At 61.7% G+C, this 54,535-nt stretch carries 60 protein-coding genes, 1 pseudogene and 1 riboswitch (1 of these 62 cut by a window edge); of the genes and pseudogenes, 28 read left to right on the forward strand and 33 right to left on the reverse strand.

The genetic code is table 11. From position 1 onward, the window contains the following. The 4 genes from AC1D35_RS17490 to AC1D35_RS17505 form a co-directional block, all read right to left on the reverse strand. On the reverse strand, positions 1-888 hold an 888-nt coding region (locus tag AC1D35_RS17490; protein WP_477939251.1), incomplete at its 3' end, for a copper uptake system-associated protein. Positions 889-898: 10 nt separating this feature from the next. Beyond that, positions 899-2,272, reverse strand: coding sequence for a PepSY-associated TM helix domain-containing protein (locus AC1D35_RS17495; protein ID WP_113311021.1), 1,374 nt, complete (start codon positions 2,270-2,272; stop codon positions 899-901). Positions 2,273-2,360: 88 nt separating this feature from the next. After that, positions 2,361-2,768, reverse strand: a complete 408-nt coding sequence (locus AC1D35_RS17500; protein WP_113299214.1) for a hypothetical protein — start codon at positions 2,766-2,768, stop codon at positions 2,361-2,363. A gap of 240 nt (positions 2,769-3,008) precedes the next feature. Next, positions 3,009-3,890: an NmrA family NAD(P)-binding protein gene (locus AC1D35_RS17505; protein WP_477853232.1), complete on the reverse strand. Its 882-nt coding sequence runs from the start codon at positions 3,888-3,890 to the stop codon at positions 3,009-3,011. Between the two features lie 156 nt (positions 3,891-4,046). Here AC1D35_RS17505 and AC1D35_RS17510 point away from each other — a divergent pair, with 156 nt between their 5' ends. The 4 genes from AC1D35_RS17510 to AC1D35_RS17525 are packed head-to-tail and all read left to right on the forward strand — an operon-like array spanning position 4,047 to position 6,011. Next, positions 4,047-4,607, forward strand: coding sequence for a TetR/AcrR family transcriptional regulator (locus AC1D35_RS17510; protein ID WP_113311023.1), 561 nt, complete (start codon positions 4,047-4,049; stop codon positions 4,605-4,607). A gap of 54 nt (positions 4,608-4,661) precedes the next feature. Further along, positions 4,662-4,976, forward strand: a complete 315-nt coding sequence (locus AC1D35_RS17515) for a metalloregulator ArsR/SmtB family transcription factor (protein WP_113311024.1) — start codon at positions 4,662-4,664, stop codon at positions 4,974-4,976. Beyond that, positions 4,973-5,344: an SRPBCC family protein gene (locus tag AC1D35_RS17520; RefSeq protein WP_113311025.1), complete on the forward strand. Its 372-nt coding sequence runs from the start codon at positions 4,973-4,975 to the stop codon at positions 5,342-5,344. The genes AC1D35_RS17515 and AC1D35_RS17520 overlap by 4 nt, the downstream gene beginning before the upstream one ends. A 46-nt stretch (positions 5,345-5,390) precedes the next feature. Next, complete coding sequence (locus AC1D35_RS17525) at positions 5,391-6,011, forward strand: ATP-dependent Clp protease proteolytic subunit (RefSeq protein ID WP_113299219.1); 621 nt, start codon at positions 5,391-5,393, stop codon at positions 6,009-6,011. A 28-nt stretch (positions 6,012-6,039) separates the two neighbouring features. Here AC1D35_RS17525 and AC1D35_RS17530 read toward each other — a convergent pair whose 3' ends face one another. Both AC1D35_RS17530 and AC1D35_RS17535 read right to left on the reverse strand, forming a co-directional pair. Next, positions 6,040-6,513, reverse strand: coding sequence for a hypothetical protein (locus tag AC1D35_RS17530; protein ID WP_113311026.1), 474 nt, complete (start codon positions 6,511-6,513; stop codon positions 6,040-6,042). A gap of 50 nt (positions 6,514-6,563) precedes the next feature. Next, positions 6,564-6,908: a YidB family protein gene (locus AC1D35_RS17535; protein WP_113299221.1), complete on the reverse strand. Its 345-nt coding sequence runs from the start codon at positions 6,906-6,908 to the stop codon at positions 6,564-6,566. Positions 6,909-7,089: 181 nt separating this feature from the next. On the opposite strand from AC1D35_RS17535, the gene AC1D35_RS17540 reads away from it, so the two are divergent. Next, positions 7,090-8,007, forward strand: coding sequence for a LysR family transcriptional regulator (locus tag AC1D35_RS17540; protein ID WP_477939256.1), 918 nt, complete (start codon positions 7,090-7,092; stop codon positions 8,005-8,007). On the opposite strand, the gene AC1D35_RS17545 is transcribed toward AC1D35_RS17540, so the two are convergent. Continuing rightward, positions 7,995-9,053: an NAD(P)-dependent alcohol dehydrogenase gene (locus tag AC1D35_RS17545; protein ID WP_113311028.1), complete on the reverse strand. Its 1,059-nt coding sequence runs from the start codon at positions 9,051-9,053 to the stop codon at positions 7,995-7,997. The genes AC1D35_RS17540 and AC1D35_RS17545 overlap by 13 nt on opposite strands. 279 nt (positions 9,054-9,332) lie before the next feature. Between AC1D35_RS17545 and AC1D35_RS17550 the strand changes: the two genes are divergently transcribed. The 7 genes from AC1D35_RS17550 to AC1D35_RS17580 all read left to right on the forward strand — a co-directional run bounded on the left by AC1D35_RS17550 (position 9,333) and on the right by AC1D35_RS17580 (position 17,876). Further along, entirely contained in the window at positions 9,333-10,949 is a 1,617-nt protein-coding gene (locus AC1D35_RS17550) for an arylsulfatase (protein ID WP_113311029.1), read from the forward strand. Positions 10,950-11,191: 242 nt separating this feature from the next. Beyond that, positions 11,192-12,424: a metallochaperone AztD gene (locus tag AC1D35_RS17555; RefSeq protein WP_113311030.1), complete on the forward strand. Its 1,233-nt coding sequence runs from the start codon at positions 11,192-11,194 to the stop codon at positions 12,422-12,424. 55 nt (positions 12,425-12,479) lie between these two features. Then, positions 12,480-12,762: riboswitch (cobalamin riboswitch) on the forward strand. Between the two features lie 180 nt (positions 12,763-12,942). Continuing rightward, a complete protein-coding gene (locus AC1D35_RS17560) occupies positions 12,943-13,974 on the forward strand; it encodes an ABC transporter substrate-binding protein (protein ID WP_113311031.1) in 1,032 nt (343 codons plus the stop codon). Beyond that, positions 13,971-15,011, forward strand: a complete 1,041-nt coding sequence (locus AC1D35_RS17565; RefSeq protein ID WP_113311032.1) for an iron ABC transporter permease — start codon at positions 13,971-13,973, stop codon at positions 15,009-15,011. Before AC1D35_RS17560 ends, AC1D35_RS17565 begins: the two co-directional genes overlap by 4 nt. Next, on the forward strand, positions 15,008-15,772 hold the full coding sequence (locus AC1D35_RS17570; protein WP_113311033.1) for an ABC transporter ATP-binding protein: 765 nt from the start codon (positions 15,008-15,010) through the stop codon (positions 15,770-15,772). The genes AC1D35_RS17565 and AC1D35_RS17570 overlap by 4 nt, the downstream gene beginning before the upstream one ends. A 3-nt stretch (positions 15,773-15,775) precedes the next feature. Beyond that, a complete protein-coding gene (locus AC1D35_RS17575; RefSeq protein ID WP_113311034.1) occupies positions 15,776-16,549 on the forward strand; it encodes a methyltransferase domain-containing protein in 774 nt (257 codons plus the stop codon). Between the two features lie 193 nt (positions 16,550-16,742). Further along, positions 16,743-17,876: a transporter substrate-binding domain-containing protein gene (locus tag AC1D35_RS17580; protein WP_113311035.1), complete on the forward strand. Its 1,134-nt coding sequence runs from the start codon at positions 16,743-16,745 to the stop codon at positions 17,874-17,876. A 16-nt stretch (positions 17,877-17,892) separates the two neighbouring features. Here the strand turns inward: AC1D35_RS17580 and AC1D35_RS17585 are convergent, their stop codons facing one another. Together AC1D35_RS17585 and AC1D35_RS17590 are read right to left on the reverse strand one after the other, a co-directional pair. Beyond that, positions 17,893-18,108, reverse strand: a complete 216-nt coding sequence (locus AC1D35_RS17585) for a hypothetical protein (RefSeq protein WP_113299231.1) — start codon at positions 18,106-18,108, stop codon at positions 17,893-17,895. A gap of 139 nt (positions 18,109-18,247) precedes the next feature. Continuing rightward, positions 18,248-18,952: an SDR family oxidoreductase gene (locus AC1D35_RS17590; RefSeq protein WP_113311168.1), complete on the reverse strand. Its 705-nt coding sequence runs from the start codon at positions 18,950-18,952 to the stop codon at positions 18,248-18,250. Between the two features lie 117 nt (positions 18,953-19,069). On the opposite strand from AC1D35_RS17590, the gene gcvA reads away from it, so the two are divergent. Both gcvA and AC1D35_RS17600 read left to right on the forward strand, forming a co-directional pair. Continuing rightward, a complete protein-coding gene (gcvA, locus tag AC1D35_RS17595; protein ID WP_113299232.1) occupies positions 19,070-19,963 on the forward strand; it encodes a transcriptional regulator GcvA in 894 nt (297 codons plus the stop codon). A 132-nt stretch (positions 19,964-20,095) separates the two neighbouring features. Further along, positions 20,096-21,214: a metallophosphoesterase gene (locus AC1D35_RS17600; protein WP_113311036.1), complete on the forward strand. Its 1,119-nt coding sequence runs from the start codon at positions 20,096-20,098 to the stop codon at positions 21,212-21,214. An 11-nt stretch (positions 21,215-21,225) separates the two neighbouring features. Here the strand turns inward: AC1D35_RS17600 and AC1D35_RS17605 are convergent, their stop codons facing one another. Beyond that, the gene (locus tag AC1D35_RS17605; RefSeq protein ID WP_162748601.1) at positions 21,226-22,044 is read right to left on the reverse strand and encodes a helix-turn-helix transcriptional regulator; all 819 of its coding nucleotides are present in this window, start codon (positions 22,042-22,044) and stop codon (positions 21,226-21,228) included. 180 nt (positions 22,045-22,224) lie between these two features. On the opposite strand from AC1D35_RS17605, the gene AC1D35_RS17610 reads away from it, so the two are divergent. Then, a complete protein-coding gene (locus AC1D35_RS17610; RefSeq protein WP_113311038.1) occupies positions 22,225-23,124 on the forward strand; it encodes an SDR family oxidoreductase in 900 nt (299 codons plus the stop codon). A 3-nt stretch (positions 23,125-23,127) separates the two neighbouring features. Here AC1D35_RS17610 and AC1D35_RS17615 read toward each other — a convergent pair whose 3' ends face one another. Both AC1D35_RS17615 and AC1D35_RS17620 read right to left on the reverse strand, forming a co-directional pair. Continuing rightward, positions 23,128-24,096: an SDR family NAD(P)-dependent oxidoreductase gene (locus AC1D35_RS17615; RefSeq protein WP_113311039.1), complete on the reverse strand. Its 969-nt coding sequence runs from the start codon at positions 24,094-24,096 to the stop codon at positions 23,128-23,130. 50 nt (positions 24,097-24,146) lie between these two features. Beyond that, on the reverse strand, positions 24,147-24,905 hold the full coding sequence (locus AC1D35_RS17620; protein ID WP_113311040.1) for an SDR family oxidoreductase: 759 nt from the start codon (positions 24,903-24,905) through the stop codon (positions 24,147-24,149). 160 nt (positions 24,906-25,065) lie between these two features. On the opposite strand from AC1D35_RS17620, the gene AC1D35_RS17625 reads away from it, so the two are divergent. Beyond that, the gene (locus tag AC1D35_RS17625; RefSeq protein WP_113299238.1) at positions 25,066-25,656 is read left to right on the forward strand and encodes a TetR/AcrR family transcriptional regulator; all 591 of its coding nucleotides are present in this window, start codon (positions 25,066-25,068) and stop codon (positions 25,654-25,656) included. An 18-nt stretch (positions 25,657-25,674) separates the two neighbouring features. On the opposite strand, the gene AC1D35_RS17630 is transcribed toward AC1D35_RS17625, so the two are convergent. Beyond that, entirely contained in the window at positions 25,675-26,193 is a 519-nt protein-coding gene (locus AC1D35_RS17630; protein WP_113311169.1) for a winged helix-turn-helix transcriptional regulator, read from the reverse strand. A gap of 90 nt (positions 26,194-26,283) precedes the next feature. On the opposite strand from AC1D35_RS17630, the gene AC1D35_RS17635 reads away from it, so the two are divergent. Together AC1D35_RS17635 and AC1D35_RS17640 are read left to right on the forward strand one after the other, a co-directional pair. Next, positions 26,284-26,925, forward strand: coding sequence for a dihydrofolate reductase family protein (locus AC1D35_RS17635; protein WP_113311041.1), 642 nt, complete (start codon positions 26,284-26,286; stop codon positions 26,923-26,925). A 7-nt stretch (positions 26,926-26,932) separates the two neighbouring features. Further along, positions 26,933-27,589, forward strand: coding sequence for a glutathione S-transferase family protein (locus tag AC1D35_RS17640; RefSeq protein ID WP_113311042.1), 657 nt, complete (start codon positions 26,933-26,935; stop codon positions 27,587-27,589). 37 nt (positions 27,590-27,626) lie between these two features. Here the strand turns inward: AC1D35_RS17640 and AC1D35_RS17645 are convergent, their stop codons facing one another. The 4 genes from AC1D35_RS17645 to AC1D35_RS17660 all read right to left on the reverse strand — a co-directional run bounded on the left by AC1D35_RS17645 (position 27,627) and on the right by AC1D35_RS17660 (position 31,151). Beyond that, the gene (locus AC1D35_RS17645; protein ID WP_477939266.1) at positions 27,627-29,441 is read right to left on the reverse strand and encodes an acetolactate synthase 3 large subunit; all 1,815 of its coding nucleotides are present in this window, start codon (positions 29,439-29,441) and stop codon (positions 27,627-27,629) included. A 322-nt stretch (positions 29,442-29,763) separates the two neighbouring features. Beyond that, positions 29,764-30,207, reverse strand: coding sequence for a pyridoxamine 5'-phosphate oxidase family protein (locus AC1D35_RS17650; RefSeq protein WP_113311044.1), 444 nt, complete (start codon positions 30,205-30,207; stop codon positions 29,764-29,766). Between the two features lie 16 nt (positions 30,208-30,223). Then, positions 30,224-30,814, reverse strand: a complete 591-nt coding sequence (locus AC1D35_RS17655) for a DUF1003 domain-containing protein (protein ID WP_477834600.1) — start codon at positions 30,812-30,814, stop codon at positions 30,224-30,226. A 76-nt stretch (positions 30,815-30,890) separates the two neighbouring features. Beyond that, positions 30,891-31,151 carry a hypothetical protein gene (locus AC1D35_RS17660; RefSeq protein ID WP_477834598.1) on the reverse strand — a complete coding sequence of 87 codons (261 nt, stop codon included), beginning with the start codon at positions 31,149-31,151 and terminating at the stop codon, positions 30,891-30,893. Between the two features lie 664 nt (positions 31,152-31,815). On the opposite strand from AC1D35_RS17660, the pseudogene AC1D35_RS17665 reads away from it, so the two are divergent. After that, a pseudogene (locus AC1D35_RS17665) lies at positions 31,816-32,504 on the forward strand (alpha/beta fold hydrolase). 51 nt (positions 32,505-32,555) lie between these two features. On the opposite strand, the gene AC1D35_RS17670 reads toward AC1D35_RS17665, so the two are convergent. Together AC1D35_RS17670 and AC1D35_RS17675 are read right to left on the reverse strand one after the other, a co-directional pair. Further along, on the reverse strand, positions 32,556-33,101 hold the full coding sequence (locus AC1D35_RS17670) for a P-loop nucleotide/nucleoside kinase family protein (protein ID WP_477939269.1): 546 nt from the start codon (positions 33,099-33,101) through the stop codon (positions 32,556-32,558). 180 nt (positions 33,102-33,281) lie between these two features. Continuing rightward, positions 33,282-34,016: an SDR family oxidoreductase gene (locus AC1D35_RS17675; protein ID WP_113311047.1), complete on the reverse strand. Its 735-nt coding sequence runs from the start codon at positions 34,014-34,016 to the stop codon at positions 33,282-33,284. Positions 34,017-34,152: 136 nt separating this feature from the next. Here AC1D35_RS17675 and AC1D35_RS17680 point away from each other — a divergent pair, with 136 nt between their 5' ends. Next, positions 34,153-34,740 carry a TetR/AcrR family transcriptional regulator gene (locus tag AC1D35_RS17680; RefSeq protein ID WP_477939271.1) on the forward strand — a complete coding sequence of 196 codons (588 nt, stop codon included), beginning with the start codon at positions 34,153-34,155 and terminating at the stop codon, positions 34,738-34,740. A gap of 29 nt (positions 34,741-34,769) precedes the next feature. Here the strand turns inward: AC1D35_RS17680 and AC1D35_RS17685 are convergent, their stop codons facing one another. After that, positions 34,770-35,933, reverse strand: coding sequence for a mandelate racemase/muconate lactonizing enzyme family protein (locus tag AC1D35_RS17685; RefSeq protein ID WP_113311049.1), 1,164 nt, complete (start codon positions 35,931-35,933; stop codon positions 34,770-34,772). 219 nt (positions 35,934-36,152) lie between these two features. Here AC1D35_RS17685 and AC1D35_RS17690 point away from each other — a divergent pair, with 219 nt between their 5' ends. Next, complete coding sequence (locus AC1D35_RS17690) at positions 36,153-37,091, forward strand: LysR family transcriptional regulator (RefSeq protein ID WP_113311050.1); 939 nt, start codon at positions 36,153-36,155, stop codon at positions 37,089-37,091. On the opposite strand, the gene AC1D35_RS17695 is transcribed toward AC1D35_RS17690, so the two are convergent. The 3 genes from AC1D35_RS17695 to AC1D35_RS17705 all read right to left on the reverse strand — a co-directional run bounded on the left by AC1D35_RS17695 (position 37,081) and on the right by AC1D35_RS17705 (position 41,091). Beyond that, on the reverse strand, positions 37,081-38,775 hold the full coding sequence (locus AC1D35_RS17695) for an FAD-dependent oxidoreductase (protein WP_113311051.1): 1,695 nt from the start codon (positions 38,773-38,775) through the stop codon (positions 37,081-37,083). The genes AC1D35_RS17690 and AC1D35_RS17695 overlap by 11 nt on opposite strands. Before the next feature lie 8 nt (positions 38,776-38,783). Next, positions 38,784-39,086 (reverse strand): UBP-type zinc finger domain-containing protein, encoded by a 303-nt coding sequence (locus AC1D35_RS17700; protein WP_113299248.1) that lies wholly within the window; start codon positions 39,084-39,086, stop codon positions 38,784-38,786. Positions 39,087-39,273: 187 nt separating this feature from the next. After that, complete coding sequence (locus AC1D35_RS17705) at positions 39,274-41,091, reverse strand: methyl-accepting chemotaxis protein (RefSeq protein ID WP_113311170.1); 1,818 nt, start codon at positions 41,089-41,091, stop codon at positions 39,274-39,276. A 454-nt stretch (positions 41,092-41,545) separates the two neighbouring features. Here AC1D35_RS17705 and AC1D35_RS17710 point away from each other — a divergent pair, with 454 nt between their 5' ends. Then, the gene (locus AC1D35_RS17710; RefSeq protein ID WP_477939274.1) at positions 41,546-42,334 is read left to right on the forward strand and encodes a class I SAM-dependent methyltransferase; all 789 of its coding nucleotides are present in this window, start codon (positions 41,546-41,548) and stop codon (positions 42,332-42,334) included. A 209-nt stretch (positions 42,335-42,543) separates the two neighbouring features. Here the strand turns inward: AC1D35_RS17710 and AC1D35_RS17715 are convergent, their stop codons facing one another. Both AC1D35_RS17715 and AC1D35_RS17720 read right to left on the reverse strand, forming a co-directional pair. Further along, positions 42,544-42,720: a hypothetical protein gene (locus AC1D35_RS17715; protein ID WP_162747188.1), complete on the reverse strand. Its 177-nt coding sequence runs from the start codon at positions 42,718-42,720 to the stop codon at positions 42,544-42,546. Between the two features lie 79 nt (positions 42,721-42,799). Further along, positions 42,800-42,955: a hypothetical protein gene (locus AC1D35_RS17720; RefSeq protein ID WP_477834585.1), complete on the reverse strand. Its 156-nt coding sequence runs from the start codon at positions 42,953-42,955 to the stop codon at positions 42,800-42,802. A gap of 537 nt (positions 42,956-43,492) precedes the next feature. On the opposite strand from AC1D35_RS17720, the gene AC1D35_RS17725 reads away from it, so the two are divergent. Further along, positions 43,493-43,699, forward strand: coding sequence for a hypothetical protein (locus AC1D35_RS17725; RefSeq protein ID WP_113318943.1), 207 nt, complete (start codon positions 43,493-43,495; stop codon positions 43,697-43,699). Positions 43,700-43,924: 225 nt separating this feature from the next. Then, positions 43,925-44,086, forward strand: coding sequence for a RagB/SusD family nutrient uptake outer membrane protein (locus AC1D35_RS17730; protein WP_162747189.1), 162 nt, complete (start codon positions 43,925-43,927; stop codon positions 44,084-44,086). 191 nt (positions 44,087-44,277) lie between these two features. On the opposite strand, the gene AC1D35_RS17735 is transcribed toward AC1D35_RS17730, so the two are convergent. After that, positions 44,278-44,679, reverse strand: coding sequence for a GFA family protein (locus AC1D35_RS17735; RefSeq protein WP_113311053.1), 402 nt, complete (start codon positions 44,677-44,679; stop codon positions 44,278-44,280). A gap of 217 nt (positions 44,680-44,896) precedes the next feature. Between AC1D35_RS17735 and AC1D35_RS17740 the strand changes: the two genes are divergently transcribed. Next, a complete protein-coding gene (locus AC1D35_RS17740) occupies positions 44,897-45,136 on the forward strand; it encodes a hypothetical protein (RefSeq protein WP_113299376.1) in 240 nt (79 codons plus the stop codon). Then, positions 45,133-45,399 (forward strand): hypothetical protein, encoded by a 267-nt coding sequence (locus tag AC1D35_RS17745; protein WP_113311054.1) that lies wholly within the window; start codon positions 45,133-45,135, stop codon positions 45,397-45,399. Before AC1D35_RS17740 ends, AC1D35_RS17745 begins: the two co-directional genes overlap by 4 nt. Before the next feature lie 14 nt (positions 45,400-45,413). On the opposite strand, the gene AC1D35_RS17750 is transcribed toward AC1D35_RS17745, so the two are convergent. The 5 genes from AC1D35_RS17750 to AC1D35_RS17770 all read right to left on the reverse strand — a co-directional run bounded on the left by AC1D35_RS17750 (position 45,414) and on the right by AC1D35_RS17770 (position 50,817). Further along, positions 45,414-46,661 carry a glycosyltransferase gene (locus AC1D35_RS17750; RefSeq protein WP_477939278.1) on the reverse strand — a complete coding sequence of 416 codons (1,248 nt, stop codon included), beginning with the start codon at positions 46,659-46,661 and terminating at the stop codon, positions 45,414-45,416. A gap of 170 nt (positions 46,662-46,831) precedes the next feature. Next, positions 46,832-47,596: a sugar phosphate isomerase/epimerase family protein gene (locus AC1D35_RS17755; protein WP_113311056.1), complete on the reverse strand. Its 765-nt coding sequence runs from the start codon at positions 47,594-47,596 to the stop codon at positions 46,832-46,834. Positions 47,597-47,716: 120 nt separating this feature from the next. After that, on the reverse strand, positions 47,717-48,649 hold the full coding sequence (locus AC1D35_RS17760) for a glucosamine inositolphosphorylceramide transferase family protein (protein ID WP_113311057.1): 933 nt from the start codon (positions 48,647-48,649) through the stop codon (positions 47,717-47,719). Further along, the gene (locus tag AC1D35_RS17765; protein WP_477939281.1) at positions 48,627-49,748 is read right to left on the reverse strand and encodes a glycosyltransferase; all 1,122 of its coding nucleotides are present in this window, start codon (positions 49,746-49,748) and stop codon (positions 48,627-48,629) included. Before AC1D35_RS17765 ends, AC1D35_RS17760 begins: the two co-directional genes overlap by 23 nt. A gap of 334 nt (positions 49,749-50,082) precedes the next feature. Then, complete coding sequence (locus AC1D35_RS17770) at positions 50,083-50,817, reverse strand: glycosyltransferase family 25 protein (protein WP_113299378.1); 735 nt, start codon at positions 50,815-50,817, stop codon at positions 50,083-50,085. A 278-nt stretch (positions 50,818-51,095) separates the two neighbouring features. On the opposite strand from AC1D35_RS17770, the gene AC1D35_RS17775 reads away from it, so the two are divergent. Further along, complete coding sequence (locus AC1D35_RS17775) at positions 51,096-52,439, forward strand: NAD(P)/FAD-dependent oxidoreductase (RefSeq protein ID WP_477939283.1); 1,344 nt, start codon at positions 51,096-51,098, stop codon at positions 52,437-52,439. A gap of 192 nt (positions 52,440-52,631) precedes the next feature. Continuing rightward, positions 52,632-53,396 carry a hypothetical protein gene (locus AC1D35_RS17780; protein ID WP_113311059.1) on the forward strand — a complete coding sequence of 255 codons (765 nt, stop codon included), beginning with the start codon at positions 52,632-52,634 and terminating at the stop codon, positions 53,394-53,396. 51 nt (positions 53,397-53,447) lie between these two features. Here AC1D35_RS17780 and AC1D35_RS17785 read toward each other — a convergent pair whose 3' ends face one another. Further along, positions 53,448-54,254, reverse strand: a complete 807-nt coding sequence (locus AC1D35_RS17785) for a class I SAM-dependent methyltransferase (RefSeq protein ID WP_113311060.1) — start codon at positions 54,252-54,254, stop codon at positions 53,448-53,450. 57 nt (positions 54,255-54,311) lie between these two features. Continuing rightward, on the reverse strand, positions 54,312-54,535 hold the 3' portion of the coding sequence (locus tag AC1D35_RS17790; protein WP_113311061.1) for a carbonic anhydrase. The gene runs 505 nt beyond the window's last position; only the last 224 of its 729 coding nucleotides appear in the window; the start codon falls outside the window, past its right edge; the stop codon is at positions 54,312-54,314.

Raw genomic sequence — 54,535 nt, forward strand, 5'->3', positions numbered from 1 at the left:
CATGACGGTACCCTCGAAGCTCGCAAACAGCGCGAGAACCTTCGGATCAAGCTTGCTCTCGGCCTCGGCCAGATCGGCCGCAAGCGCCTTGGCATCATCAACGGAAAGCCCGGCCTTCTCCAGCGCCGCAGCCTCCTTTATGCCGTCGCCGCTGCAGAGAAAAATACTCCAGCCGTGATGGCCCTTTTTCAGCAGTGCACGGCCGCCCCGCCCGTCCTGCTGCCAGCCGGCAATCGCCCAGTCGTTCTCCGCGACCACGGGCAGGATTGTCAGCGGCTTGTCCGGCCGCTCGAACATGGTCTTCAGCGTCGCGGGGATGGCCTCTTCCGGCGGCGGGCCGGACATATCCATCTCCATGTCCATGCCTTCCATGCCGGGCATGCTCATCGCCCCATGGTCCACGCCGCCATGATCCATAGTCTTGGCCGCACCACCGACATCATCGAGCGGCCCGGCGATCTTGCCGACGGCAAAATCGACCGTGATCGTGCCCGCCTTCTCGAAACTCAGCAACGCCCTGATCGTCTCGCCCTGTTTGAAGGGCTTTGCGACGTCCTGAAACATCAGATGGTAACTGGGCGCAAGCGTCACCGTCTGCCCGGCGGGAATGGCAAGCCCGCCCTTCAGCTCGCGCATGGTCATGATACCGTTCGCCATCGTCATCTGGTGCAGTTGCACGGTTCTGGCGCGATCGGAGCTCGCGGCAACAAGCTTGTCCGGCTCGCTGCCGCTATTGGTGATGACAAGGTAACCATCGCCCACCTTGGCGCCCGGCACCATCGAATGCGAGGCCGCATGGTCGATCCGGATAGTACCGGCCGCCGGTTCCTGTGCAACCGCAGCTGTCGCGATCAGCAGGCTCATCAGGAAAGAAATAATCGTCTTCATCATCCCCTCCTCAGGCAAAGGCGCGCTTTAGCGGCGGCACGAAACGGATCACCATCTGGTCGAAGGCGATCATCAACAGGATCAGCAATCCACTCATCGGAAACGCGACGGCGAAGACCAGCACGATGGTCCAGAGCCCGAGATAGACGGAGCGCTGCGGCGGCATGGGCGGCACGCCGACCCGCCCGGCCGGTCGCCGCTTCCACCACATGACGGCGCCGGTGACGCAGGAGAGGATGATGACAAGGCAGGTCGCCAGCATCAGCAGCTGATTGAAGAGCCCGAACTCCTGCCCCTGATGCACATTGATGCCCCATTCGATTGCTTGGCCGAGGAAAGGATACTGGCCGAAGGAGAGATCGATGAGCGGCTTGCCGGAATACTGGTCGATATGGAGTGTGCGCTCGTTGGTGAGGTCGTCGGGATAGACGGCCGCCGTATAGACGCCGGTCTCGCTGCCGGGAATGGCGAGATCGAAGCCCGGCGCCATGCCGAGCCCGCGTGCGATTTCCACCGCCTTGTCGAGGCCAACAGGCTTCTTCGATTGCGCCGCCGCGATGTCCGACAACGGCACCGGCGCCCTCTCGACGATCCAGCCCGCCTTCGGCAGGATATCCTCCGTCACCTTCTGCGACTTCGGCACCGCATCCCAGAGCTGCACGGGATAGCCGAGATCATGGCTCGTGAGCCACGCATTCACGTTGGCGCCCCAATAGCCGGACCAGGGCATGCCGGTCATCGCCATGAAGAAGATCAGGATGCCGGCGAATGCGCCGGTCACCGCATGCAGATCCCGCCAGAAGACCCGTCGCGCAGGCGTGCCGCGCACGGTCACGACCCCACCCGTCTGCCGCCGCGGCCACCAGAGATAGATGCCGGTCACGACGAGCACCATGGCAAAACCGCCGGTGATCTCGATCAGCTTGTTGGGCAGGCCGCCGAACAGCGCAAGGCTGTGGATGCGTTTGACGACATAGTTGAACTCCTCGGTCGTCCCGACCGTGTCCAGCACCTTGCCGTCATAGGGATTGACGAAGACCAGCGTCTGGCCGGCATCTGACGACACCGTGACGATCGCCGAACGATCGGCCCCGGCCGGGTCCTTGTAGGAGCTCGCAACCGAGCCGGGCACCGCGGCTGCCGCGATATCGGCAATCTTCTGCGGCAACAGCGCCTCGCCGGCGGGCTGAACTGTATAGCGATAGGCAAAGACCGTATCGTTGATCTCGTCCTTGAAGAGATAGAGCGAGCCGGTAATGGCAAGGTTCAACAGGAAGGGAATGGTGAGCAGGCCGGCGAAGAAATGCCAGCGCCAGATGGCGCGATAGAGCGAAACGCCCGATGTGGCGTTCTCTGCCGACTCAGTGGCAGTGATTGTAGACATGGAAGTAGATCCGAATCCTCGGCCGGCGGCGTCAGAGCGGCCCGACCATGATTGCAAGACGCATCACGGCCAGAGCCACGACGCGGGTTCAGGCAAGGATCGGATTGGCAGGCGGGGCGCGCGGCCCGGTATTGGGCGGGAAAAGCTGGCGATGGAAAGCTTCGACGCGGCGCGGCAGCTCCACCTTGAACGTAAAGCCGATGCGCGCACCGGTGATATCCGCCGGCTGCGGCAGCACGACGGAAGCGCTGATGCGGCAAGCTTCGCACGGGTTGAGATGCGCAATCTTGCCATGCTCCTTGCCGTGATCATCGACAACGGTAACGCAGAGCGTCGGCAGCGTGCCGTCAGGCAGCACATACTGGGCAAGTGCCGCAGGGCTCAGGGCATCTTCGGCGACGGCCGGAACCTGATGCGCAAGACCGACGAAGACGAGCGCGATGGTGCACAGAATGCGCACCAGCCATTGCTCGATCCTGTCCAGACGATATTGCATCGTTCCCCTGCGCCTCGAGGCCCCTACCTCAGCATCGAATCCGTGATAGCGGCATCTGCGGCAAAGCTCAATGCGACATTCATGACCGGACGACGGATCGTAGCGGCTCAAGGCAGTCGGATTGAATGGTGACGGATGGGACAGAAGCAAACCCGCCCATCCGTCGAAATCCGCCTCACGCATCCACGTCGGCCGAATGCGCCAGTTCCGACTGGGCCTTGAAGCCGCCGGTCACCCGACTCAAGCGCGATCGAAGGCGGCGCGGTTTTGCTCGACAAAAGCCTCCACCGTCATCGGCGGCGTTCCCGTGAACTGCTCGATAACGTCGTTGGTGCCCGCAAAGACGCCGTTGCGGCAGTCCTCGGCGATGCACTGGAAGTGCTGGATGATGAAATCGTCAAGGCCGAAACTCTTGAGGCGCGCCGTATAGGCTTCGACAGTCGCCGGCCGGTAGCCGATCTTGCGGCCGAGCACCTCGCTCATCCTTGCGGCGATCTCCGCCTCGCTGAGTTCCACCGGGCCGAACAGCGGATAGATCTTGCCGGCGTGCTCGGCCGGGTTTTCCAGCATGGCCGCAATCAGCCGCGCCTGGTCTTCGCCGGTAACAGGCGCATGCCTCCCCTCGCCATAGGGCAGCTCGATCACGCCCTCACTGGCGATGACATTGCTCACCCAGGGGAATGTCAGCCATTCGGAGAAGAAGGTCGGGCGGATATGGGCGGTCGGCACACCCGACCAGTCCAGCACGCGCTCGGCGACCCAGTGGTTGCGGGCAGCATGGCTTTTCGCCACCTCGCGCGCCGAAATCTGCGACATGTTGACGATAAGCTCGAGCTTTGCCCGCCGTGCGGCATCGGCAAAATAGGCCGTCACATCGATGAGATCCGGCCGGATCGGATAGCAGAGATAGGCGGCATTCACGCCCGCGACCGCGCTGATGACGGCATCGTGGTCGGTGAGGTCCCCGACCACCACCTCCGCCCCCGCCTCGGCGAGTGCTTGAGAACGCGCATCTTCCCGGTGCACGAGCGCTCGCACCTTGTGGCCCTTTTCCAGGAGGATGCGGGTCGTATGCTTGCCGGTTTTGCCGGTGGCTCCGGTCACCAGATAGGTCTTGGACATGGTCTTCTCCAGTTGTGAAAAGGGCGCAGGAATCCGCCGGAGCGAACCACGAGGCTCGTCCGTTACAAATCGCCCGCCCTCGAAATTTAGATTACGAGTGACATCTAATTAGATGTTGGGTACAATCTAAATTGTCAAGGCGCACGGAGACCGGAAATGCGAAAATCAAACGAGGAAGCGGCAAGGACGCGCCAGACCATCGTCGCCACCGCAGCCGACGAGATCAGGCGTTCGGGCATTGCTGAAGCAAGCGTCGCCGATATCATGGCCGCTGCCGGCCTGACGCCGGGCGGCTTCTACCGTCACTTCGAAAGCAAGGATCATCTGGTCGCCGAAGCGCTGGAAAAGGCTGGAGACCAGCTCGCCGGAAGCATGCGCAAAGTGCGCGACGAGGCCAGCTTCGACGATGTCGTCAACGCCTATATCGAAGCCACCCGGGCCGGCGGCAGAGCCGTGCCCTCCTGCCCCATCTCCTCCCTCGGCAGCGAGCTCGCCCGCTCTGGCCCAGAGGCGCGAGAAGCGGCCACCAAAGTGATCGAGGACATGTTCTCCGTCTTCGGCTCCGGCCCCGCCGGTACCAAGGCCAGCCGCCGCAAGGGAATGGCCGCCTTCGCCATGCTGGTCGGCGCGCTGACTTTGGCGCGTATTGTGACCGATGAAGAGATGGCGGATGAGATTCTGGATGTTGCACGGCAGAAAGTGCATCGGGCCGAGTGACCCTGCCCATTCGACACTCTTGCGAATCTCATAAGTCTGTGCTTATGTGTTGTCATGATGGAACACGACATTTTTCGAGCCCTGTCCGACCCGACGCGCCGCACGATCTTCGAGAAGCTTGCGGCAGGCAGCCTGAATGCCAGCGCGCTTCGCCAGGGCATGGAGATCAGCCAGCCGGCCATGTCCCAGCATCTCGCCGTGCTGCGGTCGGCAAGGTTGGTGCGCGAACAGAGGGAGGGCCGTTTCGTGAATTACGAGGTCGATCCGGATGGGCTGGCCCTAATCGCAGAATGGCTGGCGAAATATCGCGCCTACTGGCCGGCTCGCATCGATGCTCTCAAGCTCTTGCTGAAGGATATGGACCAATGAACGAGGTGAAGGCCCAAGTGCAGGCCGAGGCTCCGGAAACCGGCTTCGAACAGAGATACGAGCTGGATGCGCCGCCGGAAAAGGTCTGGCGGGCGATCAGCATTGCCGAATTTCGCGAGAGATGGCTGCCGAAGGAAGCGCTTGCCGATCCGCAATCGCTCTCCGAGACGCCGGGTAAGGAGGTTCGCTACAGATTGCGCGACGACAGCCCGCCCTTCCTGGAAAGCATCGTCACCTTCGCGATCACGCCCAATGCATCGGGCGGCACCAGCCTGCGGATCATCCACGAGCTGACCGGCGCGACATCAGTGCGTCTCACGAGATCGGTCGCCAACAGCAACGGCCCGACCCTCATGCTCGCCGCCTGACGCGGCAAGCATTCCCGTCATAGTCCCAAACGATTGGAGTTCGCCGATGCGCGAAGCGATGCAACTCGTCCCTATGGTCGTCGAACAATCCTCGAGAGGGGAACGATCCTTCGACATCTATTCCCGCCTCCTGCGCGAACGGATCATCTTTCTGAACGGCGAAATCAACGATACCGTTTCCGCCCTCGTCTGCGCCCAGCTTCTGTTCCTCGAAGCCGAAAATCCCAAGAAGCCGATCAATCTCTACATCAACTCGCCGGGTGGCGTCGTCACCAGCGGCTTTGCCATGTACGACACGATGCGCTTCATCCGCGCGCCGGTTCACACGCTCTGCATGGGAACGGCCCGCTCGATGGGCTCCTTCCTGCTGATGGCCGGCCAACCGGGAGAGCGGTATGCCCTGCCGAATGCCAGCATCCTCATCCACCAGCCCCTCGGCGGCTTCCAGGGGCAGGCTTCCGATATGCTGATCCATGCCGAGGAAATCAGGAAGACGAAGCTGCTCATGACGCAGCTCTACGCCGAACATTGCGGCCGATCCTATGATGAGTTCGAGCAGGCGATGGATCGCGACCGCTTCATGAGGGCTGAAGAGGCCCTGGAATGGGGGCTGATCGACCGTATCCTGACGGATCGAGAGGATGTGGCAGAGGTAGGAGCGCAATAGCCGTGCGCCCCGCCCGCCAGCCTAAACCTCAGCTACCGGCCTTCAATGCCGTATTGCAAAGGCTCCAGTAACCGCCGCCCTTCTGGATCCACTTCAGATTGTTCAGCGTGCCGGCATCCTTGTTGGCATGGTAGCTGTCGACGCAGGTATGCAGCCGACCCTTACCCGGCGTTTCGCTGGCATATTTCTTGTCGATCGCCTTCGGCATGGTCACGCCCTTGGGTGCCTTGACCGTCGGCTTTTCGGGTTCCTTGTCCGTCGTGGCGGCCACTGCCTTGTCATCGGCGGCATCTTCGGCGGCCGCATCCGCACCGCAGAACTTCGCCCGGAAGTCGTTCCACTTCATGTCCTTGGCCGAACCGTCGGCCTTGGCCGTCTGATATTTGGCGCTGCATTCCTTCATGGTCAGCGCCGAGGCCGGAGAAACGGAGAAGGGTGAAACCAAGAAGGCGGCGGCAATCAACGCTCCGGCGGAGGCGGGCACAAGCAATCTCGCAATCATCAGACATCCTCGTGTTTGGGGGCAGTTCACGGCATGCACGGCTTTGAAAGCTATGAGACGGTCCCGTTGGGCGTTGCCGCATCCACCGCCTGCGGCAGATGCTCGGCGAGCAGCTTGGACACCTCGCTGGTATCGACGCCGAACTTGGCGGCGAGATCGCGCAGCTGATCGGAGGACAGGGCCGCCTGGATCTGCTCTGCCGAAACGGGAAGATTGTGGCCGGTGCCAATCCACGATGAGACCTGCTCACCAAGACCTGCCGTATTGAGCTGCGAGACAATGCCCTGCAGCCCTCCGGCATTGTCGAATATCCGGGTTGCAACCGCGACGTAATCGACTTGCCTGCCGGCAAAAACGTCGGAGAGAACACCGCCTAAACCATCGAAAATACTCATGGTCACTCCTCCACCATCAGTGGATTCTATTTTAGCATGACGTGATATTTATGTCATTGCCGATTTACGGATGCGCGAGCGTCGGGTCCTTGACATCAGGCATCTTGCCGGGCTGTTCCTATCGGCCCAGATATATGAGCAGCATCCCGCAATCCCGCCCACTCCTGAAGACAGATCAGAAATGAAACGCCACGATTTCGATGATCTCGCCGCCTTTGTCATCGTCGCCGAAGAGCGCAGCTTTACGCGCGCCGCCACTCGCCTTGGCATTTCCTCCTCGGGCTTGAGCCACATGATGCGCCAGCTGGAGGAGAGGCTCGGCATGCGGCTTCTCGCCCGCACTACCCGCAGCGTCGCCACCACGGAGGCCGGCGAGCGCCTGCTGATCACGCTCCAGCCCGCCTTTGCCGAGATCAGCCGCGGCCTGCAGGAACTTGGCAATCTCAGGGAAAAACCCTCCGGCACCGTGCGCATCACTGCCGGCAAACATGCCGCAACCTCGCTCGTCATGCCGATCCTGCCGGAGTTTCATCGCACCTATCCGGATATTCGCGTGGAGCTGATCGTCGGCGACCGGTTCGAGGATATCGTCGCTTCGCGCTTCGATGCCGGCATCCGCTTCGGCKAGCGCATCGACAAGGATATGATCGGTTTGCGCATCGGCCCGGACATACGCGCCGCCGTCGTCGGCTCGCCCGATTATTTCGCCCGCTTTGCGCAGCCGAAAACACCGCACGATCTCGCCGATCATGATTGCGTGACCTATTACATGGCCTCGTTGGCCGGCCCCTATGCCTGGGAATTCGAGGAAAATGGCCGCGACATCGAGGTGAAGGTGTCTGGCAGCTTTATGGTCAACGATTCCGAGATGATGATCGAGGCCGCCCTTTCAGGTTCCGGCCTCGTCTATGTCTTCGAGGATTTCACCGCCGAGCATGTCAGGAGCGGCCGGCTGATCCGCGTGCTGGAGGATTACTGCAAGCCCTTCACCGGCTATTCCCTCTATTACCCGAGCCGGCGACAGATGCCGCCGGCCCTTTCGGTCTTCGTCGAGGCGCTGCGCGCCATCCCCAAACGGTCAGCCGGTCAAGCCGCCTGAGCCGCCGGCATCGTCACCATGTCGATGACGAAGCGGTAGCGCACATCGCCGCGCTCCAGCCGCTCGAAGGCTCCAGCGATATCGGCCATGGCGATCATCTCGCATTCCGGCAGGATGTTCTTGCGGCCGCAGAAATCCAGCATCTCCTGCGTCTGCCTGATGCCACCGCTCGGCGTGCCGGCAATGCGCCGGCGTGCGCCGAGGATCAAGAGGTTATTGAACTTCGGCGTATCGACCAGCGACCCGGCAATCACAAGCGTGCCATCGGCATCGAGCAGGTTGAGGTAGGGGCTGAGATCGTGCTCGTAGGGCACAGTGTCGATGATGACATCGAAGGCAAAGGCCGAAGCCTCCATCGCCTGGGTATCGGTCGACAGCAGCACCTTGTCGGCGCCGAGTGCGCGCGCCGTCTCGATCTTGCCTTCCGAGCGCGTCATGACCGTCACATGCGCGCCGAGCGCGGAGGCAAACTTCACGGCCAGATGGCCGAGTCCGCCAAGTCCGATCACGCCCACCCGGCTGCCGGGGCCGACATTCCAGGTGCGCAGCGGTGAATAGGTGGTGATCCCGGCGCAAAGCAGTGGACCGACGCGCGCCAGATCCAGCCCGTCCGGCACCCGCAGCACGAATTCCTCGCGCACGACGACATGGTCGGAATAGCCGCCATAGGTGGTCTCGCCCGTCACCCGGTCCTTGCCGTTATAGGTGACGGTGACGCCCTTGTAGCACATCTGCTCTTCATTGCGCCGGCACTGGGCGCATTCCATGCAGCTGTCGATGATCGTGCCGACGGCGACATTGTCGCCCACCCTGAAGCGCGAAACGTTGCTGCCGATGGCCGATACCCGCCCGACGATCTCGTGCCCCGGCACGACGGGATAGGCCGAAAATCCCCAGTCGTTGCGGGCCATATGCAGATCGGTGTGGCAGACCCCGCAGTAGAGAATATCGATCGCCACGTCCTCGGGGCGCAATTCCCGGCGATCGAAGGAGAAAGGTTGCAACGGCGTGTTCGCATCGGTTGCGGCAAATCCTGATGTTCTCAATGGCTTATCCCTCGCGCTGTTGGAAACTTGACGCGGAAAGCCGCGCCGATGGGGATATAGCGCCGGCAGATTAGCCGGATTAGCGGCAGAATGCGGGATAGGCTTGTGAACGTGGCTCAGCAATTAGATGCGGCAGTCTTATTAAGTGCCCGCTACTGCCTCTCCTGCACGTTACGGTAAACCCCGCCGGCATTTACCGTAAAGTACTTCCGCGCCCTGAAACTCGTCTCTAGCGTGCAGGCCGACGGTCCAAACCGTCGTCCAACGGAGGATACCTGCATGGCAGAGGAGACGAAGAACCCATCCGTGACCGTGACCCGGCAAGGGCTCAGCCGCCGCGATCTGCTGGTCGCGAGCACGGCGCTGGCTGCGGCMGGCGTATCGCTATCTGCACCGGCTCCCGCACAGGCGCAACAGGCAACGACCTCAGGAACTGCCGGACGCAAACCGAACATCCTGATGATCATGGGTGACGATATCGGCTGGTTCAACCCGAGCATCTACCACCGCGGCATGATGGGATATCGCACCCCGAACATCGACCGCATCGGCAATGAGGGCGCCATGTTCACCGACTGGTACGGCGAGCAGAGCTGCACGGCCGGCCGCGCCGCCTTCATCACCGGCCAGTCGCCAATCAGGACGGGTCTCACCAAAGTCGGCCTGCCCGGCGCCGATCTCGGCATCCAGCCGGAAGACCCGACCGTTGCCGAATTCCTGAAATCACTCGGTTACGCCACCGGCCAGTTCGGCAAGAACCATCTCGGCGACAAGGATGAATTCCTGCCGACCAACCACGGCTTCGACGAATTCTTCGGCAATCTCTATCACCTCAATGCCGAGGAAGAGCCTGAGAACCCTGATTATCCCAAGGACCCGGAATTCCGCAAACGCTTCGGTCCGCGCGGCGTCATCAAGGCCTCGGCCGACGGCAGGATCGAGGATACCGGACCGCTGACGGTCAAGCGCATGGAGACCGTGGATCAGGAATTCCTGGCCGCCGCTCTCGACTTCATGGATCGCAAGCAGAATGCCGGCACACCCTGGTTCTGCTATTTCAACTCCACCCGCATGCACGTCAACACGCATCTGAAGGCCGATTCCGTCGGCAAGACCGGCCTTGGCGTCTATCCTGACGGCATGCTCGAACATGACGCCATGATCGGCGAACTCCTGAAGAAGCTGGACGATCTCGGCGTCGCCGACAATACGATCGTCGTCTATACCAGCGACAACGGCGCCGAGGTGATGACCTGGCCGGATGGCGGCACCACGCCTTTCCGGGGAGAAAAGGCAACCAACTGGGAAGGCGGCTATCGCGTGCCCACATGCATTCGCTGGCCTGGTGTCATCAAGCCCGGAACGATCCACAACGAGGCCTTCTCGCATTACGACCTGATCCCGACATTCTGCGCGGCGGCAGGCGAACCGGATATCGTGGCGAAATGCCTGACCGGCTATACCGCCGGCACCAAGACGTTCAAGGTGCATCTCGACGGCTACAATCTCATGCCCTTCCTGTCTGGAAGCGTAAACGAGACGCCGCGCCGCGATTTCCTCTACTGGAACGACGATGGCGAATTGGTCGCCGTCCGCGTGCTGAACTGGAAGGTCGTCTTCAAGTCGCAGGATCACACGGGCATCGGCGTCTGGCGCCAGCCATTCACCGAACTCAGGGCCCCGCTCCTCTTCAATCTCCGGGCCGACCCGTTCGAACGCGGCGACGAATCCATCGAATACGAAAAATGGTTCTTCGACCGCGCCTTCGTCATCGTTCCCTCGCAGGCGATCGTCGGGAAATGGCTGCAAAGCTTCGCGGAATTCCCCGTCCGTCAGAAGCCCGCGAGCTTCAATCTCGACGAGGTCATGCAGAAACTGTCGGCGCCGAAGAACTGATTGCAAAACATCACCGCAGCGAGGCGGCCGTCGCGCCGCCTGCTGCAGCCGACGTTCCCCTCCACCGGCAACAGTTCTCACTGCCCGTGCTTGACGTTGCGATCCGGTCACGATGAAAGCCGGCCAAACATCAAACGAGGCCAGCGCCCTAATTTCCCAAAAATCCGACAGCCAGGACTGGACAAGGCAAATGTAACTTTATAACAACGAAGATGTAATGTTATTACATTAAAGGAGATTTCATGTCCCGGCGCCTTTTCGCTGTCTTCGCAGTCGCCACCGCGCTCACCTCCGCCGCCCTGCCATCGGCTTCCCGCGCAGAGGAGGAACAGCAGGAAAGCTGGCGGCTTTTCGTGGCTGATCACAGCCTGCCGGTCGTCCGCGCCATCGATCTTGCGAGCGGCAGACAGATCGGTCGCTTCGATCTCAAGGGCTATGCCGCCCTGTCGCTGAGCGACACCGGGCGCACGGTCTTTGCGGTCCAGGGCGATGAGAATATCGTTCATGTCATCGATACCGGCATTGTCCTTTCCGATCATGGGGAGCATCGCGATCTCGAAGTGACGCCGCCGAAGCTGATCGGCGCGACGATAAAGGGCGAGAAGCCCGGCCATGTCGTGACGCATGGCGATGACGTGGCGATCTTCTACGACCGCACCGACCGCTTCGATCTCCTGAGGGAAAGTAGTCTGCTGCAGGCAAAGCCGGAGCCGAAGGCTTTCAACACCATCGCCGCCCATCACGGCGTCGCGGTGCCGATGGGCAATCACCTGCTGGTTTCAGTGCCGAACATGCAGGCGCCGGTCAAGGAAGGCGAGTTGCCGCCGCGCCTTGGCCTGCGCGTGCTCGACCGTGACGGACAACAGGTGGGCGATGTCGCGCCCTGCACCGGCCTGCATGGCGAGGCGACCTCCGCCCGCCTCGTCGCCTTCGGTTGCGAGGAAGGCGTGCTCGTCGCCCGCCCCGGCGGCACGAAAGGCCCCAAACTGGAGATGCTCGGCTATGGCGCGTCGCTGCCGCAAGGCAAGGTCTCGACCCTGCTCGGCGGGCGCTCCATGCAGTTCTTCCTCGGCAATTACGGGGAGGACAAGGTGGTGCTGATCGATCCCGACAGCACCGAAACACCCTACCGCGTCATAGACCTTCCGACCCGCCGCGTCGATTTCGTGCTCGATCCGGCACGGTTCCAGAATGCCTATATCCTCACCGAGGACGGCAAGCTGCACCTGCTCGATACGGTGAAGGGCGAGATCGTCAGATCGGAAACCGTCACGGAGCCCTACAGCAAGGATGGGCATTGGCGCGATCCGCGGCCGCGGCTGGCCGTGGCCGGCGATAATATCGCCATCACCGATCCTCGCCACAGCCTGATCCGCCTCGTCAGTAGCGAAACGCTGAAGGAAACGCGCACGATCCCCGTCGACGGCCAACCCTTCGCGCTCGTCGCCGCCGGCGGCTCGGGCGCCAGCCACTGAGCGGCTCCGGACCCGGGACACTTTGCATCCGGTGCTTGACGTCGCCCACGGCGGCGTCATAGATCAGGACGACGGTTCCCCGAGGAGAGCTTCGAGGGGATTAATAGGGAACACGGTGCGGACGACCCAAAAGGGACCAAGACCGTGGCTGCCCCCGCAACTGTAAGCGGATTGCTGGTTATATCCCGGAATGTATGGTGCGCCATTCATATCAGGACATGACAAGCGAGCCGGTCACTCCAAGGCCTCAGGGCCATGCCACTGTGCGAAAGCGCGGGAAGGCAGATGACCGACTGACATCCGTGAGCCAGGAGACCTGCCGTCAATCACGATCCAATCAGCCGGGCGGGGATGCCCGGACAAGGAGCAGACATGATTGACCTTAATCCCTGCCGCTTGCCGCATGCGATCCGTCCCGATTGGACCACCCGCCGCTAGCCCTCTCCCTCCACGCTTGGCTCACGCATCTGCGCGCGCCGGCGTCCGCTAGCCCTTTTCCTTCCGATCGAGAGTTTCCAATGCGCCAGTTACTTCCAGGCTTTTCCCTTGCGCTCGGGCTCGCCGGCTTTTGCCTGGCCGGCCTCGCAGCCCCCGCCTTCGCCGCCACCCGATACCCCCTCACCCTTACCAATTGCGGCCAGCCGGTCACGTTCGACAAGGCACCGGCCAAGATCGTTTCGATCGGCCAAGGCATGACCGAAGTGCTCTTCTCGCTCGGCCTTGCCGACAAGATCGCCGGCACGGCCGTCTGGGTCGGCCCGGTCCTGCCGCAATATGCCGACGCCAACAGCAGGATCAAACGACTGGCTGACAATGACCCGAGCTTCGAATCCGTCGTCGGTGTCGAGCCCGATCTGGTGGCTGCCGAATTCGAATGGCATGTCGGTACGCAGGGGTCCGTCGGCAAGCGCGAGCAGTTCAAAGATCTCGGCATCAACACCTATGTCGCGCCTGCCGATTGCGTCGCCAAGATCAACGCCGATGGCGGTGATGGCGTGCGCAAGGAGTTGTTCACGATGGACCTGATCTATCAGGAAATCACCGAACTCTCTGAAATCTTCGACATCAAGGACCGCGGCGACAGGCTGATCGCCGACCTGAAAAAGCGCGAGGCCGATGCCGCCGCATCCGTTGCCGGCGCTGCCGCAAAGAACCTGCCCGTCGTCTTCTGGTTCTCCAGTAAGGAGGTCAAGGGTGATGCCTTCATCGCCGGCAAGAACAGCGCACCGGCCTATATCCTGAAGACGCTCGGCGCGAAAAACGTCGTCAGCACGGAAGAGGAATGGCCCCTCGTCGGTTGGGAAACCATTGCGCAGGCCAATCCCGCTGTCATCGTCATAGCCACCATGGACCGCCGTCGCTATGCCGCCGACGATCCCAAGGTGAAGGTGGATTTCCTGGAGAATGATCCGGTCACCAGTGAACTCGATGCGGTGAAAAACAAGCGCTTCATCATGATGGACGCGCAGTCGATGAACCCGACGATCCGCACGATCGACGGTATCGAAACGCTCGCAAAGGGCATCAAGTCCTTCGGTCTGACGCAGTGAGCCAGGCTGCCTTGCGACAGAGGAAATGGTGGGCGCTCGCCGCGCTCACCATCGCCGCCTTCGTCCTGCTCGGGCTGGTGGTGAGCCTTGCCGTGTCTATAGGCGAGATCGCCATTCCTCTCGCCACCACGGCAAAGGCGGTGTCCAACCGCCTGTTCGGCACGGCATTCGAACTCAGCCGCATTCATCAGGGCATCGTCTGGGATTACCGCCTCAGCCGCGCGCTGGTGGCGGCCAGTGCCGGTGCGTCGCTGGCGCTCTGCGGCACGGTGTTGCAGGCGCTGCTGCGCAATCCGCTCGCCGAACCCTATGTGCTCGGCATTTCGGCCGGCGCCTCTACCGGGGCCGTCTGCGTCATGATATCAGGCTTCGGCTATGGCGTGCTCAGCCTCTCCGCCGGCGCCTTCATCGGCGCCGTCATTGCCTTCCTGCTGGTCGGCATTCTGGCAGCCGGTGTGGGCGGCACCAGCGAGCGCATCATTCTCTGCGGCGTGGCGGGCTCGCAGCTCTTCAATGCGCTGACCTCCTATATCGTCACCACGTCGGCCAATGCAGAACAGGCCCGCGGCGTGCTCTTCTGGCTGTTGGGGTCGCTGAGCGGCGTGCGCTGGCCGGATGTCTATCTCTCCCTGCCGGTCGCACTGACAGGCTTCGTCATCTGCCTTGCCCATGTGCGTGCGCTGGATGCCTTCGCCTTCGGCACGGATGCCGCAGCTTCCCTCGGCATCGCCGTGCGCCGGGTGCAGTTCACCCTGCTCGCCGTCACGGCTACGATGACCGCAAGCGTCGTCAGCATGGTCGGCTCCATCGGCTTCGTCGGCCTCGTCATTCCCCATGCCGCCCGCTTCCTGGTCGGCCCAGCCCATGGCCGCCTGCTGCCGGCGACAGCGCTTGGCGGGGCGATCTTCATGGTCGGCGCCGACATCGTCTCGCGCATCATCATTCCGCAGCAGATCCTGCCGATCGGCGTCGTCACCGCGCTCTTCGGCGCCCCGGCCTTCGCCATCATCCTTTATCGCGTGCGGAGAAGCGCATGAGCATATCAGTCGACAAGGTCACCTATGCCGCCGGCAATACCGTCATCGTCAATGGCGTCAGCATATCGGTCAAAAAGGGCAAGGTGCTCGGCCTGCTCGGGCCGAACGGCTCCGGAAAATCGAGTCTGCTCCGCCTGATCTGCCGGCTGCGGCAGGTCAGATCCGGCATCATCCGCCTCGGCGACGATGATGTCTCCGGCCTCTCGCGCGCCGCCCTTGCCCGCCGCATCGCTTTCGTCGAGCAGCAGACGACGACGGATACGCAGCTCACCGTGCGCGATATCGTCCGCCTCGGCCGCACGCCGCATCGCGGCCTCCTCTCGTCCTGGGCACCCGATGACGATGCCGCGGTCGAAGAAGCACTCGCCCGCGTCGACATGGGCGAACGCGCCGGCCAGCTCTGGCAGACACTGTCTGGCGGCGAGCGGCAACGGGTGCATATCGCCAGGGCGCTGGCCCAGACCCCAAGCGAACTGCTGCTCGACGAGCCGACCAACCATCTCGATATCCAGCACCAGCTCGATATCCTGGCCCTGGTCGCCAAACTCGGCCTCACCTCCATCATCGCGCTGCACGATCTCAATCTGGCAGCGATGTTCTGCGACCACTTGGCCGTGCTGCAGAAGGGCGAGGTCGTGGCCGCAGGCACGCCCGAGGAGGTGCTGACCGAAGCGCTGATCGCCCGCGTCTTCGGCGTGCGCGCCCATATCGAAAAATCACCCGTGCATGGCCGCGCACATATCCAGTATCGGATGGGGTAAGACATGGATGGAGTGAATTTCGATCTCAAGGAAGAGATCCGCGACTACTGGTCGAAGCGCTCGGAAACCTTTGACCTCGCCTTCGGCCACAGGATCGCCCCCGGCCCGGAGGCAGACGCCTGGCAGAAGCCGATCCGCAAAGCCATCGGCCCCGAGCCGAAACGCGTGCTGGAACTTGCCTGCGGCACCGGCGAAGTGACGCGCCTGATCCACGATCTCGGCTATGACGTCACCGCACTCGATTTCTCCGAGGCTATGCTGAAGGTTGCCCGCGCCAAACACGCCGGCAAGGAGCGCCTGCGCTTCATCCTGGCAGACGCCGAAAACACCCTGGAGCCGGACGCGAGCTATGATGCCATCATCTGCCGCCACCTCGTCTGGACGCTGACCCGCCCTGAGGAAACCTTTCGCGAATGGTTCCGCATCCTCAAGCCCGGCGGCCTGTTGCTCTTCTTCGATGGCGACTGGGCAGGCCCGAAACCGACCGGCCGCATCGCCAGCCTGCTGATCTCCTGGATCGACCGCCTCGTCGGTGCCGACAAGAACTATGACGGCGCGCTCAGCACCCGCCACGCCCGCATCATGTCAGCCCTGCCCTTCGGCCAGGGTCTCCGCCCCAACATGCTCCTGCCGCTCTTGAGATCGGCAGGCTTTACGGACATCGCGCTTCACTCCCACGCCCCGATCGCGAGGGCGCAGCGCAAGAATGCCAATCTCCGAAACAGGCTCCGAACCCTCGTCTACCAGCGCTTCATCCTCGCCTGCCGGCGGCCCTGATGCCTGCATTTGCCGCGCGCCCATTTCTGGATGCGTGGCGATTTGCCGAGATCTGAAACCAGCCTGTGCCAAATGCCCGTCACCGTAAATGATCGTTGCATTTACCGTTGCGTACTTGCCGGACGCCGTCAGCCGTTCAGGATGATCCACGAACGAAGCCGCAGTTCGCCTGATGCAGGAAGGGAAAGGTGTTATGGCAAAGACCACCGCGCCCTCATCCGGCAAAAGCAGGCGCCGGACTCTGCCGTTCGTCATTCTGGCGTTTTTCCTTTGTCTGGCCGTATCCTTCCCACGGCACGCGTTTGCCGCCCCGCCTGAATTTCCCAACCGCGAACTGGTGGTCGGCACCAAGGAAGCCCCGCCTTTTGCCATGAAGGAGCCCGACGGCACCTGGACCGGCCTTTCGATTGATCTCTGGCAGCAGATCGCCGACAGGCTCGGCGTCAAATACCGGCTGGTCGAGGAACCCTCGGTCCAGAGTCTGCTCGATGCCACGAAGCGCGGCGACTACGACCTCTCGGTCGCGGCCATCACCATCACCGCCGACAGGGAACGCAATGTCGATTTCTCCCAGCCGTTTTATAATACCGGCCTCGGCATCGCCGTCTCCGTCCAGAGCGTCTCCGTCTGGTACGAGATCACGCAGACGATGACCTCTCTCGGTTTTCTTCAGGCGGTCGGCGCGCTTATCGGTATTTCGCTGGCGGTGGGCGCCCTGATCTGGCTCTTCGAGCACCGCCACAACGAGGATTTCGGCGGCGGCGCGGCCAGAGGGCTCGGCGCCAGCATCTGGTGGTCGGCCGAAGCGATGACGCAGGCAAGCACCGGCCATCGCGGCCCTAAAACGCTCGGCGGTCGAACCCTGGCGATCCTCTGGATGGTCATGTCGATCATTACCATCGCGGTCTTCACCGCAAGCGTCACCTCCGCGCTGACCACACGCCAGATCAGGGGCCTGGTGAATGGCGCCGAAGACCTGCCGAGGGTGCGCGTCGGCGCGGTCACCGGCTCCGCCACGACAGGTTTTCTCGATGGCGAGCGCATCCGGCACCGCGATTTCGACAAGGTGCAGGACGGTTTCCGGGCGTTGACATCAGGCACTATCGACGCCTTCGTCTACGACAAGCCGCTGCTCTCCTGGACCGCCGAACAGCAGTTCCCCGGCAGCGTGCAGGTGCTGGATACGGTCTTCGAGCCGCAGAACTACGGCATGGCGATGCCGGCCGGCAGCCGTTACCGGAAGGCGATCGATGTCGCCATTCTCGAAGCAATCCACGACGACGCCTGGAAAGACACCCTGTTTCGGTATCTGGGCGAGAAGAAGTGAGATACTGCCCGGCGGCTCACCAATTCCCCGGATCCGCAGTATGATCGACAGCGGCGAATTCGTCCGCCTTTGCCCGATCCAGCGTCACGGTCCTTGTCCTCTTGGTCTCGTCCGCGACCAGATAGCGAAGCGGCGCCGCGTCCCGGGCAAGCTCCTGATACAGGAGAAGCGCTGCTTCCTCGGCAGTATCGGCCTCGATCTCGCGCGTGATGGTTACGGTGAACTTCTGCATGGATTCGGGCCTTCTCGATCGTCGCGGGCATGGGCGCAATGTCCACCGCCTGACAATAAGCGCAGAGCCGAATAGTTCAAGTTGCCCCTGGCTTCGACGATCAACCGTCCACCGCCATCGAGCACCCGATATGCACCCCTCAAACCGAGCGCATCAACCCGCCATCCACCTTCAGGCTCTGGCCGGTAATATACCCCGCCCCGTCGGACACAAGAAACGCGATGGTCGCGGCCACTTCCTCACTCGTGCCATAGCGCTGCATCGGCACGCTCTCGCGCCGCGCCTCGGTTGCCGGCAGGCTGTCGATCCAGCCGGGCAGCACGTTGTTCATGCGGATATTTTCGGCCGCATAGGTATCGGCAAAGAGCTTGGTATAGGCGGCAAGACCGGCGCGGAAGACCGCCGAGGTCGGAAACATCGTCGACGGCTCGAAGACCCAGGCCGTCGAGATATTGACGATCGCGCCCTTCTTCTGCGCCTGCATGATCGGCGTCACCAGCCGCACCGGGCGGATGACGTTCATCAGATAGACGTCCATGCCCGTATGCCACTGCTCGTCGGTGATCTCATTCAGCGCGGCACGCGGCCCATGCCCGGCGCTGTTGACGAGAACGTCGATCCGCCCCCAGGCCGCCATCGCCGCATCGATAAGCCGCTTCAGATCGTCATTCGACTGGTTGGAACCGGTCACGCCGACGCCGCCGAGCTCCCTGGCGAGCGCCTCGCCCTTGCCGGAGGAAGACAGGATCGCGACCTTGTAGCCATCGGCCGCGAGCCGCCTCGCGCTCTCGGCCCCCATACCGCTGCCGCCTGCGGTGATAACAGCCACTTTTTCTACTGACATGCCGATGCCCTCCTGAAATGATATGGTCAATTGCTCGATGTGTGCGCGCACGATACCATGTCCACCACGCGAGCGCGAAACAGTTCTCCTCTTCTGTGACAGTAGAAAAACTACTCGATGAGCGATATCCCGGGAAAGCTTCCCTCTCTCAATGGCCTGAGAGCCTTCGAGGTCGCGGCGCGCCACCTGAACTTCAGGCTCGCCGCCGAAGAGCTTGGCGTTACGCAGGGCGCCGTCGCCCAGCAGGTGCGCGGGCTCGAAGCGCAGCTCGGCATGACCCTTTTCGAACGGCTTCCGCGCACGCTGGCGCTGACGGCCGAGGGCAGACGCTACATCGCCGACATCAGGCGCGCCTTCGAGATCATAGCGCGGGCAACGGACGAGCTGAAGCCGCAGGCGATCAAGCTCACCATCAGCACCACGCCGACATTTGCATCGAAGTGGCTGATCCCTCGCCTGCCTGATTTCACCGCTCTGCATCCCGATCTCGATCTGCATATTCTGGCGACCGAGCGCATCTCGAATTTCGCCGTCGATGGCGTCGATCTCGCCGTCCGCTATGGCCGCCCGCCCTTTGGGCCGGGCCTGAATGCCGAGCTGCTGTTCGAACAGGAGGTCATCGCCGTCTGCAGCCCGCTGCTGCTTGCCGGCCGGAATGCACCGCGCACGGCCGAGGAGCTCTCCGCCTATCCGCTGCTGCACGATGCCCATAATCTCTGGCCGGAATTCGTCGAGCGCCATCTCGCCAGCAGCCGCAGCCCCTCCTTCAAGGGCATCAGCTTTTCGCAGACTTCTCACGCCATCGAGGCAGCGATTGCCGGACAGGGCATCGTTCTCGCCAATGGCGGCTTCGTCACCGAGGATCTGGCCCGGGGGCGGCTGGTGCGTGTCTTCGAAGGCAGGTTGCGCGGCCCGTCGGACATCTACCTCGTCTGGCCCCGCTACCGGAAATCCCAGGCGCTGGAAACCGTGATCGGCTGGTTGTTCACTGAGGCGCAGAAGGCTGGCTGAGCACTCGCGCATGGGACCGGCGTCAGCCTGACGGACCCAAAGAACAATGAGCCTCTTGCGCAGGACGCCGGAGACACCAGATTCAATCTCTTCATTCCCTCCGATAAGCATTGATAATCACAGGCCTATTTGATGTTCCATTTCATTCTCGGCATTCCCTGGCTGGTCGTCCTCCTCCGCTTCATCCTGCCCCTGCCGTGGATCTGGCCTGCCAAGGCCCTGCTTGCCGGCGTGCTCCTGGTCGCCTCCCAGCAGGTACTGCTGAACCGCATCTCTTCAGGGTCCGTCTTCGCGCCCGAATATCCGCGCCCGCTGATTATCGTGCTGAATTTCCTCTTCGGCGCGACGCTCCTGCTGGCGGTCTTCCAGATCGCGCTCGATGCCGTCTCGCTTGCCCTTGCTCTCGTCGAGGGAGAGTTTCCGGCCGTGCCCCCGGAGATGCGCTACATCATCGGGCTCGCAGCCTTCGGCCTGGCCGCTTTTGGCGTTGCCGGAGCCGTGCGCATTCCACCCGTGAAGAACGTCGAGATATCAATCCGGGATCTTCCCGAATCCTTCGACGGCTATCGGCTGCTGCAGCTGACCGACCTCCATCTCAGCCGCCTCTTCCCGGCGTCCTGGGCCGAAACCCTTGTGCAGAAGGCCAATGGCCTCGGGACCGATGCGATCGTCGTCACCGGCGATTTCATCGACGGCCGCCTCGAGAAGCGCCGGGCCGATGTCGCACCGCTTGCGAAGCTTGCGGCGCGCGACGGCGTCTTCGCCATTCCCGGCAATCACGAATATTATTTCGGCTACGACGATTGGATTGCGCACGACGCCAGTCTTGGCATCCGCATGCTGATGAATGAGCACGCCGTCATCGAGCGCGGCGCCGGCCGCATCGTCATTGCCGGCGTGACCGATCTGGCGGCTTTCGGCAGAGCGATGCCCGATCCCGATCTTGCCGCGGCCTTGAAAGACGCTCCGGCCGATGCCCCGATCATTCTTCTCGACCATCAGCCGAGAATGGCCGCCGAGACGGCCAAGGCGGGGATCGCGCTGCAGCTGTCAGGGCACACCCATGGCGGCATGGTGCTCGGCCTCGATCGTCTGGTCGCCCGCGCAAACGGCGGTTTCGTCTCCGGCCACTACCACGTCGGCCGCATGCAGCTCTATGTCAACAACGGAACAGCGCTCTGGCCGGGCTTTGCGCTGAGGCTGGGCAGGCCCTCGGAACTGACGGTGTTCACGCTGCGGCGAAGGTCTTGATCGCGCTCGTCTCAGCTGTCCCTGACCATCAGGCGAATGCGCTCTGCGACGTCAGGATCGACGGGATTATAGACGACCATGTTGAGATCCGGCCTGCCGTCGATCGCAAAGCCGGAATATTCCAGTGCGATATCGCCGAGAACAGGATGTCTCAACCGCTTGGTTCCCTCGCCATGGGCGATCACCTCATTCTCCTCCCAGATCCCTTTGAATTCCGGGCTTGTACGGCAGAGCTCCTCCACCAGATCTGATATCTCCGAGGTAGCACCCGCTCGCGCCGCATCCGCCCGGAAGGCGCCGACGACGAAACGTGCCATGGCTTCCCAATCGTGCTGAACGTTCCGGACACCAGGGTTGGAAAACAACAGCCGCAGCACGTTCCGATCCTCCGGCGCAAGCTTGCCGTAATCGGTCATGACGACGGTGGCCGCGCGGTTCCAGGCAACGATGTCCCAGGCCGCGGTGCGCACCAGCGCGGGGCTCACCTCGAGCGTGTCGATGAGACGCTGCAGGCGCGGACTAATGCCCTCGATGGCGCGGTAGCGCACTTCCGGCGGCCGGCCGAGACCGAGAATGAACAAATGCTCGCGCTCGGGCTCGGTCAGCATCAGCCCGCCTGCGATCCGGTTCAGCACATCGGCTGATGGTGCGCCGCCGCGCCCCTGTTCCAGCCATGTGTACCAGGTCGGGCTGATATTGGCGCGCTGCGCCACCTCTTCGCGCCTGAGCCCCGGCGTGCGCCGGCGCCCGGAAAAACCGAACACCGCCGGATCGAGGCGCGAGCGGCGGTCGCGAAGGAAGATGCCAAGCGCGTTGCTGTCGGTGCTCATGCTGTTCCTGTTAGCCATTATAATAGGATAAGATCACTACTTTAACAGCATAAACTATAGCGCAATAGTGGGGTCTGTAAAGCATGTCGCGCAAAAGTGTGAAGCGGTTTGCGATAACGACATGCGAAAAAACAATGACTTAAAGCGTGCAACGGCACGCTTTGAAACAAGGAGATATCCATGCGCATTTTCCTCACCGGCGCCACCGGCTTCATCGGCTCGGCCATCCTGCCCGAACTCCTGAAGGCCGGCCATCATGTCATCGGCATGACCCGCTCGGATGCCGGCGCCAAAGCGCTGGATGCGGCGGGCGCCGAAGTCCACCGGGGAGTGCTGGAAGAGCCTGAAAGCGTCCGGAGCGGCGTCGAGAAGGCAGACGCCGTCATCCATACCGCTTTCGACCATGACTTTTCCCGGTTCGTCGCGAATTGTGAGAAGGACAGCCGCATCATCCACGCGATGGGCGAGGCACTCAAGGGCTCCAACCGCCCCCTCCTCATCACGTCAGGCACCGGCATCGGCAACGCCCATCTCGGCGAGCCCGCGAGCGAGGATGTCTTCAACATCGAGCATCCCAACCCGCGCATCGCCTCCGAGCTTGCCGGCAACGCCCTGCTCGACCAGGGCGTCAACGTCTCGGTCATGCGCCTTCCCCAGGTCCACGACACATTCAAGCAGGGCCTGATCTCGCCGCTCATCGAGATCGCCCGCGAAAAGGGCGTCTCCGCCTATGTCGGCGAAGGCCGCAACCGCTTCCCCGCCGGCCACCTGCTCGATGTCGCCCTGCTCTACCGGCTCGCGATCGAAAAAGCTGAGCCTGGCGCCCGCTACAACGCCGTTGCCGAGGAAGGCATCACGACCCGCGAGATTGCCGAAGCCCTCGGCCGCGGCCTGAAGCTGCCGGTCGTCTCGGTCGCGCCGGAAAAGGCGGCCGAGCATTTCGGCTGGATGGCGATGTTCGCCGGCCTGGACTTCCCGGCCTCCAGCGAAAAGACCCGCCGGGTCCTTGGATGGAATCCGACAGGTCCCGGCCTGATCGCCGATCTCGACGCGATGGATTACGGCAGCGTGGCGGCCTGATCCTTAAGAGGCAGCGCCTATCAACTCCTCGCTTCTCGTCCAGAGTTGTTTGGCCTTGCCGGCATCGAGCGCATACGACCTGACCCCGTCGGCAAAAGGACTGGGCGTATCGTTGATCGGCGCGACCGCACAATCCTCGAGATAACGGCCGCCGATCGCATCCTTGTCGGCAACGACCGCGGCCCAGACCGAGGTTGCCGCCGCCTGCGGGATCTCCTTCAGTTCCGCAGGCGCAAGACCCGCTTCGGCGCGCGCCTTGCCGACGGTTTCCAAAAGACCCTGCAACTCCTCCGGCGAAAAATGCCGGGGAAGATCGGTGATGCTGTTGCCGGGCATTACCGAAGCAGCCCGGATGCCGCGATCACGATGCCGCCGGTCGAATTCCACTGCGAAGAGCGCGTTCGCCGTCTTCGACCGGCCATAGGCGACAAACGGCTGATACTCCTGATGCTCGAAATTCGGATCGTCGAGATCGACATCGGCGACGCGATGCGCCTGCGAAGACAGCACCACCAACCGCCCATTGTCGGCAATGAGCGGCGCGATCCGGTCAATCAAAGCGAAATGCCCGAGATGGTTGGTCCCGAACTGGATTTCGAAGCCGTCGACCGTCCGCCCGAACGGCGTTGCCATCACCCCGGCATTGGCGATGACGGCATCGAACCGCCTGATGTCAGCCAGCAGCCTGTCCGCGCCGGCCCGAACGCTCTGCAGCGATGCCAGATCGAGCGCGATCAATTCCAGACTGCCGCCGCCTTGCGAAGCGGCGTCACGAACCGGCGCAGTGGCCGGCTCGCCCTTGGCGAGATCCCTGACCGTTCCGACGACGCTGGCACCGTGAGAGACGAGTGAGCTGGCTGTTTCGAGCCCGATACCCGACGATACACCCGTGACGAGAAATCGCTTTCCCTTGAGATCGACACCGGAAAGCACTTCGTCGGCGGTCGATTTTGCACCAAAGCTCTTGGTCATCTTCTTTTCCTTCAATTGCGTGAGTGAGAATTCCGTCCTGATCCCGGCAGTCAGATCGCGAGACCACCGGCCACGTCGATCACGCTGCCCGTCATGTAGCCTCCGTGAGGTCCGGCCAGATGGCAGATGAGCGCCGAGACTTCCTCAAGCGTCGCGATGCGGCGAATGGTGTGCAGGTTCATGAGGGCGTCGGGCACGCCATCACCCAGCACTTCGGCAGACATGTCGGTCGGCATCACACCGGGCTGGATGACGTTGACGGTGATGTTGCGTCCGCCGAGATCGCGGGCGACGCCCTTCGCATAGCCGACGACGGCCGCCTTCGTTCCCGCGTAGTCGGCAGCACCGCCGAACGGCACATGGGTGCCAAGGAGGGAGCCGATGAAGATGATCCGGCCGCCATCCGACAGCACGGGTGCAGCCGCGCGCGTGGTCGCCACTGCGCCCATCACATTGATCTGCCATTGGCGATCGAGATTGACCGTGTCCAGATCGGGATCGTCGACCGTCTTGCCCTGCACCGCGATCGCCGCATTGTTGACGAGAATGTCGAGCTTGCCGAAATAGGCGATCGCCTTATCGACCAGCGGCTTGGCCGCCGCCATATCGGCCTGGTCGCTCTTGATCGCCAGAGCCCGCACACCCTTCGCCCGCAGCTTCTCGACCACAGCCTCCGCCTTTTCTGCGGAAGCGACATAGCTGATCGCAACGTCTGCGCCTTGATCGGCAAGCGCCTCCGCCGCGGCAGCACCAAGCCCGCGCGAGCCGCCGGTCACGAGCGCAACCTTGCCCTTCAGAATATTCGACATGGGAATCCTTTCTACACACCATCAGGGCACTGCCTGCCCTCAGCGAGCGGCAGCGCCACTTTTTCGTAACGACCGTTACCATAATGATTGGTATGAAATGTGGACAAAGCCTGTCAAGTGGTTTAATAACGACCATTATGAAATTGGCTGAGCTGATCTGATGGGACGCCATCGCGAATTTGATGTCGAAAAGGTGCTCGATGCGGCGCTATGCGTTTTCTGGCGCAAGGGCTACGAGGGCGCGTCCTATGCTGACCTGACGGAAGCTGCCGGCATCGAGAGGCCGGCGCTCTATTCCGCCTTCGGCAACAAGGAAGCGCTCTTCCGGAAAGCACTGGATCGCTATTCCGAGCGATATCTGGATTATATCCCGGAAGCGCTCAAACTCCCCACATCGCGCCAGGTGGCCGCGCATATCCTCTATAATGCGGTCGACCTCAATACGCGTTTTCCCAACCATACGGGCTGTCTCGGCATCAATGGCGCCGTGGCGGGATCGGATGAGGCCGAGCCTGTGCGACAGGCGCTGATCGACTTCCGCGCTGCCGGCCAGGCAGAGCTTCAGGAGCGCTTCGAGCGGGCAAAGGCGGAAGGCGACCTGCCGGAGACGGCCAATACGCAAGCCCTGGCGGCATTCGTCATGGCCATGACCCACGGCATGGCGGTACAGGCCAAGGCCGGTTTCAGCCGCGACATGCTGAACGCCGTTGCCGATCAGGCGCTGTCCACCTGGCCTGCAAAAACATCCTGAACTTCAGCGGCCGGCAAGCTACCCCGCCGCATCCATCTTCGCCCGCACTTCCAGAAACGCCGCCGTCAGCCGCGCCAGAACCGGCGATTTGACTGATCCATTCGCCCCGCCGATCGGGTCCTCGACGTGGATCTTTCTCAGATCCTCCATGAACTCGTCCCAGAGCGGCTGCCTGCCCCCTTCCAAGAGCTCGGCGCGGATGCTGAGATCCTCGCTGACGGGCAGATGCCTGCGCCCCCAGGCGCCGATCATCGCAAACATCGGCACCAGCTGGATCGAGGCTTCCGTCAGACTGTAGATCGACTTCTGGCTATGGGAGGGGTCATCGAGCTTGGTGATCAGCCCATAAGACATAAGCCGCTTCAGCCGAGCCGCCAGGATGTTTGACGCGATCCCCTCATCCGATTGCGTCAGCAGCTCGCGAAAATGACGGCGATTGCCGAACATGATATCCCTGATGATAACAAGGCTCCACCGATCGCCCAGCACTTCCATCGTCAGGTTGATCGGGCAGCCCGACCGTATCTCGATATCCATATCCGACTCCATGAGAAAAACCAGTTGCATTATAGGATCGGTTATGTAAGAACTCAACTAGTTTCAAAATGCAATCAGATGGAGGCTGACATGGCGCGTGTACGCGTAGCTGCATTTTCCCTTTCGGTCGATGGTTTCGGCGCAGGTCCTGACCAAAGCATCAACGATCCCATGGGCAAGAACGGAATGGGCGTACACCGGTGGTTCCTCGGCACCCGCACCTTCCGCACGATGATCGGCAAGGACGATGGCTCGACCGGCGTCGATGAGAAATACGGCGCCTTGGGCATGGCCGGCTTCGGCGCCTTCATCCTCGGCCGCAATATGTTCGGCCCTGTCAGAGGCGAATGGCCGGACGAGGAGTGGAAGGGCTGGTGGGGTCCGAACCCACCCTATCACGCGCCGACTTTCATCCTCACCCACCATGCCCGCGAGCCGATCGTCATGGAAGGCGGCACGACCTTCCATTTCATCACCGGGGGCATCGAGGAAGCGCTGGAAAAGGCCAAGGCCGCAGCCGGCGACAAGGACGTCAAGATCGGCGGCGGCGTCAGCACGGTGCGCCAGTATCTGCAGGCCGGCCTGATCGACGACATACATTTCGCCATCTCCCCGGTCGTTCTCGGTAAGGGTGAAGCCATGTTCGAAGGCATCGACCTGCCGGCGCTGGGCTTTTCCGTCAAATCCCACGAGATGACGGAACTGGCCGCCCATATCGTCCTTTCGAAGTGAGGCCGTAATGCCTTTCGTGATCTACCTTCATCCGCTCTCCTCCTATTCCCAGAAGGCCAAGACCGCCTTCTACGAGAAGAACCTGGACTTCGAGACCAGGCTTCTCGATGGAAGCGAGCCTGTTACATCGGAATTTTTCGAAAAATGGCCGATCAAGCGCTTCCCCATCCTTGAGCAAGGCGGCGACTTCATCTTCGAAGCGACAAGCATCATCGAATATATCGACCTGCTGCACCCGACCGACCACCCCTTGCTGCCCGCAGACGCCATGGCGGCAAACAGGGTACGCATGTGGGACCGCTTCTTCGACAATTACATGCAGTATCCGCAGCAGCGCATGGTCAACGCCTCGCTCGGGCGCGAGATGGAGCCCGACGACGGCTTTGTCCGCTGGAGGCAGGCGCTCGAAACCGCCTATGGGATTCTCGACGTACATATGAAAGGCCGCCGATGGGTGGCGAGCGAAGACTTCAGCCTTGCAGACTGCTCCGCCGCCCCCGCCATGCTCTATGCCGATTGGGCGCACCCGATCCCGAACCATTTCGAAAATGTCCGCGACTATCGCGCCCGCCTTCTCCAGCGCCCGAGCTATGCCCGCGCCCTCGATGAGGCCCGCCCCTACCGCCATCTCTATCCGTTGGGAGCACCGGTCGGGCGGGATTGATCGGCCGGCACCTGATGGCACCGGCCGCTCCCGATGATCAGACAAGCCCCTGGCTGAAGCCGAAGCTCGCGTCGGCCTCATCCTCGTGCACATCCTCGGCAAACAGCATGTCATTATGCGGCCGGCCGCTGCGCACCATCGGATAGACGTTCTCAAGTGCGGCGACCCGGCAGTCGAAGAGAACAGGCCTGTTAACGGCGATCATCTCCCTGATCCTGTCATCCAGTTCATCCGGTCTTTCGCACCTGAGACCAACCGCACCATAGGCTTCCGCCAGCTTGACGAAATCCGGCAGCGAGGCGGAGTAGGATCGGTCCCGGCGGTTGCCGTGCAGGATCTGCTGCCATTGCCGGATCATGCCGAGCTGCGCATTGTTGAGGATGAAGATCTTCACCGGTGCCTGATGCTGCATCGCCGCCGAAAGCTCCTTCAGCGTCATCTGCACCGAGCCATCGCCGACAATGCCGAGAACCAGCCGGCCGGGATGGGCGATCTGCGCCCCGATCGCTGCCGGCAATCCGTATCCCATCGTGCCAAGCCCGCCCGAAGTGAGCCAGCGGTTCGGCCCCTCGACGCCGAAAAGCTGTGCCGCCCACATCTGATGCTGGCCGACATCGGTCGTGACGATGGGATCGAGGCCCGAGGTCAGCGCATGCAGCCTCTCCAGCGCATATTGCGGCATGATCTCGTCATGGCGCATCTCATAGGCAAAGGAGCTTTTCGCCCGCCAGCCCGCGATCTCGCCCCACCAGGCATCGAGCCGCCTCCGCTCGGGTGCAACGGGAAGCGCCCGCCACGCTTCGATCATCCCGGCAAGCACCGCGGCAGCATCGCCTGATATGCCGATATCGACCGGGACATTCTTGTTGATCGAGGAGGGATCGATATCGATATGGATCTTCCGCGAGCCCGGCGAGAACTTGTCGGTGCGCGAGGTGACGCGGTCGTCGAAACGGGCGCCGACAGCAATCATCAGGTCACAATCATGCATCGCCATATTCGCCTCATAGGAGCCGTGCATGCCCGGCATCTTCAGCCAGTTCGGCCCTGAGGCGGGATAGGCGCCGAGCCCCATCAGGGTCGAGGTGACGGGAAAGCCCGTCAGCTCCACCAGCTCGCGCAGCAGCCGCGAAGCCTCCGGCCCGGAATTGATGACGCCGCCACCCGTATAGAGAACCGGCCGCTGCGCTTGCGCCATCAGTGCGACCGCAGCCGCAATCGCCTCCCGATTGCCATCCACCTGCGGCCGGTAGCGCGCTGGCACGGCAATCTCCTCCGGCCCGGCATAAAGCCCGCTTGCGAAGAGCACATCCTTGGGCATATCGACCAGAACCGGCCCCGGCCTGCCTGACGTGGCGATCCTGAAGGCGAGATGGATAGTCTTCGCCAGATCGTCGATATGGCTGACGAGGAAATTATGCTTGGTGCAGGGCCGCGTGATACCAACAGTATCGCATTCCTGAAAGGCATCCGTGCCGATCAGGTTGGTCGGCACCTGCCCCGTCAGGCAGACGATCGGAATGGAATCCATCAGCGCATCCTGCAGCGCCGTCACCGCATTGGTGACACCCGGTCCCGATGTGACCAGCATGACGCCGACCTTGCCGGTCGAGCGCGCATAGCCTTCGGYGGCATGACCCGCCCCCTGCTCATGGCGCACGAGCAGATGCCTGATCTTGTCCTGCTGAAAGATCTCGTCATAGATCGGCAGCACGGCAGCGCCCGGATAGCCGAAGATGTGCTCGACACCATTGTCGCGCAGCGCCTGCAGAACGATTTCGCCGCCGTTCATGAGACGGCCAGAAGAAGTGTTGGAAGAATTTTGGGTAAAGCTAGCCTTATCGCCGGTCATAGCAATTTTCCGTCGTTGATGAGGTGATTAGGGTGCGACGGGGCATAAAAAAAGGCCCCGTCAGGGACCTTGTGTTCGGCGCATGGGTGGCTAATGCCGGACGGTTACACCGTCCTGCCCATGCGCGATATCACCACGACGAGAACCATTGCGATTTTCATGGGCGGTAGAGCTAACCGCAATTTTGCGGCCCGTCAATCGCATCTGTGCGTTCGCCCCCACCCGCTGTTCGTCCTATCAGATGTTGATGGCTGATGAGTTATCGATCCGGCTTGGCTGCCGGGGCGTCCCGGCCCGCAGGCGAAACATGCCCACAGGACCGTCAGATCGTCTCCCGTCCCGAAAGCACCTCGATCGAAAGGCTGAAGAAGATCGGCGCGTCCAGCGGCTCATCCTTATCGGCGCCGAAATTGAAAGATCCGGGCTCCCACCAGAAGGCATGCTTTTCCAGAAGCGACCATGCATGGATGCGTTCATCTCGGCGCGCGGGCGTATCCGTCAGCTCCTCGAAACGACCGTGAACGAGGACGCTTTTCCACTTTCTGTCCTGGCCGAGCTCTTCGGCGTGGAAACTGGCCAGGGGGTTTGCCCTGAGACGGTCGATCTTCAGGCCGGGCATGGAAAACATGAACAGCTGGCGTCCTTCATAGGCGTAGTGAATGGGAACGATATAGGGATATTGCTCACCGCTGCACCCGAGATGGCCAAACATGTGGCTCGCCAGAAACTCGATGCAGGCATTATCGGTCATTTCTCGCAGCTGCATGCTAGCCTCCGGTACTTTAAAGGTCTTGCCGTTGCTGACCCGGCGGGCCGAGCATCAATTTCGCCAGAAGCGCGATCTGCTCCTGCTGCTGGGCGACGAGCGATTTCAAATCGGTATTTCTAAGCTCGTCGAGCTTGTCATGCAGCGCCATGATTTCGATCTCAGCCTTCAAATTGACCTCGTAGTCGTGCGCGGCATCGACCCGGTCTTTGGCGGCATGCCTATTCTGGCTCATCATGATGACCGGCGCCTGCACGGCTGCCAGCATGGAAAGGATGAGATTGAGGAATATGAAGGGATAGGGATCGAAAGAGCGCGTTGCGGCCAGCAGGTTACCGGCGACCCATACTGCAAGGGCGATCCCGAAGAGGATGATGAAGGTCCACGAACCGCCGAATTCCGCCACCTTGTCGGCCAGCCGCTGCGACGGTGTCAGCTTTGCATCGAAGGACTGATTGGAATCATGGGCAATCGCGTGCCGGGAGATCAGTCGCCGGAAGACTGCCCGTTCGCGCTCGGTTAAGAGCTCGAAAGGCTTCCCGAGGTACCTGTTCGCGCCGGAACCGATTGCCTCGTCGGAGATTTCAGCAACAGTGCCGGCCGACATGATATTCTCCCGTCAAATGCACCGGCCGGCACCGGACCACGACATATGGCCGTCAGCCGCCGGCATTGATCCCAGATTACGGTGTCACTTCGGATTGCGATGTCACATCGAGGAAATCTTCGATACGCTTCAAGTGGTAGATAACGCGTCTCTTGCGATCGTAGAGCCTGCCCAACAGCGCATTTTCGACATCCAGCGGCCTCCCCGTCAGCCGCAGCCTTTTAACGACGATTTCCTGGCCGGTGATGCGCTGCTCCGCCTTCACGGCGTGGAGCCTTGCGAACCTCAGATCCTTTTTTCCATATCCTGCCGATTGCATATCTATCTCGCCAATCATTTTCGTTATCCGCGCCTGGCCGAGACGCTGTTCTTTGCGGCCATTGCCCCCTGGGAGCTCGACGGCACGAACGTTATGATCCGCGCTTATGCAGCAGGTTTCCCGCCTGTTCGATGGGTGCCGGCCGAAAGTCAAATTCATACATAGAAAAAACAAATCATATCACGTTTTTCGATTATTCTCACAAAATAAATATTATATATCGAAATTAGAGACTTTTCTAAAATCAGAAAATAAAATAGCGAAGAAAATCGCGTCACATTATACGAACAATCTTCCTTTTGTCTCTGCACGCTCCGGAGACCGCGCAACAATTCTACGTTACAGCGCCTGTTATCTTCGACGAAAAACACAATGAAGCCCGCCACCTGGAATTGGGTTGACGTGTGTTGGACTTTCATGGCCGCTAGAGCTATCGCAGACAGGCAGGCCGCCAATCGCGTCTCTGCATCCCTATTGCTTATGGCATCGGCTGAGCAATATCCGTTGCTGTCGCTACCGGCACGCCGTGCAAACGTTGGCGACAAGATCATCCGCTGCCTGCATTCGTCTCATGCATATCGCACGGCGCGTCTATCCATTCCCCAGACTGAACCAGAAAACTGAACCGGAACATTGCCCCCAGAAACTCACAGGCCAGAAAATCACAGGAAGGAAGAATGTCATGACCATAAAGACAGTCGTTCTCGTGCATGGTGCTTTCGCCGACGGCTCTTGCTGGGTGAAGGTCATCCCTTTGCTTGCAGCGCGCGGGCTGAAGGCAATCGCAGTTCAAAATCCGCTCAGCTCGCTTGCGGATGACGTGAAGGCAGCCCATCGCGTAATTGAAATGCAGGAGGGTCCCGTTCTGCTCGTCGGCCACTCCTGGGGCGGCGCCGTCATTACCGAGGCGGGCAATCATCAGCAGGTCAAGGGTCTCGTCTATATCGCAGCCGGCGCACCCGATACCGGTCAGTCCTTCAATGACTGGTGGAAGGACTATGAACCCGCACCCGGCGCCGCCGAGATCAAACCTTATGGCGAAGGCTATGTGGCGCTGACGCATGATGGCGTGCGCAAGCACTTCGTTCAGGACCTGCCGGTAACCGAAGCCGATATCGTTTATGCCACCCCGAGCCCGCTCGCCGTCGCCTGCTTTGGCGCCAAGATCAGCCGGGCCGCATGGCTTCCAAGCCCTCCTGGTACCTCGTTGCGGCCAAAGACGAAACCATCCCGCCGGCCGTAGAACGCGTTTCCGCCGCGCACATGAAGGGCGAGACGCTTGTCCTGCAAAGCGGCCACGTCCCCATGCTGTCGCAGCCCGAAGCGGTCGCAGACTTTATCGCCAGTGCCGCGGCCGCGATCGACGCCTGACATTTCCCTGCGAGGGCGCGACTTTGGTCGCGCCCTCGCAGGGAAACTTTCTCAATCGAATGTCGCCTGCACGATCCATGCCTCTTCTTCGCTCGGAATATCGAAGCCTTGAACATATTTCGCGAGCAGGTCGTCCGTTATCGGAAACGCGGCATTTGCATMACGTCGTGCTGAGCGTTCTCTCAAACGGCCGCGCAAAATCGCTTCCTCCACCAGAAGATAAATGATGCAGCACCGGTGATCACGGGCTTCGACAAGCCCACGGTAGCGGGTGCGAGCCGCCGCATTCCAGAAGGCAAAATCGATCACTGCCTTCGTGCCGCGCATGAGCTGGTCTTCAAGTCGGAGCTTCAGCCGCGTCTCCGCGGCGGCCTGCAGATCGGCATAGGCGGCCTCCGGATAATCGACGCCAAAACGCCCGTCATGCCGCCAGACCTCTTCGTCGATCGAGAAACGCTCACATCCGAGCGCCTCCAGCCTCTGTGCAAAGGTCGTCTTGCCGGAACCTGCCAACCCGCACATCATGAACACGATCCGCGGCTCGGTTCGTACCAGATCTTCGGCGGCAGCCACTGCCTGCCGATAAGACATCACCATCCGAAACTCGCCTCCTGCGATCCTGATCGGCGACGGAACCTCCGCGTTTGATCTTGTGCCTCACGCCTCGACTGACGAGAGCCGGCCATCGCCTATGTACGCATTTCTATCCCTCTGAACTTGCTCACACAATGCGTCAGTGGCGGACACGTTTTCCGTCAATTGCCAATGAGAAGGCCATCACCAGGGGATAGCGCCCTGCTCGCTCTGGCAAATGCCTTTGAGGTCGTGCCCTTGAAGCAACGCCATTCGCACCGGAAAAGCCGCAGCCTCCGATGGCGTGCGATCGCCGCGATGGCCGCTGAGGTCAGTAGCCACGAGGCCGGGGCAAGCCGATACGGCGGTGATCCCGGTATCGCTGAGCTCGGCATTGAGCTGGACCGTCAGCATGTTCAGCGCCGCCTTCGAGGCATTGTAGCCGATAAGGCGAACGCCATAGAACGGCCAGCTTGGATCGCCGTTCAGCGTCAGGGAGCCGAGGCTGCTGGTCATGTTGACGATGCGCCCTGCCCCGGCCCTGCGCAAGAGCGGCAGCATCGCCTGCGTCACCGCGAGCGCGCCGATGAAATTGGTCTCCAGCTCGCGGCGCACAGCCTCCAGCGAAGCCTTGCCGGGAGCGCCGTCGGTGTAGTCGGCAATGCCGGCATTGTTGACGAGAATATCGAGGCGGCCATGCCCGGCATCGATCTCGGCAGCGGCGGCAGCGATGCTCCCGGTGTCGCAGACATCGATCCGGATGAACGACACATTAAGTCCCTGCGAAGCCAGTTCGTCTGCCGCCGATCGCCCACGCTCCGCGTCACGCGCGCCGAGCAGAACAGTCACGCCGGCCTGGGCGAGCTGTCTGGCGATTTCATATCCGATACCCTTGTTCGCGCCGGTCACGAGCGCGATGCGGCTGGAGCTGTCTGTCATCTAAAGATCCTTGAAAATCCCGTTCGTTGCGAGCAGATTGAAAATAAGAAGGATTCTTCAGGTTTTGAATTCGCATATGGTTTCCGCCCAGACATCAGCTGCAAATGCCCGCAAATCACCGCGTCAGGCGCGGTCGGTGAACACCGTCGAGGCAATTTTCGAAGCGACGATTCAGGTTTTGATGTCGGACGGGCCGGGTGAGCTGACGACGACCCGTGTCGCGGAAAGAGCCGGTGTCTCCGTCGGCTCCCTCTACCAGTATTTTCCGAACAAGCAGGCTCTCTTCCACGCCGTCAACGAGCGCTATCTGACGATGCTGGCCGACCGCGTGGAAGCGGCCTGCCAGGCCCATCGCGGCGCGCTCTATGCGCAGATGGCCGATGCGCTCGTCAGCACCTATATCGAGGTGAAGATCGAGCGCCGCGACGTCACGATCGCCCTTTATCGCGCCGCCGCCGAGGTGGATGTCGCCGAAATTGTCGAAGCAATGTCGCAACGCATCGAAAGATCAAGCGAAGCCATGTTCGCCACCGCCTCGGACGCGAAGTTCGCCAATCTCTCCACCGTCAACGTGATGATGCTGAACGTGCTCTGCGGCACCGTCCGCAACGTCTTCGAGCGGGACATGTCGGAACTGCTGATCGACGGCGGATTGCGGACGCAACTGACGCTGATGTTCTGCACCTATCTGGATGCCGCGAAGATTCCGCCGTCGGAAGCTTAGCCTCGTCAGGCAATCACCCGCCTGCCCTTTTACTCCGCCAGTTCCCGCATGACCTTTATAAGATCCGACTTGCCCTCGAAGCCGATGCCGGGCAGTTCCGGCATGGTGATGTGGCCGTCGACAACCCTTACCCCATCAGGGAATCCGCCATAGGGCTGGAAGAGATCCGGATAGCTCTCATTGCCGCCAAGGCCGAGGCCGGCCGCGATGTTGAGCGACATCTGGTGGCCGCCATGCGGAATACAGCGCGATGGCGACCAGCCGAACTGGCGCAGCACCTCGAGCGTGCGAAGATATTCGACAAGACCGTAGGACAGTGCGCAGTCGAATTGCAGGTAATCGCGGTCGGCGCGCATGCCGCCATAACGCAGCAGGTTGCGGGCATCCTGATGCGAGAAGAGGTTCTCGCCTGTCGCCATCGGCGCATCGTAGAATTCGGAGATCGCCGCCTGCAGCGCATAATCCAAGGGATCGCCGATTTCCTCGTACCAGAAGAGTGGATAGTCGCGCAGCATCTTGGCATAGGCGATACCGGTCTCCAGATCGAAGCGGCCGTTCGCATCGACGGCAAGCCGTGCCTGCGAGCCGATCTCCTCCAGCACGGATTCGATGCGGCCGCGATCTTCATCGATCGAAGCACCGCCGATCTTCATCTTGACCACGGTGTAGCCGCGATCGAGATAGCCGCGCATCTCCCTGCGCAAGGCGCTGTTGTCCTTGCCGGGATAGTAATAGCCGCCGGCGGCATAGACGAAGACTCTCGGATCGGCCTCCCTGCCCTTCATGTCTGCCAGCAGCCGGAACAGCGGCTTGCCTTCGATCTTGGCCACGGCATCCCAGACCGCCATGTCGATCGTGCCGACGGCGACCGAGCGCTCGCCATGACCGCCGGGCTTCTCGTTCTTCATCATCGCCGCCCAGATCCGGTGTGGGTCGAGATTGGTGCCGGCATCGTTCACGAGGCTATCAGGCGCGGCCTCGAGAATACGATCCTTGAAGCGCTCGCGGATGAGACCGCCCTGCCCGTATCGGCCATTGGAATTGAAACCGTAGCCGACCACGCGGCGACCATCCCTGACAACATCGGTAACGACGGCCACCAGGCTCGCCGTCATCTTGCTGAAGTCGATATAGGCGTTGCGGATCGGCGAAGCGATCGGCTTCGTCACTTCGCAGACATCGATGATACGCATTGCAATCTCCATTCCGGATCGAAGGGTTATTGCCCTCACATGTTCATGTCGTATGAAGAATCCGCCCTCCGCGTCCAGTGCCGATCCGGGCTCTTTCAATGCCGGATCGGCACCGTAAATTTTCCGTTCTGCGCAAATAACTATGAATTGACTTGAAATCCCCGCAGCTATCTCGTTCTGTCAATGCTCCGCAAGCATCGCAGAAACGGATGAAGCATCGTGGAAACTGCCTGGCTCGCCGACCTCCGGGCTCTCGCCGAAACGCTGAACTTTTCGAGAGCGGCAGAAAAGCGCCACATCACGCAGCCGGCTTTCGGGCGCCGCATCAAATCCCTCGAGGACTGGTGTGGCTCCGAACTTGTCGATCGCTCGACGCACAGGTTGAAGCTGACCCCTGCCGGCGAGGCTGTGCTCGAGGCGGCAAACGACATCGTGGCGCGGCTGGAGCGCGTCAGCCGTGATCTCGAGCAGATGCGTGCGGCGACATCGACGGTGACCTTCGCCGCGACCCATGCCCTGTCCTTCATCTTCTTCCCCGGCTGGATTCAAGGATTGGGCCACGAAGCATCGACGATGCCCATCCGCCTGCTCTCGGACAATATGAACGAGTGCGAGCGGATCATGACGGAAGGCCGCGCGCAGTTCCTGCTCTGCCACGACCACCAGAACAGCAGGATCCGTCTCGACAGGAACGCCTACAGGCATGTGGAGCTTGCAACGGATCGCCTGATCCCCGTCAGCGGCCGGGACAGGCATGGTCACGCGCTCCACGCCATTTCGCAGCCAACGGATCGCCCGCTCCCGCATCTCGCCTTCGAAGAGACATCAGGCATGGGCCGGATCCTGTCATCGGCCCTCTCGGCCGGCACAGGTCAGCCGCATCTCTCGACAGTCTTCACCTCACATCTCGCAATGGCGCTGAAAGCGCTTGCCGTCGAGGGAAAGGGCGTCGCCTGGATACCGGAGAGCCTGGCGGCGGACGAGATGGGGCCGGCCGGAAGGCTCATATCAGCCGGATCGTCCGATTGGGCCGTCGACGTCAAGATCGTCCTGATAAGACCGCGAGCGCGCATGACCGAGATTGCCGAGAGCTTCTGGAGCCTCGTCCAAAGCGCCGCGGCTGCAATGCCGACTGCGAAGGGCGGCGTTATTTCATGAGCGAAGCCTGCCTCAGCGCGGCGTGAATGTCGCTGACGACAGCGGCTCCTTCGCCGACCGCCGCGGCAACGCGCTTCGTCGAACCGGCCCGGACATCGCCGATCGCAAAGACGTTCGGCAGGCTGGTTTCCAGTTGCAGGGATCGCCTTCCCAGCTCCTCTTCGACATCGGGACCGAATGCCGTGCCGGTCCGGATGAAGCCCTTGTCATCGGTCTTGATGCGGCACTTGATCCAGTCGGTATTCGGATCGGCGCCGATGAACATGAAGACGCGGCGAAGATCGTAGTTCTTGCGGGACTGTTTTTCGAAATTCGTAAGCGTCGCCGCCAGACGGCCATGCGGATCTTCGGCCAGCGACGTCAACTCGCATCCCACATGCATCTCCACGTTCGACAGCGCGGCTATGCGGTCTATGAGGTATGCGGACATCGTCTCCCGCAGGCTTCGGCGTATCACCAGATGCAGACGCCGCACCCGCGGCGCCAGGAAGGCGACCGCCTGGCCAGCCGAGTTGCCGCCGCCCACCAGGGCGATATCGTCGTTTTCGCAGAGCTTCGCTTCGATCGCCGATGCCCAATAGGAGATGCCGGCACCCTCGAAGCGTGAGATGTCGGGAATGTCGGGCCTGCGGTATCGCGCGCCTGAGGCGATGACGACGGTTCGCGCCTTGACCTGCCTGTCTCCCCCGACCCGCAACACCATCGGGTCGGTTCCGCGTTTGCCTGCGGGGGCCGGCACCAGTTCATTGACATCAAGCGGCAGGGCGATCTCCGCGCCGAACTTGAGCGCCTGATTGAAGGCGCGGCCCGCAAGCGCCTGACCAGAAATTCCGGTCGGGAAGCCGAGATAGTTTTCGATGCGGGAAGAACTCCCGGCCTGCCCGCCGATCTCCCGCGCATCGATCACGATGACGCTGAGCCCTTCGGAAGCGGCATAGACGGCTGCAGCCAACCCTGAAGGCCCCGCTCCGACGATCGCCACGTCATAGAGGGTGGCCGGATCGAGTTCCGGCATGATGCCAAGGCAGCAGGCGGCCTCGGCATCCGTCGGATGTTTGAGCACCGTGCCATTGGGGCAGACCATGAGCGGCAGATCGTCAGGCAGAATTCCGAGCCTCTCCACCAGGGCCTGGCCTTCGTGATCCGACGCCGCGTCGAGAACGATATGCGGATAGCCGCTGCGGGACAGAAAGCCCTGAAGGCGAACGAGATCGCGCGCTCCTGGATGACCGATCAGGATAGAGCCGGAGCCCCCGAAGCTGATGAGTTCCACGCGCCGCAGGATGTAGGCGCGCATGATGATCTCACCGATATCGGCCGAGCCGATGATCAGAGCCTTCAGATGCGCCGCGTCGAATGCCAGTGCCACACATCCTTCCGGACCCGCACGCGCACCTGCAAGTGCCGGCCTTCCGGAGAGCTGACTGACCTCTCCCGAAAACTGTCCTTTGCCGTGACCGGTGATCAAGGCTTCCGGCATCGACAGCCCGTCATGCCTGAAGACATCCAGACGACCGGAAAGGATCAGCCGTGCGGGCGAATTCCGGTCACCGATCTCAGACACGACCTCGCCGGGGGCAAAGGTATGTGGGCCACTGCTGGCAAAGCGCGTCGCCAGGCGGATCTGCTCGGCGCTCAGCACCGGAAACATCTGGTATCGGCGGGATTCGAGGTTGTCGGTCATGTCGACGCTCAATAAAAGCGCGGGATCGGGCCGCGCTGCGGTGTCTGATCGGGCAGTTCCACCATCGTCTCGTCGAGATAGCACCAGCCCCAGCCTTCCGGCGGATCGTACCCTTCGATAATGGGATGTCCCGTGGCGTGGAAATGCGCAGTCGCATGCTTTCCGATGGATTGATCGCAGCATCCGACATGGCCGCATTCGCGGCAAAGTCGAAGATGGACCCACTCCTGTCCGTCCTCCAGGCATTCCTCGCAACCAAGCGTCCTCGGCTCGACGGATCGAACGGCCGCAACATGCTTACATTCTGACATCTGAACCTCCGGTGGCAATTGAAGTCTATGTCCCTGGCGGGAAACATAGATCACGAAACGGTTCTCTGTATCCTATACGCAAGGATAAAATCGTCTCCTCGCCGACCGGCTCATTCTGGAGAAAATTCCAAGTGGCAGGTCGGCGGTGGTCGCCAAGGATGGCTTGGTCCGGAAATCCTTGCGCGGCTCAGGCGGCGCGGGATGCCGTTACATCAGGCCGCGCAGCGGCGATCCGGAAGCGCGAAACAATCTCTTCGAGCGCCAGGACCTGCTCGTTCAGTCCCTTGCAGGCCAAGTTGGTTTCCGCCGCCATGGCGGAATTGCGCTGGGTCACCTCGTCCATCGCATGGACCGAGCTGTTGATCTCGCCGATCGCCGAGGACTGCTCGTTCAGGGAAGTGACCACGGCCTGGATCAACTGGCCGACATGCTGCACCCTGGTTTCGATATGGGAGAGCGCTTCGCCAGTGCGGTTGACCAGCGCCACCCCCGAGCCGACCTGGTCCGAAGATGTCGAGACCAGAACCTTGATCTCCTTGGCGGCATTGGCCGAGCGGGAAGCAAGTTCGCGCACTTCCTGTGCCACGACGGCAAACCCCTTGCCGGCTTCGCCCGCGCGGGCTGCTTCGACACCGGCATTGAGCGCCAAAAGGTTGGTCTGGAAGGCGATGTCGTCGATGACGTTGATGATCGAGCCGATCTGGTCCGACGAACCCTCGATCCGCTGCATTGCCGCGATTGCCTCGCGCATCAGGTCGGTGCATTGCAGCGCAGCCTTGCTGGTCTCGCTCGTCATCCGGCTTGCCTCGCCCGATTGCGACGAGGAATTGCCGACGGCGGCGGTGATCTCGGTGAGTGCGGCCGATGTCTCTTCGATGGTTGCTGCCTGCTGCTCGGTGCGCTTCGACAGCGCCTCCATGGCGCCGGCGATATCATGTGAAGAATGGCGCAATGTGCTTGTCGCGCCGGAGACGGCGTCGATCGAACTGGACAGCGTGTCGACACTGGAATTGAAGGCGGCGCGGAGCTGTTCGTAGGCGGATGAGAACCTGGTATCGATGTGGAAGCCGAGATTGCCGCGCGACAGTTCATCGAGCCCGCGGGTGAGTGAATGGATCACCTCGTCACGCGCGGCTTCCTCGGCAACGCGCTCGGAGGCCAACTGGCGTTCGCGGGTGACTTCGGCTTCCTTGGCCCCCGCCTCGCGCAGGTGCGCTTCGCGGCGCTCAAGGGAATTGGTGCGGAAGACGACAACGGCTTGCGCCATCTGGCCGATCTCATCGCTGCGCTCTGCATAGGGCACGTCTTCGGAGAAGTCGCCATTGGCAAGGCCGCTCATATAACGCCTCATGCCATCGATCGGCAGGACGGCGCGGCGGCGGAAGAAATAGAGCCCGGCGAGCAGCAGCAGGAAGGACGCAAGTGAAGCCACTGCAGCCGCCGAGGTCCATGTCATGATCTCATCGGCAGCATTCTTCTCCTGCCCCTTGAGATAGGTATCGGAATTGACCACGAGCTTTTCGACCGCATCCTGATGTTCGTGGAAGGCGGTCCTGAGCTTGACCATCGGCTCGGCTGCGGCGCCGGCCTGCCTGGTCTTGAGTGCCGGGATGACGTCCTCTTCCATCACCTTCCAGAAGAGGTCGCCCTTGGCCAGCACTTCCTTGTTGAGCTCGTCCTTGAGCGGCTGCGGCAGGCGCGTTGTCTGCCAATAGCCGCGGCGATCCTCATAGGCTGCCTTCAAAGTAGCGATCTTGGCGAGATTGGCATCGATCAGATCGGGAAAGTCGTTGGCCTCATGCGACAGCATGTAGGATTCGACGACGAAGAGCGGCGGCGGGAGGATGTCGGCAATCAGGTCTTTGCCATAGACGATCTGCTCGTAGATCGGTCCGTTGACCTTGAGCCGTTCGAGTGCGGTCTGTTGCAGCGCGAAGGAAGCGAACATGCCGACGGAGACGGCGATGCCCACAGCGGCGAGATTTCTTGCAATGGTGAGCTTCATCATCGATCCCTGGAAAAGCGGCACGCCCGCGTTTAGACACTCGGCCTGCCTTCTGACCGAGCACATTCCATGAACTCTAATATTTTATGGTAAAGAAATAGTATCAAAAGAGCCGTTATCTTTGACGCCGACAACGCTACAACTATTCTTCCCTATGGCGGGCACGGATATCGTCGGAGAATTGGCTCTCTTTCTTCAAAGAAGGTCAATCATACTCGATATCCCCCGAAGAGTGGGCCATCCCATAATAAAGCCGCTCGGCAGGCCCCGACGTCTTAAGAAGAACCCCGCCTGGCCGAGGGCCGCTTTCCGCATTCGCGCGCAACCCTGCCGACAGGCTGGGATCGTCTCCCTTGCCTCGGCCCCGCCGGAATGTTCGACCGGCCGTCATTGCCAGGACGGCAAACCATCCTATCCTCCCGCAGCACGAATCGAACAGACAACGGGAGGCACGATGACCGACGACGTGTTACAGAGCGTGGCCGCGCGATGGAATGGCAATGCCGATCAATGGACGCATGACGTACGCAACGGCTACGACGCCTACCGCGAGCTCTTCACCTTCCCCGCCTTCATCGATTTCCTGCCGCCGCTTGCCGGCCTCGATGTGATCGATTTCGGCTGTGGCGAAGGAACGAACACCCGCCGCTTCGCCGAAATGGGCGCACGCATGACCGGCATCGATCTCTCCGAGCGGATGATCGGTCATGCGCGGAACGCCGAAGAGAAGCATCCCCTCGGCATCACCTACAAGGTCTCCTCCTACAGCACCGATACCGGCTTCCCCGACGGCTCTTTCGACGCCGTCATCTCCACCATGGCGCTAATGGATGGCCCGGATTTCGATGCCGCCATGCGGGAGGCCTATCGCCTCGTCCGCCCCGGCGGCTTCCTCGCCTTCAGCGTGCTGCATCCCTGCTTCATCACGCCGGGCCTCGCCTGGCAAAAGAACGAGGCCGGCATTGCGACAGCGCTCTGCGTCTCGCGCTATTTCGACCGCAGCACTTTCACCGAAGAATGGCGGTTCRGCAGCCGCCCGGCGGACGAGATCGTTCAGCCCTTCGCCGTCCCCCGCTTCCCGCGCATAATGAGCGAATATCTGAATGGCATTGTCGCGGCCGGATTCCGCATCGGCAGGATCGGTGAGCCACAACCGAGCGCGCAAGCTTGCGAAGACAAGCGTTTTGCCCGCTGGCGCGACCTCGCCGCATTCCTCCTGCTCGTCATGGCAGAGCGCCCCTAGGGGGGATGCCCTGTCATCTGGTGGCGGACCAGCATCCCTCAGCTTCCGCGAGAATAAATTGTCGCATTGTGACCGCGGTCACTATCGGAAACATCCACCGCTTGTATTTTGCCCTCGCTGGATGCTGCACCTACCAGCAGGAGAAGGGTCGCCAGGCCCCACTTGGTGGCCCTTCTTATATCTCCCGCTGATGATGGCGGGTTACGCAATCACCGAAACGTCTCGCTCTGGCTGCCGATCCTGCCGCCCTTTCGCACGCCGGTCGCTGCATTCGTTCTTGGGTCGGACTGCGCATCACTGAACCACGACACGATGAGCAGAAGAGCCGCGGCTGCAAACAGCGGCGGGCCAAGATAGACGATCAGGAGGGAATGCAGCGATTTCACGGTGGTGGTGTTTTCGGGTTTCTACGTTGGGGGGCGATCCAGGTCGCCGCACCTGGGATGGGGTTATCGTGATCGTGCGTTAGTTCGGGTCGCCGCGACCCTCATGTGAAACGAAGGAAATATCAAGCGACTGGGAAGCATTCAGGCTCTGATAGATTTCCCGAACACTATAGTAGGCGCCACCCCACATCAGCACACTGAGTTGAAAAGCGATGAAATAGAAGTAAATCCTCATGACTTCCCTTCGGGACTAGCGTTTAACGGCGCCAAAGATCCAAAACTAATCTTTATGCACACCCAGAACTTAATCTCGGGATCTTAGCTTTATCGCAAAATTAACCGTGTTATTACTGAAGCTATCACAACATAAAAAGTGACATAATAACCCGAATGGGTGAAATCATGAGGTATAAAAAGAATTATACTTCTGCCTACCTCTGGCGACGTCACCTTCCCGTCAGAACCAGCGATCGCGCATGCACCGGCACTTGGAAGAAGGATCGTCATCGTATCCAGCCCGTCGAAATGGCGGGTCGAAAACCGGATCCGGCGGCGCCTGCCGCAAATCGGCCGCCCTGTGCCGGCGCCCATCTTTTCTGTCATGTCCGGCCGACAGGCTTTGGCTGGCCGCGGCGGCTTCTCCTATCGGATGAGGGAGAAATAGCCGTAAAGATCTGATCGTTAACCACTCCGGACTAAAGCCCTGGCGTCATATCTCTTTTAGTATGCATATTAGAATGCTCTAAGGTGGTCGCGGCTCGGGAGGGGTATGATGACACGTTGGGATGAAGATGAAGTCTTTTCCAGATTCGTGGAGGAGCGCCGCGAGCTCGGCTTTCGGGGCGACCGGCCGCCGCAGCGACGGCGGTCGATAAACTGGCAGTTTCTTGCGGTTGTCGCGGTTGTTTTGGGCGCCGGGCTCATAACGGTTACATCAACCAGGATCGACACCGAGGTCACCGTCGTTCTTCCTCAGTAATGGTGCCAGGGACTGTCAAGAATGCAGGCGGACGTGTATCCGCCGCCGACCGAACCTGTCGGCCGGCAGCGGCCGTTTGCCCATCGGATGATGATAGGGTCATCGGGTTACAACTATTGAATGAATTGCCATCGCCGGTTCACGAGGTAGCATTCCGGTGACCTTGTGGCGCGGGCTTGCACATCACGCAACGCTTCGGCTCGCCACATCGGTCGGGAGGGTTTGATGGCACATGTAGAAGACGACGATGTCTTTTCCAGATTCGTGGAAGATCGTCGCGAGTTTGGCTTTCAGGGCAAGCGGCCGCAGCAACGGCGGCCGATGGGTTGGCCCTGGGTTGCGCTGATCACGGTTGTCCTGGGTGCCGGGCTCATCACGCTGACATAAGCGACGAACGACAACGAGATCACCCCGCCCTTCCTGAGATGGGGAAAACGGCTGCGGCGCTCAAGCATGTCGCTCAACTGTGCGGCAGATCTGCGATCAATCTGAAAGATTGCGACAGGCTTTCGTAAGTGCGACTGGTTGTGACCTTCGTCATGGTAAGTCGTGGCTTCCCGCATTTGCGGACTATCCCGTCAGAACCAGAGGTCGCGCACGCACCGCCCCTTGGAAGGAAGGTCCTCGAACGTCTCCAGCCCGTCGAAATGATCGATCGGCAGGTCGGAAACGCGGTCCGGCGGCGCGAGCCGCAAGTTGACCGCCATGCGCCGGCGCCCATCCTTGTTGAGCCTCAGGCCACGCCAGCTCAAAACACAGGCGCAGGTCGGGCAGAACAATATTTCCAGCGACGACGTCTCCGGGCCGGTCCGCGTATAGGAGCCGGTCTCGCCCTTCATGGAGATACGCCCGCCCTCGTAATCATAGGCCCAGAGCGCCCCATAACGCCGGCAGAGCGTGCAGTTGCATGCGGTGATCGAGCCCGGATCGCCTTCCAGCGTCCAGCCCGCCTTGCCGCAATGACATGAGCCGATCAGCATCAGCGCACCGTTCCATCCTGCTTGTTCAGATAGCGTATCCTGCCCCAATCCCGTGATATCCGCAAACGGCGCCCGAGCCGATGCTCCTCCCCGCGCTCAGGGCTCGATCGCCGCCCTTGACTCCCACCGAAATGAGAACATAATAAGAACATCCTTGGCGTCTCGGCCGCCATCCCGACAATATGAAACTGAAATGCTCTGCAAGGAGAATGAGAAGATGCGTCCGCAATTGGCTCCCAAAACTGATAGTGATGTGACTGAAAACGAAGACCTGAGCTGGGAGGTCGAGGCCGTTCTCTCCTGGCACGACGAGGATGCCAAGGCGGCCATCGCCACGCTTCTGCAGGACTGCCGCCACCTGCGCAGCCAGCTTGCTCTGGCCGAGGGCGCGATAAGCAGGGGCATGGTGCGCGGCTGGCGGCCATCTTTCGACCGCCCTCTTTTTGAACGCAGATGAAACACCGCCGCAGCGTCGATCTCGTCGCCGGCCACGAGGTGGTCGAGATCGACAGGGAGACGCTCTCCACCCTGCCGCAATGGTATGTCATCCACGCGCGATGCCCGGCCTGCCAGCACGAAACGATGATCGACCGGCGCGAGCTCGCCTACCGTTCCGGCAAGGATATAACCCTTGCCAGGATCGGTCCTCGCCTGAAATGCAACGGCTGCGGCAATCGCTCGGGAAACCAGCTGCTGCTCGGCAGGCTGCCGCGCGATTGACTGCGATCCCCGCTCTACGTGCCGGCCTCCGCAAGCAACAGCCGCGCCGCCACCATTGCCCCGTCGGTGCGAATCTCAGGGGCAAGGGCCGAGGCGCGCTGGCGCATTTCCGGCTGCAGCGCTGCTGAAAGTGCACTGGAAAAACTCTGAAGCGTCGGCGTTGCCCCCTCATGCGCCACGCCGATGCCGAGCGCTGCAACGCGGGATGCCCAGTAGGGCTGATCGGCTATCTGCGCCACGACGACCTGCGGCACGCCGGCTCGGGCCGCCGCTGCCGTCGTGCCTGCCCCGCCATGATGGACGATGGCCGCAACCCGCGGAAAGAGCGCCTGATGATTGGCCTCGTCGACGACGAAACAATCGCTTCCGCCATCATCGGACACCAGGCCGGCCCAGCCTTGCGACAGCACCGCCCGCCGCCCCTGCTGACGGATAGCAGCAACGATCAGGCTGGCGGCATCCCTTAACGCATGCATCGGCATGCTGCCGAAACCGACATAGACGGGTGGCTCGCCGGCATCGAGAAAGGCTTCCAGTGCCGATGGCAGCGGCCGGTCGTCATCAAGCATCCACGCGCCCGTCTGCACCGCATCGACCAGATCCGTCTTGAGCAAAGGCCCGAGCACCGGGTCGGCGGCAAGCAAGGGCCGTCTGCTCAGGACGGGATCGCGGACATTCTTAACCGGATAAAGGCCCATCGAGGCGCGCAGACGATTGAAGGCCCCACCGAACATCACATTCTTGGTTTCGATATCGTAATCCCAGAGCGCCCTGACATCCGTCACCCCAGGCGGATGCGGCCGGCCCGGAAAAGCATGCGGCTTATGATGCTCCGATGGCAGGAAAATCGGGCAGAAGGCGGCGCCGAAATAGCGGATGCCAGCCCGGTCAGCCACCAGCCGCGCCGCCGCCATCGAAGGAAACAGGCCTGCAGCGACAATCAGATCGCAGCCTTCCGCCGCCGCCGAGAGGGCTTCGACCTGTGCTGCCATGATCGCGGCCGCCCGTTCGGAAATGCCTTCGGCGGAACGCTCCCGCGTGTTGCCCGCCGCGCTCCTCTTCATCACCTCGCTGACCCACTGTCGCACCGGCGCATTGGCCGGCGCCAGCGGCACGCCGAAGCGCTCCAGCAAGGCTGCAAATTCCGCATCCGGCGGCGCACACACGATCGCGTCTGCGCCTGTTGTCCTCAAAGCCACTGCCAGCGCCGCCAGCGGCTGCACATCGCCCCGCGACCCGTATGTGGAAAGCAATACACGCATGCTCTTCTCCCGATGCTGTTGATCAGGATACGCGTTCTACGCCTCGACCTGGGTCTTGCCGCAAGTCCCCCCTGCGCCATATCTAAAGGCATAGCAGGGAGTGTGATCGCACCCTGCCGGCTTCTTCCCCCTCATTTCGCGCGATAAACGGCAAAGGCAGCCCTGCGATCCTACGTCAGGAACCGGCTGAGATAGGCATAGCTGCGCGCCGCAAATTCGAAGGGCAGTCGCGGATTGTCGTGCTCGACGACGAAAAGCCGGGCGCCGCTCGCCATCGCCGCCCGCCAGAGAGATGGCCAGAGCAGCACGCCGGAGCCGACATTTGCCCAGCCGTCCTCGTCCGGATCCATGTCATCGGGCGCCTGATCCTTCACATGCACCGAGACCAGCACGCCGGCATAACGCCTGATCCATTCGATGGCATTGGGCTGGGCGCGCGCGAGCCACGCAATATCCGCCTGCCAGGTAAGCGGGCTACCTCTGGCTGCCTCAAACATCAGCTCGAAGCCGTAGCGCCCGCCGATGGTGCGCTCGAAGCCCGCCGTCTTGTTGTGATAGCCGAGCGCGATGCCATCGGCCTTCATCTGTTCCGAGAGCGCGCCGAGCTCATGGCCGATCCGCTGCCATGCGGCTTTCGTTTCCTTCGCCACCAATGGCGCCGGATGCGGCACGAAGAGCTGCCCGATGCCGCACTGCTGGCAGGCCTCGACAAACCGCCGCCGCTCGCTGCGCAGCGCCTCCAGCCCGACATGGGCCGATGGTGCCACCAGCCCGTTCCTGACAAGCCCGGCCTGCAGGCTATCGACATCGCGCAGATGCCCCTCGAGCGGCTCGACCGCGCCATAACCGGCAGAAGCCGCCTTTTCGAGCTGCGTGCCGAGATCTCCAAGGCCGCGCATCGAAAAGAGCTGCAGCGAAAGCATCGGTTTCGTCATCGCCGCTCTCCAGACCATTGTCGCCCTCGCCGGCAAGGCATCCCGACCGTTCCTCCGTATCGAATCCGAGGACAGTTTCGCCTGTGTCGGCGCAGATTGCGAGGGCAAAAGCGGCCGATATCACCCCACTGCGGACAAGGCTGGCTTCGGCAGCAGCTTGCGTTTGAGATTGACGATATGGCGGCCGACGGATCTGTCGATACGCTTCACATCGATCAGCGTCAGGTCTCCGCAGGCGGAAAATGTGTGGAGGCCATCGGGGTAATCGGCAGTGGCGAGATCGCCCGTCAACTGCGCCGGCAGGTGCGTGCAGGTCACATGCGTTTCGCTGAGCAGGCTGAAGCGCAGGAAGCGCAGGCCGCCGCCATAGCTGACACTGCAATCCTGAACCGGCAGGATGATCTGGCCGTCAGCACCGATAAAGGGCGTGCCGCCCGGCCGGGCGCCGGAGCGATCCACCAGAACCGGATTTTGCGGATGGGTTTTCCACGGGCCGGTCAGCCGATCGGCAAAAGCGATATGCAGCTCGCGCTGGTCTCGCGCGCCGGCCCCGACAAGCGTGTAGAACATCCACCACTTGCCCTGATGCTCGATGAGACAGGCCTCGGCAGCCGGCACACCGGCCAGCAGCACCGTTTCCCGCACCCAGCCATCGGGAAACGAGCGGGCACGGTACAGTGCGACCTCCCCCGCCTTATGGCTTTCCGGCATCATCAGCACCTCGCCATCCTGCTCGATCAGGAAGGGATAGGAGAGATGAAAAGGCCTGGTGAGCGCCACCGCCTTGCCGCGCCATTGCAGGTTCGGCCCCACCAGTTCATGGCGCTCGATGAAGCCATGCTTGGTGTGGTAGTCATAGGCCTCCACGAAGACGTGCAGGCTGTCGCCGCGCTTCACGGCAAAAGGGTCTGCGAGATATCGCCAGGGGCCGGGATCGGGCAGCCATGTGATACGATCAGAACAATCCGCCAAAGTCTCGGCATCGAGCAGCGCCTCGGCAGGTGCCGGGACGATGCCGACCTGCCAGAAATCACTCTTGGGCTTCAGACGCATAGATCAACCGCGGCTGATCGATGTCGGGTGCAGTCTGGACTGCCGCTCCGCGGGCAACCCGGGAATAGAAATCGAGAACATTGGCGATACCTGCCGAACGAGAGAAGGGAGCCAAGTCGTAGCCTACGCGCGACAGGCGGACAACGGATTCTTCCCGCATCACATCGCCGAGCGCCTCGGAAAGCTGCTCGATCGAGCCGGGTGCGACCAGCGTCACCGGATGCTCGCGCAGATATTCCGACGGCCCTTCGGCGGCTGTCGCGATGATCGGCAACCCCTCATGCATGGCTTCGAGAATGGCAAGCCCCGCCGATTCTTCGCGGGACGGCGAGACGAAGAGATCGAGATTGCGCAGGAACCCCGGAACATTGTTGCAATGGCCGAGCAGATGGATACGGCTGTCGCCCTTGGCAAGCTTTTCCAGTGCGGCGCGATGCGGCCCCTCGCCGACGATGACAAGAGCGGCATTGGCGGGTGCCGCCTTCCGGAAGGCCGACACCAGCACGTCATATCCCTTGCTGAGATGCAGGCGTCCGACGCTGCCGACAAGCCGTGTTTCGCGCGGCAAATTCAACTGCGCACGCAGGTCGATGCTCTCGGCGGACTTGACGTCGGGCAGCCAGTTGGAAATCAGCGCCGACTGGCCGTCATATTTGCCAAGCCGCGTCGACTGGGCGGCATTGACGCAGATCACCCCGTCGAGACGGGCATGCTGTTTGGCTTTGTAGCCGACATGCAGGGTCGCGATCCGGGCGACGCTGTCGGGCGCTGCGGCAAGCGCCTTGCAGCCATGGCTGAGATGCCCATGGGCGATCTCGATCCCTGTTCGCCCAGCCAGCCACCTGATCCTGAGACCGCGCAGGAACGGCATCGAAAATCCGTGGAAAATAACCTTCTCGGAAAGCAACCCCGCCATCGGCGAGCCGTATCGCCCGGCAACGTGCACCTCGTGCCCAAGAGCAGCCTGCCCATTGGCGAGGTCAACGCAGTATCGTTCCGATCCCGCAACTCTGGAGGAGAACAAGACATGCAGAATTTTCAACTTGGGAGATGCTACCGGATCGGCAGCCGTATAGGTACGCGGGTGCAACTCACCCACGAAATCATTTCGAGCGCTCAAGATACACCTCAGACCGATGGCCGATCGAGTTGAGATGTTTGCCGAACACTGCTCGATAGCTTCTGGCGATGATCTACATTGCGGAAGCATTACCGACAAGACTGGCTAAGCATACAGAATCGTAAGCTTTTACGCCACAGAACAACCATTTTTGGGGTAACTTGCTGAAGTAGCTCTGAAAAAATTGCGGCAGTATTATGCATGACTGAAACAGCGATGAAACAGCCTGCTAAAGTGCCAAAAAAAGTCTTGAGACAAACTGTGCGGACAATACCAAAGCCGCCGCCTCACACCCGACCTTCGGTCCGGCACTTTATTTTTTCAATGCGTAGTTGATTCTGCGGACCGTCTCGGCGATGCGGATCGCATAGGTCGGCAACCGCCTCCACCAGGGAAATTTGGTTTCCCTGTAGACGGATCGTGTGCCGATATTCGAGCCGCCCTCTTTCACATCGGCCACATTCCGACGGGTCGTATAGATCCGCGCTCGGGATGCCCAGCCCCGCTCCAATTCGATATCCCAGGGAAACCGCATGACGGCGATCTGCTTGAGGAGCTTCAGGGCGCCCATCCGCGTCACCGCATAGCAGGCGGCCGACCCTTGAGGACCATGCGTCGCCCGGCCGATCTCATCGCCCGCCGCCGAGGTGGCGACAGGCCTGAAGCCGACGGTGCGGTGATTCAAGAGCTTAATCACATCGGCGCCGGGAATCGCCGCGAGCGCGGCCTCGGCGCGCGCAACGAGATCGGCAGACAAAATGACATCGTCCTCGACGATGATGCAGGCGGCTTCACCCGTTTCCAGAAAGGCCGAGAGCACCTTCAGGTGGCTTCGGTAGCAGCCATATTCGCCCGGCAGCATGGTCCGGCCATTGTTGCGCTGGAAGGCGCGCTCATCACAGGCCACGCGCTGATCCGCGGCAACCTCTCGCCCATCGACGCCGGCAATGCGAACAAGGTCGAACTGCAAGGATCTGGCCTGATCGGAGAGAGCATTCCACCGATCCGTGGACCGGTCCAGATTGATCACATAAATATTGATGCTCATCGTCCAACCAAGGTTCTGCTGCTCGAGGCCGCCACGGGGCGTCCTGCATCGGGATTACGCTTTCCATCAAAAATGCTCGCCTAGCACTTCCCCCGCCAGTTGTGCAACCTGCCGTTCCGGCATTGCGGCAACGTCAGCGACGAATTTCGCTTATTCGGCCAGGAGGCAACCCGCATCATGGGGTCAGCAAAGCGCGCACGTCGATGACATCGGCTTGAATTGCCGGCCGAGAGTCYCTAGCAATCTCACCTGTCGATCAGCCCTTCAGGACGCCCAGCTTGCTCGCCTTCCCCTTCTCCTTAAACGATCCCATCCAGCATCATGGCCCGCTTCCGAAAACCTCCGACGTCGTCATTATCGGCGGCGGCGTCATCGGTGTGACGACGGCGCTGTTTCTGGCCAAGCGCAACATCTCCGTGACGCTCATCGAGAAGGGACGCATCGCCGCAGAGCAATCCTCGCGCAACTGGGGCTGGATCCGCAAGCAGGGCCGCGATGGCGACGAGCTGCCCATCGTCATCGAGGCCTGCCGCCTGTGGAAGGAGCTCGCGGCAGAATGCGGCGAGGATATCGGCCTTACCGAGACCGGCGTTACCTATCTCGCCAACTCCGACAAGCAGATGGCCGGCTTCGGAACCTTCATGAAGCTCGCGAACACCTACGACCTCGACACCCGCCTGCTCGACAGCGGCCAGACGGCCTCCCTCTTCAAAGGCATGTCCCGCAAATTTGCGGGATCGATGACGACACCCTCGGACCTGCGCGCCGAACCGTGGCTCGCCGTCCCCGCGCTTGCCCGGCTCACCGCAAGGCTCGGCGTGACGATCATCGAAAACTGCGCGGCGCGAACCCTCGATATATCGGCCGGCAAAGTGAGCGGTGTATGGACCGAGGCCGGCCGCATCGAGACCTCGACAGTACTCGTCGCCGGCGGAGCCTGGTCGTCGCTTTTCCTCAGAAACCACGGCGTCTCCATTCCGCAGCTTGCTGTCCGCGCCACCGTCGCCGCAACCGAACCTCTGGCTGAAATTCACGCCGGTGCCGCAGCCGGAGCCGATGTCGCCTTCCGCCGCAGGCAGGACGGCGGCTACACGCTGGCGCCGGCAAGCCACCGCCTCTATCTCGGCCCGGACGCATTCCGCCACGCCACGAAATATATGCCGGCGCTCATGGCCCACCCCTTCGGCACCCGCTATTCGCCCGCAGCCCCCGAAGGCTTCCCGGACAGCTGGTCGACCCCGCGCAACTGGACAGCGGATGCCGAGAGCCCCTTCGAGCGGATGCGCGTCCTCAACCCCGCTCCCGAACAATCCAGCCTCGATGCGATCAGCCGCAATTTCCAGCGCCTCTTCCCGCAATTCGAAACCGTGCGCCTGAAGACGACCTGGGCCGGCATGATCGACGCCATGCCCGACATCGTGCCGATCGTCGACCGCGTGCAGGCCATTACCGGCCTCTTAGTCGCCACAGGCATGAGCGGCCACGGCTTCGGCATCGGCCCAGGCATCGGCCGCGTGGTCTCCGACCTGATACAGGGCAACGCTCCCGGCCACGATCTCCACCGCTTCCGGCTCTCGCGCTTCAGCGACGGCAGCCGCATCCGGCCGGGGCCGGCGATCTGAGCCGACGCGAAGCCTGCGCGCCATCATGGACTGCGGCGGTGCGCCAGAATTGTCCGGGAGTTTCCATACCCGCTAGTCAGCGCAATGGGTTGAAGACGGACGTACATAAGATTTTAATCACGGCCTTAGATCGTTCTTCAACCCTCACGGGTATATTCCCTCGCATCTTCGCGTTTGCAAGGCTTCAGCGTAATGACGATTTTCGGCCAATCCCGCTTGGGGCGAATTGCTTATGCCATCCTGCTCATCATGATGTTCGGCTTCGATTTCGCCAAAGATCCGATAGAGCACTTTATGATCTCCCAGCAGGATGAGGCAGCCCGCCAGTTGATGGCTCCACGTCCCGCCAAGGCCGGCTCGTCGCCAGCTGCCAGCCAAGCCGTCAATGCCAGGACCGTCACAGGCCAGAACACCAATGGCCAAGCCATCAACGGCAGGCCCATGCCGTTGATGTTCAAAGGGCAGGAGGAAATGATCAAGAAGATGGCGGCCTCCGGCCGGAGGCCGACGTCAGAGGAGATGGCGAAGCTGCGCGCAACCACGGTGGTAGGCGCCACGCAGATGATGATGGGCGGCGGCTCGACCGACAAGGAAACGGCAAGCCTCGTTGCACGGCGATCCACGTTCGAAATGCTCTACATCCTCGCGGCAATCGCGATGACTGCGGTCACTATCATCGGACTTCTTTACATTGTGTCGAGCCGCCTGCGCGACATCGGTTGGCCACAATACCTGCTGTGGGCATTTCTCGCGCCGGTATTTCTCCCGAAGTTCATCGCCATCCCGCTTCCGGCGGTCGCGATCCAGGGCATTGCCGTGTTCTTTTACGGTGCGCTCCTCATTCTTGCATTCATCCCGAGCGGCGGTTTCGGCCCTCCCGCCTACCGCGTCGCGACGCCGCCTCGCGTGGCGGTCAAGCGCAAGCCCGGCCAATTCGGCAGGCTCGGCACCGAGTAGCAGCGCGCCTGCCTGTCTTCCCTCGGCCTTGCAGTCGAGGACGCTTCAGCCCTACCTCCGCCTCGCGATGAAAACCGACGTCGTCATATTCCTGGTGACGACACCGCCAAAATCGGCCCTTGCCAGTTCTTCCAACGCATTCAGCAGCTCATCGCGCTTCTCCGCTTCCAATGCCACGACATTCGAATAGGTCGCGTAAAGTCGCCGCACCGCAGGCGGATCGAGCGTCAGCGTCCACTCGAACATGACAGGCGGCTCGCACTGAAACGAGGCCTCCTCAAAATCCTTGAGCCGGGCCTCGCTATCGAGCCCGTGAGGCGTCAGCGTCGTCCCTCCGCCGGACGGGCTTGGGCGATGCCCGGCAAAGAGATGCGCGCTCGCCTCGTGAAAGGGGTCGGGCCTGATATTGTCGCCAAAGACGTTCCAGATCAGCGCCACAGCACCGCCATCGCGAAGCAGCGCATGGATACGCCGCAGCGCCGGAACGGCATCAAGCCAATGAAATGCCGTCGCGCTGACCACCAGATCGTAGGATTGCGGCGCCTCGTTCACCTCTTCGAAGGGTCGCTCGATCACCTCCAGCTCGGAGCGATGCAGCCGGGCGCGAAGGAATTCCGCAAGCCTCCCGTCCGGCTCGACGGCCAGAAGCCGGCGCGGCTCGTGATCCAGAAGATGTTCGGTGGCAAGCCCGGTTCCCGCTCCGATTTCCAGTATCGCGACACCGGATCGCAGTCCGGCCCGCTGCCGCAGGAGATCCCACACCGCCGGCGGATAAGGTGGCCGGGCTAACTGATAGTTTTCGGGGCTAAGTCCAAAGGCTTCCCGGCCAAATGAACGGGCAAGGGTATCACCGGACATGACGATCTCCGCGCTGATCGGCGTAGACCTATCCCATTCGGCAGGAAAGCGCACCCGTTAACCAAGCAGCGACACCGCACCGCTGGCGATATCATAGCGCGCCGCGACGACCTTGAGTTTCCCTTCCCTGGTGGCCCCTCCAATGACGGTCGAGCTTCGGCTGATCAGCGTTGCCTGCATACTGGCATTCGCATCGATGGCCGCGTCGAGATCGTTCCCAGCCGCATTCACCGCCGGCCAGATCGGCGCATAGAGGGCACCGATCTGGCCGGGCACGGCCT

Source organism: Rhizobium sp. P1_E6, assembly GCF_056405875.1.

What these genes read in the sequence shown, in the direction of transcription:
- AC1D35_RS17495 (WP_113311021.1), bottom strand. Translation starts at nt 2,272, where the DNA reads ATGTCTACAATCACTGCCACTGAGTCGGCAGAGAACGCCACATCGGGC.
- AC1D35_RS17500 (WP_113299214.1), bottom strand. Translation starts at nt 2,768, where the DNA reads ATGCAATATCGTCTGGACAGGATCGAGCAATGGCTGGTGCGCATTCTG.
- AC1D35_RS17505 (WP_477853232.1), bottom strand. Translation starts at nt 3,890, where the DNA reads ATGTCCAAGACCTATCTGGTGACCGGAGCCACCGGCAAAACCGGCAAG.
- AC1D35_RS17510 (WP_113311023.1), top strand. Translation starts at nt 4,047, where the DNA reads ATGCGAAAATCAAACGAGGAAGCGGCAAGGACGCGCCAGACCATCGTC.
- AC1D35_RS17515 (WP_113311024.1), top strand. Translation starts at nt 4,662, where the DNA reads ATGATGGAACACGACATTTTTCGAGCCCTGTCCGACCCGACGCGCCGC.
- AC1D35_RS17520 (WP_113311025.1), top strand. Translation starts at nt 4,973, where the DNA reads ATGAACGAGGTGAAGGCCCAAGTGCAGGCCGAGGCTCCGGAAACCGGC.
- AC1D35_RS17525 (WP_113299219.1), top strand. Translation starts at nt 5,391, where the DNA reads ATGCGCGAAGCGATGCAACTCGTCCCTATGGTCGTCGAACAATCCTCG.
- AC1D35_RS17530 (WP_113311026.1), bottom strand. Translation starts at nt 6,513, where the DNA reads ATGATTGCGAGATTGCTTGTGCCCGCCTCCGCCGGAGCGTTGATTGCC.
- AC1D35_RS17535 (WP_113299221.1), bottom strand. Translation starts at nt 6,908, where the DNA reads ATGAGTATTTTCGATGGTTTAGGCGGTGTTCTCTCCGACGTTTTTGCC.
- AC1D35_RS17555 (WP_113311030.1), top strand. Translation starts at nt 11,192, where the DNA reads ATGTCCCGGCGCCTTTTCGCTGTCTTCGCAGTCGCCACCGCGCTCACC.
- AC1D35_RS17560 (WP_113311031.1), top strand. Translation starts at nt 12,943, where the DNA reads ATGCGCCAGTTACTTCCAGGCTTTTCCCTTGCGCTCGGGCTCGCCGGC.
- AC1D35_RS17570 (WP_113311033.1), top strand. Translation starts at nt 15,008, where the DNA reads ATGAGCATATCAGTCGACAAGGTCACCTATGCCGCCGGCAATACCGTC.
- AC1D35_RS17575 (WP_113311034.1), top strand. Translation starts at nt 15,776, where the DNA reads ATGGATGGAGTGAATTTCGATCTCAAGGAAGAGATCCGCGACTACTGG.
- AC1D35_RS17580 (WP_113311035.1), top strand. Translation starts at nt 16,743, where the DNA reads ATGGCAAAGACCACCGCGCCCTCATCCGGCAAAAGCAGGCGCCGGACT.
- AC1D35_RS17585 (WP_113299231.1), bottom strand. Translation starts at nt 18,108, where the DNA reads ATGCAGAAGTTCACCGTAACCATCACGCGCGAGATCGAGGCCGATACT.
- AC1D35_RS17590 (WP_113311168.1), bottom strand. Translation starts at nt 18,952, where the DNA reads ATGTCAGTAGAAAAAGTGGCTGTTATCACCGCAGGCGGCAGCGGTATG.
- gcvA (WP_113299232.1), top strand. Translation starts at nt 19,070, where the DNA reads ATGAGCGATATCCCGGGAAAGCTTCCCTCTCTCAATGGCCTGAGAGCC.
- AC1D35_RS17600 (WP_113311036.1), top strand. Translation starts at nt 20,096, where the DNA reads ATGTTCCATTTCATTCTCGGCATTCCCTGGCTGGTCGTCCTCCTCCGC.
- AC1D35_RS17605 (WP_162748601.1), bottom strand. Translation starts at nt 22,044, where the DNA reads ATGAGCACCGACAGCAACGCGCTTGGCATCTTCCTTCGCGACCGCCGC.
- AC1D35_RS17610 (WP_113311038.1), top strand. Translation starts at nt 22,225, where the DNA reads ATGCGCATTTTCCTCACCGGCGCCACCGGCTTCATCGGCTCGGCCATC.
- AC1D35_RS17615 (WP_113311039.1), bottom strand. Translation starts at nt 24,096, where the DNA reads ATGACCAAGAGCTTTGGTGCAAAATCGACCGCCGACGAAGTGCTTTCC.
- AC1D35_RS17620 (WP_113311040.1), bottom strand. Translation starts at nt 24,905, where the DNA reads ATGTCGAATATTCTGAAGGGCAAGGTTGCGCTCGTGACCGGCGGCTCG.
- AC1D35_RS17625 (WP_113299238.1), top strand. Translation starts at nt 25,066, where the DNA reads ATGGGACGCCATCGCGAATTTGATGTCGAAAAGGTGCTCGATGCGGCG.
- AC1D35_RS17630 (WP_113311169.1), bottom strand. Translation starts at nt 26,193, where the DNA reads ATGGATATCGAGATACGGTCGGGCTGCCCGATCAACCTGACGATGGAA.
- AC1D35_RS17635 (WP_113311041.1), top strand. Translation starts at nt 26,284, where the DNA reads ATGGCGCGTGTACGCGTAGCTGCATTTTCCCTTTCGGTCGATGGTTTC.
- AC1D35_RS17640 (WP_113311042.1), top strand. Translation starts at nt 26,933, where the DNA reads ATGCCTTTCGTGATCTACCTTCATCCGCTCTCCTCCTATTCCCAGAAG.
- AC1D35_RS17650 (WP_113311044.1), bottom strand. Translation starts at nt 30,207, where the DNA reads ATGCAGCTGCGAGAAATGACCGATAATGCCTGCATCGAGTTTCTGGCG.
- AC1D35_RS17655 (WP_477834600.1), bottom strand. Translation starts at nt 30,814, where the DNA reads ATGTCGGCCGGCACTGTTGCTGAAATCTCCGACGAGGCAATCGGTTCC.
- AC1D35_RS17660 (WP_477834598.1), bottom strand. Translation starts at nt 31,151, where the DNA reads ATGATTGGCGAGATAGATATGCAATCGGCAGGATATGGAAAAAAGGAT.
- AC1D35_RS17675 (WP_113311047.1), bottom strand. Translation starts at nt 34,016, where the DNA reads ATGACAGACAGCTCCAGCCGCATCGCGCTCGTGACCGGCGCGAACAAG.
- AC1D35_RS17685 (WP_113311049.1), bottom strand. Translation starts at nt 35,933, where the DNA reads ATGCGTATCATCGATGTCTGCGAAGTGACGAAGCCGATCGCTTCGCCG.
- AC1D35_RS17695 (WP_113311051.1), bottom strand. Translation starts at nt 38,775, where the DNA reads ATGACCGACAACCTCGAATCCCGCCGATACCAGATGTTTCCGGTGCTG.
- AC1D35_RS17700 (WP_113299248.1), bottom strand. Translation starts at nt 39,086, where the DNA reads ATGTCAGAATGTAAGCATGTTGCGGCCGTTCGATCCGTCGAGCCGAGG.
- AC1D35_RS17705 (WP_113311170.1), bottom strand. Translation starts at nt 41,091, where the DNA reads ATGAAGCTCACCATTGCAAGAAATCTCGCCGCTGTGGGCATCGCCGTC.
- AC1D35_RS17720 (WP_477834585.1), bottom strand. Translation starts at nt 42,955, where the DNA reads ATGAGGATTTACTTCTATTTCATCGCTTTTCAACTCAGTGTGCTGATG.
- AC1D35_RS17725 (WP_113318943.1), top strand. Translation starts at nt 43,493, where the DNA reads ATGACACGTTGGGATGAAGATGAAGTCTTTTCCAGATTCGTGGAGGAG.
- AC1D35_RS17730 (WP_162747189.1), top strand. Translation starts at nt 43,925, where the DNA reads ATGGCACATGTAGAAGACGACGATGTCTTTTCCAGATTCGTGGAAGAT.
- AC1D35_RS17735 (WP_113311053.1), bottom strand. Translation starts at nt 44,679, where the DNA reads ATGCTGATCGGCTCATGTCATTGCGGCAAGGCGGGCTGGACGCTGGAA.
- AC1D35_RS17740 (WP_113299376.1), top strand. Translation starts at nt 44,897, where the DNA reads ATGCGTCCGCAATTGGCTCCCAAAACTGATAGTGATGTGACTGAAAAC.
- AC1D35_RS17745 (WP_113311054.1), top strand. Translation starts at nt 45,133, where the DNA reads ATGAAACACCGCCGCAGCGTCGATCTCGTCGCCGGCCACGAGGTGGTC.
- AC1D35_RS17750 (WP_477939278.1), bottom strand. Translation starts at nt 46,661, where the DNA reads ATGCGTGTATTGCTTTCCACATACGGGTCGCGGGGCGATGTGCAGCCG.
- AC1D35_RS17755 (WP_113311056.1), bottom strand. Translation starts at nt 47,596, where the DNA reads ATGACGAAACCGATGCTTTCGCTGCAGCTCTTTTCGATGCGCGGCCTT.
- AC1D35_RS17760 (WP_113311057.1), bottom strand. Translation starts at nt 48,649, where the DNA reads ATGCGTCTGAAGCCCAAGAGTGATTTCTGGCAGGTCGGCATCGTCCCG.
- AC1D35_RS17770 (WP_113299378.1), bottom strand. Translation starts at nt 50,817, where the DNA reads ATGAGCATCAATATTTATGTGATCAATCTGGACCGGTCCACGGATCGG.
- AC1D35_RS17780 (WP_113311059.1), top strand. Translation starts at nt 52,632, where the DNA reads ATGACGATTTTCGGCCAATCCCGCTTGGGGCGAATTGCTTATGCCATC.
- AC1D35_RS17785 (WP_113311060.1), bottom strand. Translation starts at nt 54,254, where the DNA reads ATGTCCGGTGATACCCTTGCCCGTTCATTTGGCCGGGAAGCCTTTGGA.